Genomic DNA, 55,754 nt, shown 5'->3' with positions numbered 1-55,754 from the left:
GCGACCACCAGCACGACGGCCTGGACCACCGGATAGTCGCGGGAGAACACCGAATCCAGCGTCAGCTTCCCGATACCCGGCAGGCTGAAGATGCGTTCGGTCACCACGGTGCCCGCGATGAGCAGCCCCAGCTGCAACCCGATCACGGTGGTCACCACGATCAGGCTGTTACGCAGGGCATATCGCACGATCACCGCGCGCGGCCCGAGCCCCTTGGCCCGCGCCGTGCGCACGAAGTCGGTGCTGAGCGTCTCCACCATCGCCGACCGCGTCTGCCGCTGCACGACGGCCGCGTGGGTGACACCCAGGATGAGCGCGGGGAGCGTGAGGAAGTAGAGGCCGCGCAATGGATGATCGAACGGGGACACATACCCCGACGCCGGGAACAGCCCCAGCCCCACCGAAAGGTAGAGCACGGCGAGCAATCCCAGCCAGAAGGTCGGCACCGACAGCCCGACCAGTGAGAACCCGTTGGCGGCCCATTCCGGCCAGCGCCCCCGGTACACCGCGGCCAGCACGCCGCCGATGAGGCCGGCGAGCACCGCGATGAGCATGGCGTAGAACGCCAGCTGCAAGGTGACCGGCAGCGTCGTGCCGATCATGTCGCTGACGGGTGTACCGGTACGAATGGATCGCCCGAAATTCCCGGCCAGGGCGTGTTTCGCGAATTCGAAGTACTGCACCACCAGTGGCCGGTCCAGCCCGAGCTGAGCGCGGACCGCGGCGATGGTGGCCGGGTCGGCCTGTTCCCCGGCCATGACGGTGGCCGGATCACCGGGTAGCGCCCGCACTCCGGCGAAGACGACGATCGAGACCAGTACGAGGGTGACAGCGGACTGCCACACTCGATGAAAGAGATACTGCACCATGAGTATTCAGCTATTCCGATCCGAGACGAACGCGGCCTTGCCGAGCCGCACGGTGCCGTCGGCGTACACCTCGATACCGGTGACCCGGTTGGAGTGCACGGTCAGGTTGCGCAGCCGGTAGGTGTAGATGTAGGGGTTTTCCCGGCCGATGAGCCGCACCGCCTGCTCGTAGAGCGCTTCGCGCCGGGCCGGGCTGGTGGTGTGCGCGGCCCAGGCCAGCACCTCGTCCATGGCCGGATCACTGAATCCGGAGTAGTTACCACTGGATCCGGTGCTGAGGAAGCGGGCGATATTGCCGTCCGGGTCGAGTCGCCCGGACCAGCCCAGCAGCAGCGCTTCGTAATTGCCGCTCTTCTGCGCCGCCAGCAGCCCTGAGTATTCGGTGGGCACGATCCGCAGATCGAACCCGCCCGCCGCGACCATGGTCTGCAATTGCTGCGCGTATTCGAGCTGGTCGGCGACGTTCATCACCTGCATGGTGATCGGGTACGGCGTCTGCACACCGGCATCGGCGAGCAGTTTGCGCGAGCGTTCCGGATCGTACAGCGGGCAGGCCGTATCGGCTGTGGTCGCATAGGTGGTGCGCGGGGCGATCGGCGTGCACGCGGATTCATACCAGCCCTTGAATGCCTTGTCCACCAGCGCTTGCCGGTCGATGCTGAGCGAGAGCGCCAGCCGCACCCGGTCATCCTTGGCGAGTGGCGTCTCGAGCGGCTTCACGGGTTTGCCGGCGCCGTCCGCATTGCCGATATTGATGTAGAAGCCCTGGAATCCGAACGAGCCCGACACCAGCAGATGCATTTTGGGGTCGGCCTCGAGCGCGTCGGCGTCCTGCGGGGACATGGTGTCCGCGACCTGGATCTCACCGCTGCGCAGGGCCGCGGCGCGGGCGGTGGCGTCGGGCATGATGCGGTAGGTGATGGTGTCGAAGTGCACGTTCTGTGCGTCGTAGTACAGCGGATCCCGTTCGACCACAATGGAACTGCCCACCGTGCGCTGCTGGAACTTGAACGGGCCGACACAGACGGGGTGGTCGCCGAAATCCTTGCCCTCGTCCTTCAGTGCGGTGGGGGACATGATCATTCCGGCGCGGTCGGCGAGAGCGGCGGTGATCGGTGCGAACGGCGTGCTGTAGTGCAGGACCACGTTCTGACCGTCGCTGTCGATACCGGTGATCGGGCCCATCTCACCGGTGCGCTGCGACCCCTCCATACTGAGATGGCGCTGCAGACTCGTCTCCACCGCGGCCGCGTTGAACGGGGTGCCGTCGGCGAACCTGATGCCCGAGCGCACCGGGATGGTGACGGTCAGCCCGTCCTCGGAGAACTTCGGCAAATCCGTCGCCAGCTGCGGCACCAGCTTGCCGGAAGAGTCGTTGTCGTAGAGCTTCTCGCAGATCGTGCTCATGACGTAGCGCATGTAGAGCGAGCTAGAGGTGGTCGGGTCGAGTCGGTCCGGATCATTGGACAGGCCCATCACCAGATCACCGCCCTCATGCACCGGCTGGGTGCCCAGCGGCTGGCCGTAATCGTCGGCGTGCGTGGTGATCTGGACGGGTGCCGGCGCCTGCGAGCAGGAACTGACCGCGACGGCGACGACACCCAGCGCGAGCGCTCGGAACACGCGGTAGCGCATCGCCGTCAGCTCCTGTCCGTGAGGAAGGCGGCCTTTCCGAGCCGCACGACACCGTCCTGGTACATCTCGACACCGGTCACCTGCGTGGAGTGCGCGGTCAGCAGCCGCTCGCGGTAGGTGTAGAGGTACGGGTTGTCCTTATGAATCTGCTGCACCACTTGCGCGTACAGGTCTGCTCGCTTGGCGGTATCGGTGGTGCGGGCGGCCTGCCCGAGCAGATCATCCGCGACGGGTGAGCTGTAGCCGCTGTAATTGCCGCTGGACTTGGTCGTCATGAAGCGAGCGATATTGGCGTCCGGATCGATTCGCCCCGACCAGCCGAGCAGCATGGCCTCGTAATCGCCGCGCTTCTGCATGTCCAGCATCGTGGAGTACTCGGTGGGCACGATCTCGATATCGAAGCCCCCGCTCGCGGCACTCGCCTGCATCGCCTGCGCGTAGCGCAGCCGGTCCTGCGAGGTCTGCACCACGAGCTTCATATGGTAGGGGAGTTGTACGCCGGCCGCGGCCAGCAACTGCCGTGACCGTTGCGGATCATATTTGGGGCAGTCGTTCACCGTGGGTGTCGCGAAGGTGCTCTGCGGCAGGATCGGTGAGCACATCGGCTCATACCAATTATTGAACACTGTGTCGACCAAGGCGCTTCGATCGATGCTCAGCGACAGCGCCTCCCGCACCCGGGCGTCTTTCGCCAGTGGGGTATCGATCGGCTTGGTGGGTTTGCCGACGCCGTCCACGTTCCCGAGATTGAGGTACACGCCCATGAAGCCGAGGGACCGAGTCTGCAGCAGGCGCAGCTTCGAATCCTTCTTCAGGGCATCGGCATCCTGCGGGGAGATGTAGTCGGCGACCTGGATATCGCCCGACCGCAGATTGGCCGCGCGGATATTGGCGTCGACCATGATTCGGTAGGTGATGGTCTGCAGGTGCACGTTTTTCGCGTCGTAGTACAGCGGATCGCGTTCCACCACGATGGAGGTCTGCGGCACCCGCTTCACGAACTTGAACGGGCCGACGCACACAGGATGATCACCGAAGTTGGCACCCTCCTTGGCCAGCGCGGCCGGCGACATGATCATGCCCGCCCGGTCGGCGAGCGCGGCGGTGATGGGTGCGAACGGTTTCTTGTAGTGCAGCACCACTTCCGACGGGCCGCTGGCCTCGATGGAGTCGATCGGACCCAGCTCACTGGTCCGCTGCGAGGTTTTCATGGTCAGATGCCGCTGCAGGCTGGTCTGCACCGCGGCGGCATCGAAGTTCGTGCCGTCGGCAAACTTGATGCCGTTGCGCACCGGAATGGTGACCGTCAATCCGTCCTCGGACACGGTCGGCAGCGCCGCGGCCAATTGCGGCACGAGATTGCCGGAAGAGTCGTTGTCGTAGAGCTTCTCGCAGATCGAGCTCATGACATAGCGGGTATAGAACGAACTCGACGTGGTGGGGTCGAGGCGGTCCGGTTCGGAGGACAATCCCATGACGAGATCGCCGCCGTCGCGCACCTCCTGTGTACCCACCGGAGTGCCGAAATCGTCTGTATGCGTGGAGGTTCGGTCCGGGTACTGCAGTTGCGCACAAGAAGCGAGCGTCACGGCGACCACGGCGAGCCCAAAAAGCCTGGAAAGGCGAACGAGCATGCGCAACAACCTACTTGAACGTTGCAGAGATTTCGCCCTGCAAGACACACTTTGACGTTATCGCCCCGAGGCGTAACCTTGCATTCCCCGGGGGTTTGCTCCGGCCGACAGCACACCGGTCTCGGGATCGCGTGCGACAGCGCACAAACGACCCTCCGACCACGCGCCACCAACCGTCACGCGATGGCCGCGGCGCTGCAGCTCGCCGACGACCTCCTCGCCGATGCGCGATTCCACCACCACCGCACCCGGATTCGTCACCCGCGGATAGAAAGATCCGGGGAAGCTCTCCTGATGCCAGTTGGGGGCGTCGATCGCACCCTGGAGATCCAGACTGCCGCGCACCGGTTCGCGCAGGGCGACGGCGAGCAGGAAGTGGGTGTTCCACTGGTCCTGCTGATCACCGCCCGGTGTACCGAAGGCCATGACCGCCTGACCGTCGCGCAGCGCGAGGGACGGGCTGAGCGTGGTGCGCGGGCGCCGCCCGGGCGTGAGCGAGTTCGGCAGATCCGGCTCCAGCCATGCCATTTGCAGCCGGGTGCCGAGCGGGAAGCCCAGCTCCGGAATCACCGGATTGGACTGCAGCCAGCCGCCGCTGGGCGTCGCGGCGATCATATTGCCCCAGCGGTCCACGACGTCGAGGTGACACGTGTCACCGCGGGTCGCGCCGTTGGAGGCCACGGTCGGTTCGCCCGCGCCGATCGGAACCGCCACGGCCCCAGCCGAGTTCGACTCGGCGAACTTGCTCAGGCGCGGGGTGAGCCCTTCCGGGCTGCCCGGTCGCAGTTCCATCGATGCCTGCGGCCCGATCAGCGTACGTCGCTGCGCGTTGTATTCGGGGGACAGCAGCGCTTCCAGCGGCACCTGCGGGTTATCGCCGTACCAGGCCTCACGATCGGCCATGGCGAGCTTCGAACCCTCGATGAGCACGTGGTAGTACTCCGGCGTGCCGTACTCGGGAACGGCGTCCAGCAACGCGAGTTGCTGCAGCAAGGCCGGGCCCTGACTCCACAGTCCGGGCTTGGCGACGGTCCACCCGTTCCACGTGTAGTTGGCCGGATCCTCGTAGGTGGCAGCGTAATTCACCACATCGTCGCCGCTCAGCGTGCCCGAGTGCCGCGCGCCGGAGGTGTCCATCGCGGGACGTGCGGCCGCGGCCACGAGCGCTTCGGCGATGAAGCCCTCGCGCCATACCCGCCGCGCCGCCTCGATCTGCGTTTCGCGGTCCGTGCCCGCCGCCTCGGCCTCGGCCAGCACCCGCCGCCACGTCCGCGCCAGCGCCGGATTGCGCAGTAGCTCACCGGGAGCGGGCGGTTTGCCGTCCTTCAGGTAGACGGCCGCGGAGCTGGTCCATTCGGACTCGAAGAGTTCCGCGACCTCCGCGATGGTCTGCCCGATCCGCTCCACCGCCGGAATGCCCTGCTCGGCATAGCCGATGGCGTAGGACAGCACCTCCGACAGCCGCTTCGTACCGTGATCGCGCAGCAGCAGCATCCAGGCGTCGAACGCACCGGGCACGGCGGCCGCCAGCGGTCCGGTGCCGGGCACCAGTTCGAGGCCCAGCCCGCGATAGTGCTCGATGGTGGCGCCGGCCGGGGCCGGGCCCTGACCGCACAGCACCTGCGGCGCGGCGCCGGCGGGCGCGAGAATGATCGGCACCTCACCGGCGGGGCCGTTGAGATGCGGTTCGGCCACATGCAAGACGAACGCGGCCGCGACGGCGGCATCGAAGGCATTGCCGTCGGTCTCCAGCACCGCCATGGCGGTGGCCGAGGCCAGCCAATGCGTGGAGGACACCATGCCGAAGGTGCCCTGCAGGGTGGGACGCGTAGTGAACATCAGCCGACTCTCCCAGCCACTCCGAGGCGGTGGAACACCACCTGCTCCAACAAGGCCACCAGCACTTCCTTCACCGAATTCCGGTCGCGCGCATCGCATTCCAGCATCGGGATCCAGTCCTCGAGCTCGAGGGCCTCGCGGACCTCGGCCAGGTCGTGCGCCGGTTCGCCCTCGAACCGGTTGACCACGACCACGAACGGCGTCTCCTTGTCCTCGAAGTAGTCGAGCACCGGGAAGCAGTCGCGGACCCGGCCGGTATCCACCACGATCACCGCGCCGAGCGCGCCGTCCACCAGGTCGTCCCACAGGAACACGAAGCGATCCTGGCCGGGCGTGCCGAACAGGTAGAGCACCAGCGACTTGTCCAGGGTGATGCGGCCGAAATCGAGCGCCACCGTGGTCTGCGTCTTCTGCTCGTGGTGACCGGGATCGTCGACGTCGACGGAGGCCTCGGTCATGGCGGCCTCGGTGGACAACGGCTCGATCTCGGAGATCGCGCCGATGAAAGTCGTCTTACCGACGCCGAATCCGCCGCTGATGACGATCTTCACCGACGACGGCGGGGCGGGGCGCGTGTCAGAGTGCCCGGACAAGGTCTCTGATCCTCTCGATGGCAGCAACGGAAAGTTCGGTGGACTCGCGCACGGTGAGGTGCCCGGCGGCGGCGAGATCGCTCACGATCACCTTCGCCACGCCGACCGGAATATTCAGTGCGGCACCGATTTCGGCGATGGAACGGGGCTGCTGGCACAGCGTCACCACGGCGCGCTGCTCCAGCTGCAGGGGCGCCTGCATGGCCGAACGCGGCGCCTGCACCATGGTTTCGATGCGCAGCCCGTCGACCACCGGCGTGGTACGGCCACCCGTGACGATGAAGGGGCGGACGAAGTCGTCCTCGCCCTCGGCCGCGTGCTCGGCGTGCAGCGGCGCGCCCAGGTTGTCGCGCTGGAACCAGCCGAAGTCGTGGGCGCGCTCCGGGTCGTGATACTGCCCGTGCGCGGGCTCGGAATCTCTCATCGGCGCAGGGACTCTCGCAGCTCGGACACCAGCGCCGGATCCAGGAGCGATCCGGCGCGTTCGGCCAGCACCGACATCTCGTAGCCGAGCAGGCCCACATCGCAGTTGCCGTCCGCGATCACACCGAGGCAGCTGCCGCTACCCATGGCCGAGACCAGCAGGAAGCCGCGCTTCATCTCGATCATGATCAGCTTCAGGCCGTCGAACGAGTAACTGCGCGAAGCGCTCTTGGCGAGACTGGACAGCCCCGACACCATGGCCGCCAGCCGGTCGGCCGCGGTGCGGTCCAGACCGTCCGACATGGCGATGAGCAGACCGTCCGAGGAGACCGCGACGGTCTCCCGCACACCCGCCGTATTGCGGACGAAATTGGCCAGCATCCAGTTGAAGGAATGGATATCGGTGCTGGGCAGATTTGTCGTCACCAGTTCTCCTCTGCGGTCGTCGCGGGCGCGCCGGGATACACCGGATCTGCTGCGCGCGAATGGGTTTCGGGAGCGCCAGGATACGGCGCGGCCGATGGCGCACCCGCCGCGGCACCGCGTTCGTGCCCCGCGCGGAAGGAAGTCAGCATGCTCCGGGTCTGCTCCGGCGACCGGTCGGTGACCGGCGCGGGTGGTGATATCGGATTCGGGCGGGGCTCGGGGTTGGACTGTGCCGCGGGTGCGGCGCCGGCGCGCGCCTTCTTGTTGCGGCGTTCGAGCCCGTTGCGTGTGGTGAGCTCGTTGCCGCCGCGCGGGGCGGGCGCACTGCCGCCGCGCTGGGCGGGTGTTGTGGTGCCGCGCAGGGCGGGCGCGGTGGTGCCTCGTGAGGCGGGAGCGCTGGTGCCGCCGCGTGGTGTGAGGTCATTGCGGCTGCCACGCGGGGTGAGTTCGCCGCTGCCGCGCGGGGTCAGGTCATTGCCGCCGCGTGCGAGCGGCGCATTGCGTTCCGGGGCAGCCGATCCCGCGCCCCGGCCCGGTCCGCCGCCCACACCCTTGGATTCCGAGATCATGGCTTCGAAGGTGCCGGTGCGCGGGCCGGATTCGGCGTATCCCGTACTGGCGACGCCGAATCCGATGCTTCCCGTGTCAGTGGTGGCGGGCCGCATGCCGATTCCGGTGTCGTAGCCGCGGGCGCCTGCACCGGTGGTGTCGGGCTCGTCGGTCACCAGCGCGTGCCGGCCGGTCGTGTACGGCGAGGGCAGGGCGACGGTCTCGTACGATTCCGCCGGTGCGGGCAGGCTTCTCGCTTCCGCATCCGAACCCCAGGTCGGTTCCATCTCGGTCACGGGCAGCAATGCCTGCACCATGGTCGGCGGCAGCTCCGCATCGTGCGAGGTGGCCAGCATCGCGCTGGGCAGCGTCATGCGCGCGACGATGCCGCTCACCGGGGAGGTGGTCAGTTCCACGTCGATGCCGAGCCGCTGCGCCAGCCGGCCGACCACGTAGTGGCCCAGATAGCGGGTCGGGGCGACGATGAAATCGTCTTCCCCGCGCAGCTTCGCATTCGACTGCGCGAGCGCTTCGGCGGACATGCCGACACCGTGATCGACCACCGCCAGCAGATACCCGTGCGGCGCCGAGCGGCCGTAGATCTCGACCTCGAGATCCGGTGGGGAGAAAGCGAGTCCGTTCTCGATGAGCTCGGCGAGCATATGGGAGAGCTCGCTGGCCACCGAGCCGACGATGAGCACGTCCTCGACGCGGCGCAGCACCACGCGGCGGTAGTCGTCGACCTCGGACATGCCCGCGCGCACCACGTCGATGAGGGTCACCGGGCGGGCCAGACGGCGCGGGCTGCTCTCGCCCACCAGGACCAGGAGGCTTTCGGCGTTGCGGCGCATGCGAGTAGCGAGGTGATCGAGTTCGAACAGGTTGGCCAGGCCCTGCGGGTCGAGTTCCTCCCGCTCGAAGGCGCTGATCAACGCGAGTTGCCTGCGGACCAGGTTCTGATTGCGCCGCGCCAGGTTACCCATGGACTCGGTGGTATTGCGGCGCACCAGCGCCTGCTGCGAGGCGAGTTCGAAGGCGGTGGTCTGCACGCGATCCAATGCGCCTGCGACGGCGGCGATTTCGGTGCTCGCCCCGGTCGGGGTGCGCACCGGCGCCGGGGCCTCGGGCTGGCTCTCGACGGCGTGCGACCAGGCGTCGATGACCTCGGGTAGTCGCCGCGACGCCACATCGTCGGCCTCTTCGGCCAGCGTGTGCAGCGGTCGCACCAGGGCTCGCACCGAGGCGAGGACCAGCGCGGTCATGGCGAGGATGGCGATGGCCGCACCCACCAGGAAGGCGATCAGCTCGGTTTCCGCGCTGCCGCGCAGATCCTCGGCGCGGGACTGGATATCGCTACCCACCGACTTCTGCACGGCGCGCTGCGCGTCGATCACGCCGGTCATCTGCGTCCACCAGGAGGTCGCGTCCACCGGGCGGACCAGCGGCCCGTCACCGGAGGCGAGTGCGACGCTCTCGGCCTGATCGGCCTGCGCGGCGTGGTCACCGCCCATGGCCGCGTCCAGATCGGCCTGGCGGGTCTTGTCGGCGTAGCGGGAGAACGATTGCAGCGCATCCTGTTTGGCGGCGCGGATCTCCATGAACTGCCCGTACTCGCCGCCGGAGAAGTGCCCGACCACGAACACGCCGTTGAGGAAACCGCGCTCCTTGTCGAACTGCGCCTTGGCGGCGCCGAGGGCGTAGAACGCCTGCAGACCGCGCTGCAGTTCCGGGTCGTTGGCCTGATCGAGGCCGAGGGTCAGCCGGTTCAGCGCGCCGACCGCGTCGTTGTAGAACTGCAGCACCACGGGCCGGCTGATGCGCCGCGTATCAACCTGTGTACGGGTATTGGTCAGCAGATTCAACTGCGCGAGCGCCGCGCGAACCTGGTCCGCTCCCGGCGCATTCGAATCGGCCGCGCCCTTCACCGCATCGAGCGTGGCGTCCACACTGTGCCGCTGCGCGAGCAGCTGCTGCTGCAAACTGTTGTCGCCACTGAGCAAGCCGTTGCTGAGCCCGAGCTCGCGCTGGATCTGGTCGGTCAGATCCTGCACCCCGAGCGCCAGCGTCACCGCCCGCGTGGTGGCATCGGCCTCGCGATAGTCGGAGTAGGCCCGCTGCACGGTCGCCGCCAGCAAGACCAGCACCAGGATCAGCGCGAACGCCAGAATCCGCGACAGCTGGCCGCTGATGGTCCGTGCGCGCAGAAACCCGCCCATGACGAAGTCCAGCACCCGATTCGCAGCCGCAGGTCGTGCGGGCGCCGAATCGGCACTGTCCCCGGACTTTTCCTGCCCTAGACGTAGACGCACTACCTGCCGCTCCTCCAAGATCAAACGTTTGTGCATCGAGCACACGTGAATCCGGGAGAAAACTCCCACATGCCCAATCCAACGTCAACTCGGACCGTACCCACCCCCAAACCCCCCGTCTACCAGCCTCTCTCGCCCCTCGGCCCGCGCCCCCCGATACCACCCAGAAGTTCACGAACAACCCACATACTTCGCATTTCCGCCAATTCAGGCAGCCCCGCAATGAAGATCCGGTTATGACCACCTAAAAGACCGTTCGGTACTGTATGCTGCCGACCCCGCCGAAGGTTTACACGACTACCATTTTTATTGCAGCACAACTGAATTGAGCCATGAAGACTGAAATGCCTTCAATTCACAATTGTCGGATTTTGGGTGAACCTGCCGATGTAGCCGAGGGGCAGGGGACCAGGGGGCGGACCTGTTCGGCGACGAAGCGGATGAAGCCGGCGGGGTCGGGTTCATCGGAGGTGGGTTGGAGGACGACCGTGGTGGCGCCTGCCTCGGCCCAGCGGAGGACGGTGTCGGCGATTGCCCGGGCGTCGCCGGATACGCCTAGGTCGGGGATGGTCTCGCGGCCTTGGGCGCTCAGGTCGGCGGTTACGCGGGCTGCGGCGTCGGGGCCGGTGGCTGCGAGGAGGTTCACCACGATCGGGTAGGGGTCGGAGGCCGCGGTGGCGGGGCGGGCTGCGTGGAGTATTGCTGCGGCGGTGCGGATTCCGGCGGCGGAGGTGGCGCTGGTGAGGATTGCGCCGTCGGCGGCTGCGCCTACCAGCTCCAGAGTGCGAGGGCCGGATGCGGCGGCGAGGATCTTGGGTGGGGTGCGGGGTGGCCAGTCGAGGGCTACGTCGTCGAGCTGGATGTAGCGGCCCTTCACCGTGATTCGGCTGCCGGCCAGGAGACCGCGGAGGGCGTCGAGGTATTCGCCGAGAAGGGTGACGGGGGAGGCGACGCGGGCGCCTGCCTGGCCCATCCAGTCCTGGACGCCGTGGCCGACACCCCAGACCGCGCGGCCGGGGAACATCCGTTCCAGGGTGGCGATTTCCATGGCGGTCAGGGCCACATTGCGGAGGGGGACCGGGAGGACGCCGACTCCTACGCGGAGGTTATCGGTCCAGGCCAGGGCCGCGGCGGTAGTGGCGATGCCGCCCTCTTGGAAGCAGTCTTCCCAGAGCCACAATTCGTCGAGGCCGGAATCCTCGGCTGCGCGGACTACCTCGCGCAGATGCTCGGGGGGATTTTGTGGCCGGAATACCGCTCCCAGAGCCGTCATGTCTCAAGCAATATCAGATGCCTCCGACAAGCTGTCGATCGTCCCGTATCGGCCGGGCATGAGCCGGCGTAATCGCGGATCCCAGTGGGAAAGGTGTTCGGGGAAGCAGCGATCCAGCAGGTCGGCCATGGTCGCGGGGGCCGTGGAAGCGCCGGGGGAGGCGCCCAGTAGGCCGGCGATGGTGCCCTCGGCGCCGGTGACGAGTTCGGTGCCGAAGGTGAGGACACCGATACGGCCGGGATCGGGCTTGACCAGTTGTGCGCGTTGCCCGGCCTGGATCGGGTACCAGTCGGCGGGGTCGGCGGTGGGGTAGAAGCGTTGCAGTTCAGCGAATTTGCGCCGCCGCGTCGAGAGCAACTGGCCGATGAGATAGCGGACCAGCGAGAGATTCTGCACCCCGACGGCCAGCAAAGGCAGGATGTTGCCGGGGCGCAGGGTGGTGAAAAGGTCGGTGAGGCGGCCTCGTTTGAGCAGCCGGGTGCTGAAGGTGGCGTAGGGGCCGAACAGCAGGGACTGCTCGCCGTCGACGATTCGCTTGTCCAGGTGGGGGACCGACATGGGCGGGGCGCCGAGTGCCGCTTGGCTGTAGACCTTGGCCTCGTGCCGGGCGACGATCGCGGGATTGTCGGTGCGCAGGAATTGCGCGCCGAACGGAAACACCGCGTACCCCCGCACTTCCGGAATGTGGGCCTGCTGCAGCAGTTTCAGTGCGTAGCCGCCCGCGCCGACGAACACGAACCGCGCGCGGAAGGTGAAGCGGCGCCGCTCATTCCGGTCGCGGCCGGTGATGGTCCAGAGCCCGTCCGGGTCGCGGCGCAGCCCGGTCACCTCGTGCCGAAGTGCCACGCGCGCACCGCCACTGGTCATGGTCCGCACCAGTTCGCCGGTGAGCGCACCGAAATCGACGTCGGTTCCGCCCTCGATCCGGGTGGCCGCCATGGACTCGGTACGGTCGCGCCCTTCCATGAGCAGCGGCGCCCACTGGGCGATGGTCTCCGGATCCTCGCTGTACTGCATGGCCGAGAACATCGGCAGCGCCTGCAATGTGGTGAAGCGCCGCCGCAAGTAGGCGACATCGCGCGCACCGAAGACGACATCCATATGCGGTGTCGGATTCACGAAACCACCCGCGGGGCGCGGGAATTCACCGCCCGCGGCCAGTCCTGCCCAGAACTGCCGTGACAGCTGGAACATGCGCGCGATCTCCGCGGCCTTGCCCGGGTCGTCCGGATCGGGCATGTAGTTGAGTTCGCAGAATCCGGAGTGCCCGGTACCGGCATTGTTCCAGGGATCCGAACTCTCGGCGCCGAGCCGATCGAGCCGTTCGAGCAGCGTGATCGACCAATCCGGTTGCAGGGTGGCGATCAGGGCACCGAGGGTCGCCGACATGATGCCGCCACCGATCAGGACGACATCGAGAACCTCTGTGTGCGTGCCGGTTTCGGCGGCGGGTTGCGTGTCCATCGGGGCGTCCTCCTGACGTTTCGCTGATCCCGCCATCGTCACGCCGCACCGATTCATCCGTCCAATGTCGATTCCGGCCGGATATGATCCAAATATGGATGAAATGCCCTCTGCCCAGGTCGAGGCACTGGTTCCACTGCTGGCCGCCTTCGAAGCCGCCGCCGGTGCGGGCCACATCACGCGGGCGGCCGAGCTGCTGGGCGTCCCGCAATCCTCGCTGAGCCGCCGCTTGAAAGCGGTCGAGCAGACCGTCGGCGTGCCGCTGTTCCAGCCGGTCGGCCGCCGGGTCGCCCTCACCGCGGCCGGGCACGAATTGTTCGACCGCACGCGAGGTCTCGTACAGGCCCTCGGCGACGCCATCGACGTGGTCCGCAGCAATGCCGACCCCGACAGCGGCCTGGTGCGATTCGGCTTCCCGCTCACCCTCGGCCCGGTCAGCATCCCGTCGCTGCTCGCCGACTTCCACGCCGCCGCACCGCGCATCCGCCTGCACCTGGTGCAAGCCCACGGCAGCGCCCTGGTCGACATGCTCACCGACGGCCGCCTGGACCTGGCCGTCATGATCCCAGTCCCGGCCGAGCTGCCCTCGATCATCCTGGGCCACCAGCCGATTCACCTCTACGTCGCCCGCACCCACCCCCTGGCGGGCCGCACCGAGGTCGATCTGGCCGATCTGGCCGGCGAGCCCTTCATCGCGAATCCGCCCAGCTTCCACCTGCGCCGCCTGTTCGACTCCTGGTGCGCCGAAGCCGGATTCGCACCACACGTCACCCTGGAGACGACCGAATTCGAAACCTTGCGCGCCTTCGTCGCCCACGATCTCGGCATCGCGATCCTGCCCGCCCCGGAAACCCCGCACCCGGACCTGGCCAGAATCACCCTGACCGGTGACCACGTCCGCGGCATCGGCCTGGTCTCGGGCAATCACCGCCCGACCCCGGCGGTGGCCCGGCTGCGCGAGCATGTTGCGGCCCATGCCATGTCGTACCTGCCCGCCTGACCAGGACAGTCTAGTCTGATCCGAGGCAGTGCAACGGCTCGCGCAACACTCCCTCGGCATTCCGATCCCGGTCAGGAGGCCACATCACGGCACCGGACAGCGCGACGACCGGGCGGCAGCCGCACAGGCGACTGGTGCTGGCGATCTGCTGCACCGCCGTACTGATGGCCAACCTCGACACCACCGCGCTCAATGTGGCCCTCCCGTCCATCGGCCGCGATCTGCACGCCTCGGTCTCGAGCACCCAGTGGACGGTCGCCGCGTACACGGTGGTGCTCGCCTGCCTGCTCATGTTGTTCGGATCGATCGCGGACCGCATCGGCCGCCGCACCGTGTTCCAGGCCGGGCTGCTGGTCTTCGGCGCCGGCTCGCTGCTGTGCAGTCTCGCGCCGAGTCCGGGCTGGCTGGTGGGCTTCCGGATGCTGCAGGCCGTGGGCGGCGCCATGCTCAACCCCGTCGCCATGTCCATCATCATCAATGTGTTCCCCCGGCCCGCCGAACGCGCGCGAGCGGTCGGGGCGTGGAGCGGAACGACCGGCATCAGCATGGCCGCGGGCCCGGTCATCGGCGGAGCGCTGGTGGATGCGATCGGATGGCGCGCGATCTTCTGGATCAATGTGCCGATCGCCCTGTGCGCCTTCGCACTCACCGGGCGCTTCGTGCCACAGTCGCGGGCCGCGATCGCCAGGCGGCTCGATCCGATCGGGCAACTGCTCGTCATCGGCCTGCTCGGCCCGCTGGTGTTCGCGATCATCGAAGGGCCGCAACGCGGTTGGGGTTCGCCGGTGACGATCGGGTGCCTGCTGCTCAGCGTGGCCTGTGCGCTGGGACTGGTGAATTACGAACCGCGACGAGCGGATCCGCTGCTCGAGTTGCGCGCGTTCGGTTCCCGGGCGTTCGCGGGCGCGGTGGTCATCGCGATCTGCGCCTACATCGCGATGGGCGGGTTCCTGTTCCTGAATACCTACTTCCTGCAAGGCATTCGAAACGATCGACCGCTGGTGGCCGGTCTCGAGCTGTTGCCCATGGCCGCGGCGATGCTGGTGGCGGGCCCGCTGTCGGGACGCGGCACCGCCGACCGCGGTGACCGGGTCACCCTCACCGCGGGCGGCGCCCTCACCACGATCGCGGCCGTGCTGCTCACCTTCACCTTCGACGGCGGGAACCAGGTGTTGCTGCTGTTCGGTTACGCCGTGTTCGGTCTCGGAATCGGCTTCCTGAACACGCCGATCACCACCATCGTCACCTCGGGCCTGCCCGGTTCGGAGGCCGGCGTCGCCGCCAGCGTCGCGACCACCTCCCGCCAGATCGGTCAGTCCCTGGGCGTCGCGATCATCGGCTCGATCCTGGCCGCCGACCCCGATGCCCTGGACTCGGCCGCGACCTTCCATACACCGGCCCGCATCTGCTGGACCGTCCTCACGGCCGCGGCACTGACAGCACTGATCGTCGCCCGCGTCGCAGCAACACCGGCAGCATCGCCGCGCACAGCACCGCGACGACACCGGAGAACCACTGCACGGCGGTGAGCAGGCCCGCGGCATTGGCCAGGACCCCGACCCCGATCACGGGCCATCCGACACCCAGATACGCGATCACATAGAAGGTGGACACCACCTCCGCATGCCGCTCGACGGGTGCGGCGTGATTGATCGCGGTGAGCCCGCCGAGAAACACCAGGCCGTGCCCGGCTCCGGCCGCGACGGTCGCCACGAGCAGCATTGCCAGCGAAGAGATATGCCCCGCGACCGCCAGCAGCACGAGCCCGCCCGCCAGCAAGGGCAGACCCGAAAGCTCCAGTGTCCGTGCGGGTTTACCGTAGCCAGCGAGCTGTGACAATGCGGAGCAGGCCAGCAGCAGCGCGACCGCTGCGCCCGCCACGGACAGATTGTGACTCCCCGACAACGCGGTGACATAGGTCGGAATGAGCGTCAGAAACACGCCGACCACAGCGAATCCGAGGAAGGTGGAGGTCCCGCTGAAGGCGAAGATCTGTCGCATACCCACCGGAATGCTCGGCCGCCGCGGCCGCCACCGCACATTCGGCCGGGTCTCCGGCGTGGTCGCGATGGTGAACGCCGCAGGCGCCAGCAGCACGATCTCGACCACGAACGGCACCACATGCGGCGCCGGAAGATATTGCGCGAGAACACCTCCCAGCAACGGTCCCGCCCCGAGCCCACCGGCCGAGGCCACCGTCGACACCAGCGCGGCACGCCGGCGATTCCCGGTCGGTTCCAGTTCGGCCAGCGCGGCGGTCAGCGCACCGGAGGCCGCGCCCAGCGCGAGGCCCTGCAGGATGCGCGCCGTGAACAGCCACACCACATTCGTCGCCAGCGCGAATCCCAACGCCCCCAACATCGCCAGCGCCGTGGCGGGCAGCAATACCCGCCGGCGTCCGATCGCATCGGACAGCGGCCCCGCTACCAGTAGTGAGGGAATCAGGACGGCCACGTACACGGCGAAGATCAGCGTGATGACCAAGGGGGAGAAGCCGAATCGCTGCTCGTATGAGCGATAGAGGGGAGTGGGCAGGTTCGTTCCGGTCAAGAGGATCAGCAGCGTGTAAGCCGTGGCCCAGAATCGCATGATGCAGCTCCAGAGAAGAATCCATGTTCGGACTTATCGAACATAGCAATATGTTCGTAAAACGTGAACATGATGATTTAGAGTGGACCCATGGCAAGCCGAGCCGCCACTGTCCTGGTGCACCCCGATCGCGATGACATCCGCTTCACGAATGTCCTGTCCGCCCTGGGCGACCCGGTGCGGCTGGCCATCGTCGCCCGGCTCGCCGAGGCCGGCCCCGGCGAGGAGCTCGCCTGCACCACCTTCGCGCTGCCCGTCAGCAAGTCCACGCAGAGCGGACATTTCAAATATCTGCGCGAGGCGGGCGTGATCCACCAGCGCGACGAGGGCATCCGCCGCATGAACAGCCTGCGCCGCGCTGACCTCGACGCCCTGTTCCCCGGCCTGCTGGACATGGCCATCGTGCAGGGCCGCGAGGTGATCGTCGGCTGGTGACCCGATGCGCGAAACGCCCGAATCTCTCTGACCCTCCTCGGAGTTCCTTGAAAGTCGGCGGGTAGGTTGGGGCCACTCGTGCGGAAACTGCCGGTCGGGTGGTGACGCGCGGGTGCAGAGCAGGCCAAACGACCGGAGGGATGAACATTTGAAGCTTCAGATGACCGGACGCGCCGCGGTCGCCGCGCTGGCTGTCGTTGCCGCGCTGAGCTTGTCGGCGTGTGGTAGCGGCAGCAAGACGTCGTCGAACGCCTCGTCCACCACGACTTCCGCCGCCACGACCAGCGCAGCGCCCTCGTCCAACGAGCCGCCCGTGCCGAGCGTCGCGGAACTGAACCAGGAACTCCAGCAGGTGCTGGATCCCAATGTGCCCGACAGCACCAAGGTCGGATACCTCGAGAACGGCGCGCAGGCGCTGCAGAAGGATCCGCAGATGATCGACAAGCTGGTGCAGGCGTACCAGCAGAACAATGCCAAGATCGACGTCACCGATGTGACCTCCCTGGGCGATTCGCTCTCGGCCACGGTGAACTTCTCCATCAACGGCGGCGCACCCAATGTGGCGACCGTTCCGTTCGTTCCGCAGGACGGCAAGTGGGTCCTGCAGATGAGCTGGGCGTGCAACGCCCTGCAGAACCTGAGCCAGAGCTCGCCCGCGTGCAGCTGAGCTGACCGGAGTGCGCCGGCATCCGCGAGGTGCGGATGCCGGTCGTCACCGGCTGAGCGCGACCAGGTCCGCGGCCGACGTCCGGCCCGTAACGCGTTGCAGCAGTGGGGAAACCACCAGCGGCAACGCGATCTCGAACACGATCATGGCCTTGAAGAAGGCATCCGGCCAGCCCACGTAGGCCACCGTCAGCAACCTGACCAGCCCGCCCGCGAAGAACACCAGCATGAGTAGGTGAATCAGCCCTGCGTGCCGGTCGAGATCGCGTGCCGCCCAGATGCACGCGAGGCCGTAGGCGAGGAACACCACCATCGCCATCCGAATATCGCCGTCCAGGCTCGGATTCGGCGTATTCGCCCCGGGAATGGTCTTCGGCCCGATGAATATGTGCGCCAGCGCGATTGCGCTGCACCCGATTCCGAAGACGATCAGGATCCATTGCACTGCGGTGCGCATTGCTGCTCCCTTCCCCCGAAGTGACACCCCTTAGTGGATACGTGTCTACTAGCGTGCGAACAAGCCTACGACCGGTAGTAGACACGCGTCAACTAGTCTGGGCCCATGCCACCCCGTCGTCGGCTCACCCCCGAACAGCGCCGAGCCGAACTGCTCGCCGCCGGAACCCGGCTGTTCGCCGAACGCCCCTACGACGAGGTGCAGATGGACGAGATCGCCGCCCGCGCCGGCATCTCCCGCGCCCTGCTCTACCGGCATTTCCCCAGCAAACGCGTACTGTTCGCGGCGATCTACCAGCAAGCGGCCGACACCCTGGTCTCCGGCATCGAACTCGACCCCGCCCTGTCCCTGCCCGACCAGGTCGCCGCCGGCCTCGACGCCCACTTCGACTACTTCGAGGGCAACCGCAATACCGTGCTCGCCGCCAACCGCTCGCTGGCCGGCGACCCGGTCGTGCAGGCGATCATCACCGCCGAACTCGCCTCCCTGCAGCAGCAGATGCTCGACACCACCGGCCTGACCGGCGTCTCCCGCGAGGTCACCGCCGCGATCCTGCTGGCCTGGCTGACCTTCGTCCACACCCTGTGCCTGGACTGGCTCGAACACGCCACCATTACCCGCGACCAACTGCGCGCCACCTGCATCGGCGCGCTGGCCGGGGCCCTCGGGGCCGCGCACGAATCTGCCGGAGACATTGTCTGACAAGATGACCGAGTGATTGCCTCGATCATCGTTGTAGCGATTGTGGTGGCCCTATGGGCGTTGCTGGCGGCTCGATTGGAGCGCTGGCGGATCAGCGCACCTATGATCGTGGTCGCCGCCGGCATGGCCATGGGCCTGACCACCCACAACACCATCGGTGAAACGCTCAATACGCATGTCGCGCTGAAGGCCGCCGAAATCATCCTGGCGATCCTGCTGTTCGTCGACGCGACCGAAGTCCGCGGCGGCCTGCTCGGCAAGGAACCCGGCGCCGCGCTGCGAGTGTTGTTCCTGGCCATGCCTTTGAGCATGGTCGCGGCCGTGGTGCTGGGCTGGTGGCTGCTGCCCGGCAACGGCTGGCCCGTGCTGCTGGTCATCGCCTGCGTCGTGATGCCCATCGATATGGCCCCCGCCGCGGCGCTGGTACGCGATCGCCGCATCCCGGCCCGAGTCCGCAACGTGCTCAATGTCGAGAGCGGCTACAACGACGGAATCGCCTCGCCCATCATCCTTTTCGCGCTGGCACTGGCCGCGGACAAGCCCGGCGGCAACACCCCCTGGGACGCGCTCGCCTCGGCCGGCCCCTCGGCGCTGAAAGCCATTGCGGTGGGCCTGGTCCTGGGCGGCGCACTCGCGTGGCTGGTGAGCCGCAGCGAGCGCGCGAACCTGATGAGCGCGCAGTCGAAACGCCTCGCGCTGGTGGCCGCGCCGCTGCTGTCCTACGGCGTGGCCGTCGCGCTGTCGGGCAACGGTTTCGTTGCCTCGTTCGTGTGCGGGTTCGTCTTCCACTACGCGCGCCGCGAGGCCGAGAACCACCGCGATCTGGAACTGCTCGACGATATCGGCTTCCTGCTCACGGTCGCCATGTGGTTCGTCTTCGGCAACACCATCGTCTTCGCGCTGTGGGGCGGGGTGAGCTGGCGCGTGATCGTGTTCTCCGCCGCGGCCCTGACCGTGTTGCGCATGGTGCCGGTCGCCTTGTCGCTGATCGGCTCCGGCCTGAAACGCGTCGAGGTGCTGCTGATCGCGTGGCTCGGGCCGCGCGGCACCACCTCGATCGTGTTCGGCTTGCTGTCGTTCAACATGCTGCACGACGCGGACGCGGACCTGGTGCTGTCCGTCCTCGTCGTCACGGTGCTGGGCAGCGTGCTGGTGCACGGCATCGGCTCGCCGCTGACCATGCGCACCTATTCGCGGTAGTGCGCGAGGATCTCCCGGATCGACTTGGTCACGGGCAGTTCGCCATCCAGCGGAACCCACCGGTACGCGGCGTAATTGGACAACCGCACAGGCGCCGCGGCCGCCACGTCGACCGCGAAATGCTCGCGCCGCACCGTCTTTCCGGCATTGTCCAGATAGTCGAAACTGCCCAGGTGCCGCACCACGTCGGCGACGGTCAGCCCGGTCTCCTCGGCCATGCCGCGCGCCACCGCGGCGGCCAGCGGTTCGCCGGCGCGCACGATGGTCCCCGGTAGATACAACGGACCGCGCCCGGCCGCGTGCTCATCGCGATCGAGCAACAGCACCGCGCCGTCGCGTTCCAGCACGACACCCACTCTCAGCGCGACCCCATCGGCCTCGGCCCGCTCCTGCAATTCGGACAGCACCGATTCACCGATGGACTGCTTCGGTGAAACCTCGAAATCCCACACTGCACACCACATCCCGTAGGCCGGACGCCGTCGACCGGCAGTACTACCACGCTACTTGGGTCAATTCGGCTCGCGGCAGGGGTCTGTACGGAATTCGGTGCATCTCCACCGAACCGAGCTGTAACCAGGAAATTCTTCTCAATTTGGACACGCCGAACCAGGGCCCCAGCCTTTTTGACCAGACCGGTTGCGGCAATCACGGCGGATACCTGGAATAGTTGGGGCAGCACGCACAGAGACCGAGGCGAAAGCGGGGATGTTGGTGACTTCGACTGACGGTGTGAGCGGGGTAAGCACGGTGAAGGAGACGCCGTCGCCGGCACCGAGCACCCTCGATCGCGATGTCCAGGTTCTGGAGAAAGCGATCTATGAAGTCAAGCGGGTGATCGTCGGGCAGGACCGGCTGGTGGAGCGATTGCTCGTCGGTGTGCTCGCCAAGGGCCATGTGCTCCTCGAGGGCGTGCCCGGTATCGCCAAGACCCTGGCCGTGGAGACCTTCGCGAAGGTCGTGGGCGGCAGCTTCTCCCGAGTGCAGTTCACTCCCGACCTGGTCCCCACCGACCTCGTCGGTACGCGCATCTACCGCCAGGGCCGCGAGGAGTTCGACACCGAGCTCGGCCCGGTGGTCGCGAACTTCGTGCTCGCCGACGAGATCAACCGCGCACCCGCGAAGGTGCAGTCGGCCCTGCTCGAGGTGATGGCCGAGCGGCACGTGTCCATCGGTGGCAAGACCTACCCGATGCCGAACCCGTTCCTGGTCATGGCGACCCAGAACCCCATCGAGAGCGAAGGCGTGTACCCGCTGCCCGAGGCGCAGCGCGACCGCTTCCTGTTCAAGGTGATCGTGGACTACCCCTCGGTGGAGGAGGAGCGCGAGATCATCTACCGGATGGGCGTCACCCCGCCGGAGGCCAAGGCCATCCTCGATCCCGAGGAGCTGGTGCGCCTGCAGAACGTGGCCGCCAGTACCTTCGTGCACCACGCACTGGTCGACTACGTGGTCCGCGTCATCGCCGCCACCCGTAAGCCGCTGGACTTCGGCATGCAGGACGTGGCCGGCTGGATCTCCTACGGCGCCTCCCCGCGCGCCAGCCTCGGCATCATCGCCGCGGCGCGTGCGGTGGCGCTCATCCGTGGCCGCGACTACGTGGTGCCGCAGGATGTCGTCGAGGTGATCCCGGATGTGCTGCGTCACCGCCTGGTGCTGTCCTACGACGCGCTGGCCGACGAGGTCTCGCCCGACGATGTGATCCGCCGGGTGCTGCAGACCGTGGGCCTGCCGCAGGTGGCCCCGCAGGCCGTCGCCCCGAACTCGGCCGCGCAGGCCGCGTCGGCACCGGCCGCGCCGCCGGTCATGGGCCCGCACGGCACGCCCGCACCGGGTCAGCCGGGCGTCGCGCCGCAGGCGCAGGGCATCCCGCAGCAGGGGATCCCGCGGCCGCCGAACGGTCAGCCGTCCGGAATTCCCGGCCAGCCCCAGAAGTGAGGCGCCGGAACAGGTTGCGCCCGTGACTATTCCCACTCCCAATGCCGCGTCGCACGCCCCGCCCTCCTTCGCGTCGGGGCAGTTGACCGACCCGAGGTTGACCGCGGCGTTGAAGACGCTCGAACTCACCGTGCGCCGCCGCCTGGACGGCGTGCTGCACGGCGACCATCTGGGCCTGATCCCGGGCCCGGGTTCCGAACTCGGCGACGCCCGCGAATATCAGCCGGGTGACGATGTGCGCCAGATGGATTGGTCGGTGACCGCCCGCACCACGCATCCGCACGTGCGGCAGATGATCGCCGACCGGGAACTCGAGACCTGGCTGGTGGTGGACCTCTCCGCCAGCCTCGACTTCGGTACCGCCCTGTGCGAGAAGCGGGATCTGGTGGTGGCGGCCGCGGCCGCGATCACCCACCTGACCAGCGGCGGCGGTAACCGCATCGGCGCCGTGGTGGCCAATGGCCAAGAGCTGATCCGCATTCCGGCCCGCAGCGGCCGGGTGCACGCGCAGTCCATGCTGCGCAAGATCGCGACCACCCCGCACGCCCCCGACGGGGTGCGCGGTGACCTGCGCGGCGCCATCGAGGCGCTGCGCCGGCCGCAGCGCAAACGCGGCCTGGCCGTGGTCATTTCCGACTTCCTCGGCGAGATCGATTGGCAGCGTTCGCTGCGGGCCATCTCCGGCCGGCACGACCTGCTCGGCGTCGAGGTGCTGGATCCGCGCGATCTGGCGCTGCCGGATGTGGGGGATGTGGTCCTGCACGATCCGGAGACCGGCCATACCCGCGAATTCAGCGTGACCCCGTCGCTGCGTGCCGATTTCGCGCGCGCCGCGCAACAGCATCACGAGGAGGTCGAGGCCGTGCTGCGCAGTTGCGGCGCGCCGGTGATGACGTTGCGCACCGATCGGGACTGGATCACCGACGTGGTCCGCTTCGTGTCCACCCGGCGCCACACCTTCGGCGCCCCGAACTCCGGACGGGTGTCGCGATAGTGAGTATTTCCGGAACACCGTTCAGCATCTCGGGTTTCACCTCCGCGCTGTGGCTGGGCTTCATCGTGGCGCTGGTCGTCATCGCGCTGATCTATGTACTGGTGCAGCGGCGCCGGCGCAAGCACATGCTCCGCTTCTCGAATATGGAGCTGCTGGAGCAGGTTGCGCCGGTGCGGCCCAAGCCGTGGCGGCATGTGCCCGTGGCACTGACACTGGTCGGCCTGCTGTTCCTGACCATCGCCGCGGCCGGGCCGACCGCGGCCAAGAGGGTGCCGCGCAACCGCGCGACCGTGATCCTGGTGATCGACGTGTCGCTGTCCATGGAGGCGACCGACGTGCCGCCCAGCCGCATTCAGGTGGCCCGCAAGGCCGCCAAGCAGTTCGCGGACGGGCTCACCCCGGGCATCAACCTCGGTCTGGTCACCTTCGCGGGCACCGCCTCGGTGCAGGTCTCGCCGACCACCAATCGGGAGGCGGTGAAGGCGGCCATCGACAATATGAAGCTGGCCGAGCGCACCGCGACCGGTGAAGGCATCTTCACCGCACTGCAATCCGTGGACACGCTCGCGTCGGTGCTCGGTGGCGCGGAGACGCCGCCGCCCGCGCGGATCGTGCTCATGTCCGACGGTAAGCAGACCGTCCCGGACGATCAGGATGTCGAGAATCCGCGCCACGGTTTCGTCGCCGCCCGGCTGGCGAAGCAGAAGGGCATTCCGATCTCGACGATTTCGTTCGGTACCACCTGGGGCACCGTCGATATCCCCGATCCGGACGGCAAGGGCTCGCAGCGGGTGCGGGTGCCGGTGGACGATGACGCGCTGCACGAGATCGCGAATCTCTCGGGCGGCGAATTCTTCACGGCCTCCTCCCTCGAAGAGCTGAGCAGCGTGTACGCCAAGCTCGACGAGCAGATCGGCTACGAGATGACGATGGGCGATGCGAGCCGGCCGTGGCTGTTGCTCGGTTTGCTCGTGACCGCCGCGGGTGTGACCACCGCTCTGGTCTATCGTCAGCGTCTGCCGTAACTCGGTACCGCGCGCCGACTCCCGAATACGAACAGATAGGTTTGCGTCTATGTCGAACATCACATCCCGGTCGGTATTGGTGACCGGCGGTAACCGCGGCATCGGCCTCGCGGTCGCCCAGCGCCTGCTCGCCGACGGACACAAGGTGGCCGTGACCCATCGCGGGTCCGGCGTGCCCGAGGGTCTCTTCGGCGTGAAATGCGATGTCACCGATAGCGAATCGGTCGATCGCGCGTTCTCCGAGGTGGAGGCGCACCAGGGTCCGGTCGAGGTCGTCGTCGCCAACGCGGGCGTCGTGGACAACACGCTGTTCATGCGCATGAGCGAGGAATCGTTCACCAAGATCATCGACGCCAACCTCACCGGAGCATGGCGAGTCGCCCAGCGCGCCAACCGCAATATGCTGAAGAACCGCTGGGGCCGCGTCATCTTCCTGGGATCGGTTGTCGGCCAGGCGGGTGCGCCCGGCCAGGTCAACTACGCCGCCGCCAAGTCCGGCCTGATCGGCATGGCCCGCGCCATCACCCGCGAGGTCGGCAAGCGTAATATCACCGCGAACGTGGTGGCGCCGGGCCTGATCGACACCGATATGACCCGCGACGAGATGACCCCCGAGATGCGCAAGACCGCCCTCGACTTCATCCCCGCCGGCCGCATCGGCCAGCCGGAGGACGTCGCCGCGGCGATCAGCTTCCTCGCGTCCGACGACGCCTCCTACATCTCCGGCGCGATCATTCCCGTCGACGGTGGTATGGGTATGGGCCACTGAGCTTTTCACTGTGAAAGGCGCAGTGTTCAGTTAGGCTCTGCGTTCCGAACTCCCTGGCCAAGTACTTACAAACGAGGAGAACCGACCAACCCATGGGTGGATTGCTCGAAGGCAAGACCGTACTCATCACCGGCATCATCACCGACTCGTCCATCGCATTCCACGCGGCCGCCAAGGCGCAGGAGCAGGGCGCGAAGGTGATCATCACCGGTATTCCGGAGCGGCTGCGGCTGATCGACCGGATCGCCAAGCGGCTGCCGCAGGAGGTTCCCCCGGCCATCGGCCTCGATGTGACCAATGAGGAGAACCTGGGCGAGCTGGCCGACAAGGTCCGCGAGCTGGCGCCCGAGGGCATCGACGGTGTGCTGCACTCCATCGCGTTCGCCCCGCGCACCCTGATGGGCCCGGAGGCCCTGCCGTTCCTCAACGGCCCGGGCGCCGACGCCGCCAAGGCCTTCGAGATCTCGGCCTGGTCCTACGCCTCGCTGGCGCGCGCCGTGCTCCCGGTCATGAACGAGGGCGGCTCCATCGTGGGCATGGACTTCGATCCGCGCACCGCGATGCCGTACTACAACTGGATGGGTGTGGCCAAGGCCGCGCTGGAGTCGGTCAACCGCTACGTGGCGCGAGAGGTGGGCGAGGCCAAGCGCATTCGCTCCAACCTGATCGCCGCGGGCCCGATCAAGACCCTCGCCGCCAAGGCCATCGCGGGCACCGCCACCGATGACGCCAAGCAGCTGAACATGCTCAACACCTACTGGGACGGCGCCTCCCCGATCGGCTGGGATGTCGACGACCCGACCGTGGTCGCCAAGTCCGTGGTCACCCTGCTGTCGGATTGGCTGCCGGGCACCACCGGTTCGATCATCTACGTGGACGGTGGCGCCAGCCACAACACCTGGTTCCCGGCGGACGGCTTCGGCGCCAACTGATCCGGACCCGGTTCGAGTTGTAAGGAGGAGAGCAGTGGCCACCCGGTTGCAACCAGGTGATGGGGAGCCCCAGGCTCGTGACGTGGACGCCCTGCTACTGCTGTCCTTCGGCGGTCCCGAGCGCCCCGAGGACGTGATGCCGTTCCTGGAGAACGTCACTCGCGGCCGGGGCGTGCCGCCGGAGCGCCTCGCCGAGGTCGCGCAGCATTATCTGCACTTCGGCGGGGTGTCACCCATCAATGCCTTGAATCTCGACATCATCAAGGCGATCGAGGCCGAATTCGCCGCGCGCGGAATCGATGTGCCAGTGTATTTCGGTAATCGCAATTGGCATCCGATGGTGGAGGACACCGTCGAGCGCATGCGCGCGGACGGAATCCGTTCCGCCCTGGTGTTTCCCACCTCGGCATGGGGCGGATATTCCGGGTGCAAGCAATACCACGAGGACATCGTGCGCGCCCGCGCCGCGGTGGCCGATGCCCCCGAATTGGTGAAACTACGCCAGTATTTCGATCATCCGCTGTTGATCGAGGCCTTCGCCGACGCCATTCGCGCGGCCGTGGCCGAGCTACCCGCCGGGCGCCGCGAGCGGGCGCGGCTGGTGTTCACCGCGCACTCGATTCCGGTGTCGGCCGACAATGCCTCCGGTCCGCCGGGGGAGCAGGCCCTCTACAGCCGCCAGGTGGCCGAATCGGCCCGCCTGTGCGCCGCCGCAACCGGATTCGACGACTACGACGTGGTGTGGCAGTCCCGCTCCGGCCCGCCGCAGGTGCCGTGGCTGGAACCCGACATCGTCGACCATCTCGACGCCCTCGGCGCACGAGGCGTGGACGCCGTGGTGCTGTGCCCCGTCGGCTTCGTCTCCGACCACCTCGAAGTGATCTGGGATCTCGACAACGAGGCGAAGGAGCGCGCCGGCGAACTGGGCATGGCCTTCGCCCGCGCCGCCACCCCCGGCCCGGACCCGCGCTTCGCCCGACTGGTCGCCGAGCTGGTGGACGAATACCGCACCGATGCGAAACCGCTGCAGTCGAGCGATTTCCCGAGCCTGGGTTGCACCGTCAACGGTGTCACCTGTGTGGTCGGCTGCTGCGATATGCCCGCGCGTCCGCGCCGGTCATGAGCGTTTTCGACCCCTCGGCGAGCGCGTCGGCGCGGCGAAATGTAGTCTCGCGCCGGTGAATAGAGTGAGCAATGCTTCGGGTCAGCGCAGGCAGGCCGGCTATTCGGGCGGTTCCCGTAGTGGCGGTGCGTCCGCGCAGAAGCGGATGTTCGGTAAACCCGACTGGTTCCTGGTCTTCCCGCTGCTGGGACTCTTCCTGGCCGCCTTCATCTGTGCGGTGCTGGCCGCCTCGACCATCATCGCCGTGGTGCTGGTGCTGATCGGTGTGGTGCTGGTGGTGCTGGACAGCTGGCTCAACCGCTGAGATCGGCTGCGGCCTCGATTCCGTATCCGGGCGTATCACCCGTTAACATCGCTGTGCAGCACAGACGATGAGGGGGAAGCTTGACCGCGCCCGGGAACGAGCCGCAGCCACAACGGATTCCGATCCGTGTTCCGCTGGTGGCGGTGTCGATTGCCAGTGTCGTGGCGGTGCTCGGCACCGGCGCGGCGATCACCTTCGGTGTGCTGTATTCCGGCGCGCACGAGGTTGCCGCCGACCGGGATTCGACGGTGGCCATGCTGCAGCAAGCGGTTTCCGACAACGACCGCAGCAAGGCCGCCACCAAGGCCGCCTGTGATTTCGCGGGTCTGGTCGGGACCTATGACGCGGGGAATCTGGACGGCTACTTCAACGCGGTGATCAACGCGTCGACCGGCACCTGGCGGAAGAACTTCTCCGACGGCTCCGATGCGCTGAAGACCCAGCTCACGTCGTTGCAGGCCCGCAGTCAAGTGGCCGAAACCCATTGCGGGCTGGCCGCACTCGATGCGCACAGCGCGCAGGTGGTGGTGATCGTCAAGCAATCGCGGACGAATTCGGCGGTGCCGAACCCGGATCCGCTGACCGTCCCGATGGTGCTGACCCTCGACGAGCAATCCGACGGGCGCTGGCTGGTCAGCGGTCTGTCCTCGCCCTCGCTCTGAGCCGCTACTTCAGCACGTTCACCGCACGGGCGATGACCAGGCTCACCGTGACCAGTGAGATCGCGGACTGGGTCATCATGAGTGTCTTCGCCCAGCGTGACATGGGCATCACGTCGGTGGGGCTGAACGCGGTCGCGTTGGTGAACGACAGATACAGGTAGTCGGGAAACTGCGGCTCCCAGTTCGGGTCGGCGAGATCCTGGTTCTGCATCTGCACGAACAGGAAATCCGGATACGGCTTGCTCACATGCGCGCGCGCCGCCGGCCCGCCGCGGTCGAAATCCCAATACCAGAGCGCGAATACGAGCACATTCGACAGCCACACCCCGCCGCCGGAGGCCAGCAGACCCGCCGCATTGTCACTGATGCGCCCGTCGATCAGCGCCCGCACCAGGTGAATGACCGACCAGATCATGGCGAACCCGAGCAAGGCCATCAGCAACAAGCCGATGCGCCGCAGCCACGTCTCCTCGCGGTCGAGACGGAAGGGACTGGCGATGACGAGGATCAGCAGCATGGCGAAGGCGATGGCGGGCACCAGCCAGCGCGGTCCGGCCGTGAACCCCGCGGGCAGATAGAACTGCAGGATCAGGAACCCCACCATGGCCGCCGTCGCCCACCAGCGGGATTCGCCCGCCGTGCGGCGCGCCCACGCCGGTACCTGATCATCGCTGTCCGGGGTACTACTGTCCGGGGCGTCGCCGTGCTGGCTGTCCGAGGCGGTCACCCGAGCAGTATGCCCGTCTGTTCGACGCGATCGGCGGAAGCGAGGATCATGAATATCCCATCCTCTAGAAGATCAGGTATCGAAAGGAGGACCCGCATGCTCGGTCATCGGCTCACCGCGCCGCTACTGCTCACGACGGCGGTCGCCTGCTCGGCATTCGTCCCCGTCATCGCCTCGGCTCAGGCGCCGGCCTCGATCAGCGTCGATTCGGCCCTCACCTACAACGTCACCACGCTCGCCATCGACGGCACCGCGTCCTGTACCGGCGGCGGCACCGCCGGAGTCACGGTCGTGAACGCCTCGCTCGCCCAGATGTTCCAGGGCGGGGTCGGCGGCCCCATCGCCATCCAGCTCAACGGCCCGGTCATGGTGAACTGCGACGGCACCCAGCAGAGCTGGACCGGCCAGTTGGTCGCGCCCGGCCGTGCCCTCCCCAACGACTCGGGCGGCACCCTCACGGTCACCCTGGCCCAGGGCTCCAACACGATTGCCACCACCGGCCCCCAGTCCGTCCACATCACGACCTGAAAGACACTGGGTAGGACGACCGGAAAGGGCGTCGGCGTTGCGACTTCAGGTCGTGGAGTACCTGACGCCCCAGGAGGCCGTGCCTTCAGATGTGAAGCCGCGACCTGACGCGAACTGTCATCGCCGTCGGCGACCTGAAATCGGCCGGGGGAGTGGCGATTTCAGGTCGGCGGCGGTTTCAGTGGGCGGGTTCGATATCCGCGACGAACAATTCGAGTCGCCGCCCGGCGACTCGCGCGGCCAGCGGCAGTCCCGGCCCGGCGGACTCGCGGTCGACCACGCGCGGGTTGACGAGGTGATAGCGCCGGAACGCCGAGCGGGTATCGGCCTCACCGGCGGCGAGGATGTTCTTCACCCAATCGGTGCGCCCGTGGCCCAGGGCCACGTAGAACTTGTCCCCGGATCGGAAGGCATTGACGGGGGTGGCGAAGGGCCGTCCGGACTTGCGGCCGTGATGTTCGAGGACGGCGAAGCCGGGCAGGTAGGGCGCGAGCGGGCGGATGGCCGGGTTCATGTACTTGTTCTGGAAGCGGTCGAACCAGGCGGGAAAGATGCTGACTGGGTGGTCGGTTGTCGACATGTCGGCACCCTACGCCGCGGTGGTGCGTGCGGGTAGCTCCGCGGCGGTCCGCGCGGACTTGACGATGCTCGGAACGAGCATGGCCAGCAAGGTCATATCCAGCGGCGCCCACACCGCGGACATGCGATTGTGCACGAATCCCACCGAGACGCCGGACCCAGGATCGGTCCACCCACCGGACCCGAAGGCGCCCAGATGGCCGTACCCGTGCAGCGCTCGCGGCGCCGGGAACGTGTGGAAACCCAAGTGCCAGAACGGAACCACGAGCGCGCGATCGAGCTGGAAGGTCTCGATCTTCGCGGTCGCACGCACGGTCTCGGTGGAGAGATACGGTTTCCCGTCCACCAAGCCGTAACAGGCATAGGCGCCATACATCTTCGCCAGCGCCCGGGCGGTGCACACGCCATTGCCGGCGGGCAATTGCGTTCGATGCAGGATCGGCGGCTGGTCTCCGGCGAAGATGCTCTCCAATCCGGGCACATAGATCATGCGCATCGGTGCGCGGGTCGGTCCCGGTAAGGCGCGCGCGAAGCCGGCCACCGGTGTGGCCAGGCGACTGGTCATCACCGGTAGTACGGAGCCGACGAGATCGGCGCCGCGGGTGCGTGATCCGGCGGGCGGGTAGCCGAGGTGGATGCCGTCGACACCCAGCGGGTCGGCGATCTCGGTGCGGTACAGCTCGCGCATGTCCTTGCCCGTGATGGCACGGGCCAGTCCGGCCATCAGCCAGCCGATGGTGAGCCCGTGATAGATCGGCTTGCCCAGCAACTGATCCGGAGTGGCCGCGGCCAGCCGCTCTTCCATCAGGCGGTGGTCGAGCACCTCGGCCGCGGAGCGCGCGGGTATCGCCGAGAGTCCCGCCCGGTGAGAGAGCAACTGCCGCACCGTGATCGAGCCCTTACCGCCGGCGGCGAACTCCGGCCAGTACTCGGCGACCGGGGCGCTGTAATCGATCAACCCGCGATCGGCGAGGCGGTGAATGACGGTGGCACTCACACCCTTCGACGCGGAGTAGATCATCGCGCCGGTATCGCCGGTCCACGGCGTCCCCGCCTCGTCCGCGGCGCCCGCCCAGATATCGAGCACCGGTTCCCCGTCCCGATATACGGCCAATCCGGCGCCATTGCCGGTGCGGCCGGCGAAGAGCCGGGCAAAAATCCCGACCGCCCGGTGATATTCGGGCCGGGCGAACCCGCTCACGCCGGCGGGGAGAGGCAGCGTCGCACTCTGCGGTGTGGTGTCCATCTTGGAACGGTAAGCGCTACGGGCCGTCATGGACAAGAGTTGTCCCAGACAGATTGTGCACCGTCACCGAGATGGACGATCCGCAGTGTCCGTTCCCATGACCGATAAACGCCGTGTGGTCAGGAATTCACGCTCGACCTCGTTATCGGCGAGCTCGATCGCGACATCGTAAGCTGCGACGGCCTCGGCGACGCGACCGAGCCGCCGCAGGAAATCTGCGCGAACAGCGTGGAAAAGCTGGTTCCCCGGCAATTCCAGATCCGCTATCGAGGCAAGAGCCTCCTCCGGCCCAGACACTTCCGCCATTGCGACCGCTCGATTGAGCCGCACCATCGGGCCGGGCGCGATCGTCAGCAGATGGTCGTACAACTGCAGAATCTGCGCCCAATCGGTCTCCGCGGCCTCGACCGCGTCAGCGTGCACCGCGGCAATGGCCGCCTGCAGCTGATACGGCCCGGGCTGATTGCGCCGCAAGCATTCTCGCACCAGCATCTGCCCCTCCGTGATGAGCGCCCGATCCCACAGCCGCCGATCCTGTTCCGGCAACGGCACCAACCGCCCGTCCCCGGTCGTGCGTGCCGCACGCCTGGAATCGGCGAGCAGCATGAGCGCCACCAAGCCCATGACCTCCGGCTCCCCGGGCATCAGCGCGGTCAGCAACCGGCCCAGCCGAATCCCTTCCGCGCACAGATCCGCCCGGATCAATTGCGCACCGGCAGTGGCGGTATGTCCCTCGGTGAAAATGAGATAGACGACGGCGAGCACTCCATCGAGCCGGGCGGGCAGATCGGCGTCGGCGGGCACCCGATAGGGGATACGCGCATCACGAATCTTGCCTTTGGCACGCGTGATGCGCTGCCCCACAGTGCTTTCGGAGACCAGGAACGCCCGCGCGATCTCCGGCACGGACAGCCCACCCAGTAACCTGAGCGTGAGCGCCACCTGCGCCGGTCGAGCCAGGGCCGGATGCGCGCAGGTGAAGATCAGCCGCAGACGATCGTCGGCCACCGCGCCCTGCTCGTCCGGCTCGTCGCGGGCGTGCAGCAGCGCGGCCTGGGCGTACTTGTCCTGCCGGGCGGCCTCGCGGCGCAATCGATCCACCGCCCGATTCCGGGCCGTGGTGATGATCCACCCCGGCGGGCTCGGCGGCACACCCTCCTCGGGCCAGCGCTGTATCGCGGTGGTGAACGCATCCTGTACCGCGTCCTCCGCGATGTCCGCATCGCCGAAAATGCGGATCAGACTGGCGACGGCGCGCCCGTAATGCTCGGTGAACACGTCTTCGATGGCCGCGAGATCCGTTCCGCCCGAACTCATCTCACCCATCCTGCAGCGGCCGTACCTCGATCGGCAGCGTGATGATGCGAGCCATCCGCCGCCCCCACTCCAGCGCCTCGTCCAGATCGGCCGCCGCGACCACGGTGAACCCGCCGATATGTTCGCGCCCCTCCGCGTACGGCCCGTCGGTGATGAGTACGTCCGCGCCCTTGGCCCGCAGGACGGTGGCCGTGCTCGGCGCGTGCAATCCGGCAGCGAACACCCACGCCCCGGCCGCGCGCATCTCATCGTTGAGCAGTTCCAGCTCGCGCATGATCTCGTCGATATTCGCCGGCGGCGCGCCACCATCCGGCTGGTAAATGCTGATCAGATACTGCTTCACCACGAGTCCTCCGTTCTGCGATCACCCGGCGGAGAACCGGGCTCACCTCCTATACGAACGGGCGCAAGCAGATACGACAGTACTCAGCGCAGCAGATTCACGACCTGCCGATAGGCGGCCCGGGTGGACTGCGCCATCCGCGACCAGGTGACGGGCCCGCCCGCGGCGAGGTGGGTGTCGTAGGGGATTTCGGCCACCGCGCGCACGACATCCTCCAGGTAGCGGCGGGCATGGTTGGCGACAGTCGGCCCGTCGGAGGGATGCTGCCTGGTCACGACGATCACCGAATCGGCCAGGTGGTACTGGCTGTAGTTGTCGTCGAGCCAGATGAGGGCGGGCTTGAGCCGGTTGATGGCGTCGGCGCGGGCGGCCACGGTGATGACCAGGCCGATGCGGGAATCGCACAGCAGCGGCGCGACCATGCGATTGGTGACGTGGGCGCCGCCGTCGTAGACGGGCAGGCAACCGGCCTCGCACAGGTCGCGGTGGACCGAGGAGTAGCTCTCGCGGCGCGGGAGGGCCTCCGGGCCGCGCGGCAGCACGCCGACGCTGGCGCTGTTCTCACCGCAGGCGTCGAGTACCGCGGAGGGCAGGCTGCGATGGCTCATATTGAGCCAGCTCTGCACCGTCCCGGCGGCGTCGATGATGTCGCAGCCGCGGCGGGCGAGGTCGCCGCCGGTCGGGGTGGCGTCGACCACGACCGGGGAATGCTCGCCGTAGTCGTAGGCCGCGGCGGCCGCGACACCGAGTGCGGTGGTGGTGGTTCCGGCGCCGCCGGAACTGCCCAGGACGAGTACGGACGGCAGGTCCGCCCAGAGCAGGAAGCCGTTACCGCCGTGCAGTCGCACCCGGTCGGTGGGTGCGCCGGGCGGCGCGGAACGCAGCAGTAGGGCGAGATCGGTTGGCGTGGCGGAAAGCTCGGCTGGATGATCCGGGAATATGACAGACACTCGAGATTCCTTCGTGCGGGCATCGTTCGGTTCTGCGGATCGGGTCGATCACCGCTTCGCACCCACACCGTGCCGGCGAGCTTCCCCTGCGCTACGACATGTTCGATGAATTCCTTCGATTACCTGCCCCCGCAAACCCCCTGCGTTCGCGTCGATCCGGAACTCAAACTACTTGTGTTGCAACATATTCGAATGTCGCACGATCGTACACTGATCTTGGTGTCCGTGATGTCCCGATCGCGAATCCTGTTATACCCCTATCGCAACCCCCTATCGGGGTGTTCGCGCGCCGGCCTGCGGACCCCTATCGGAGGCGGGGTATCGTGCGATCATGCAGCTCGATCACGTGTTCTGCCTGGTCGATCCGGCCGATGACTGGGCGGAGCGGCTCGCGGCGGCGGGCCTCGAACCGGATGCGGGCATGCGCCACGCGGGGCAGGGGACACGTAATCGGAGGTTGCATATCGGGTCGCTCTTCCTGGAATTGTTGTGGGTCTGTGACAAAGCCGAAGCGCAGCACAATCCATTGCGATTGGATCGGCGGGCCGATTGGGTGCGTTCGGGCGCCAGTCCATTCGGTGTGGGACTGCGTGGCAGTCTGCCCGGGGAACTCGCCGGCAGCTATTGGCAGTACACCGATCTGGGATTCCCTATCTGGGTTCCGCGTGACGATCAGGACGCTCCGGAACGTCCCCTGATTTTCATACTGGACTCACCAGCCAGACCGGTCGGAACGCTTTCTCGCCCAGCCGTTTCCATTGCCGCTGATCCGATCCATTCCGTCCGGATCGGCACCACATCGATTGCCGACATTCCCCCTTACGAAGGCCCGGCGATCATCCAGGAAACGGGTGCGGCGCGTTTGGAGGTATTCCGCACCGGCGGACCCGACGTGTTCATCACCGATATCCTCGCGCTCCGCAATGCCGATTCCCCGGCCGATCGATAAGTTCGGATTCATGGAAATAGAAGCGCCATCGGCACTCTCGCCCGGCATCACCCCGCCGCAGCGAATAGCGCTGGGCGATCTGGTCGTTCGCCGCTGGGAACCGCTGGATCTGCTACCGCGGTTCGCGGCGCTCACGGCCTCGTTCGAGCACCTGCACAGCTGGATGGAATGGGCCGCCGAACCGATCACCCTGGAACAGCAGCGCGAATTCGGCGCCGCCATGGCCGCGAGCTGGCCCAGCGCGTCGGGCAGCTTCAACTACGGAATCTTCGACCGTGCGGAGGCGGTGCTCGGCGCCATCGGAATCCACGATCGCGTCGGCCCGCGCACCCTGGAAATCGGCTACTGGTGCCACGTCGACCACACCGGCCGCGGCGTGATCACCCGCAGCGCCGCCGAACTGACCCGCATCGCCCTCGCGCTACCGGGCGTGGACCGCGTCGAAATCCATTGCGATGCCGCCAATACCCGTAGCGCCGCGGTTGCCCAGCGCCTCGGCTACCGCCTCGAACGCATCGCCCCGCGCCCGAAACTCGCTCCTGCCGAATCCGGGCAAGGCATGTGGTGGGTGAAAACCGCGGAGTAGCCTGGGTGCTGTCAGACCGGTCGGGGATATCCGGCAAGGAGACCATCGAATGCATTCTCGAATACCCACGATGCTGGCGGTATCAGCGGGCGCCGCAGCCGTATCGCTCGGCGCGGCAGGCATCGCGGCGGCACACGATGTCGCGCCCGGAATCACCTGCCACGCGCTGACTTGCACCAACGACAACGATGACCCGTACACCATTTCCGGTGTGGCCTATTGCCAGGGCAGTCACGAAGTCATTCCCCCGTTCCCGGACATGCCGCCGGGAGCACCGCAGACCTACGACTATCCCTTCAGCGGCGTGGTAGCTCCCCACTCGACCCAGGATCTGGCCCCGCTCTGCCGCGGTTCGGACATCGTGATCGGCGGAACGATCACCAGCGCCACCCCCGATTCCGGTGATTAGCCCGCGGGCAGTGCCCGCGCAGTTGCCGGGCGCCGGCTGATTCAGCGAGTGAGTACGTAGCCGTCGTGCGGGCGGTGGTCGCGGGAGCTGCGCAGATCGGCGATGGCGAAGGTGCGCTGCACCCAGCGATCCGCTCCGTCGTAGCGGGGCCGGAAAGCGGTGCGACCGTGGACCGTGACCCGATTATCGAGAATCGCCATATCCCCGGGCACGAGCCGCGTGATCCGGGCGACCGTATTGCACGCTCGGCCGAATTCGGCGAGTGCGGCCTCGGCTCGCGGAGTCAGCGCCGTGGTCGCGATCGTGGCCATCCGGACATCGGGATCCTCGACCGCCCCGGACAGAATCGGCTGCGGGGCGCGAATTCCCTTGTCGGAGGGGAACGATGGCGGTGGCGCGGTGATGAATTCCGGCGCGAACAACACCTCCCGGCTCGCTGCCGTCAGCAAGGGCAGCGCTTCACGCAGGCAAGCAGTGCGCAGCCCGGCGCTGCGGTCATGATCGGCGCGCAGGCACAGTAGGAGGACATAGTCGGGTTCGTGGCGGTGAAAAGCGTTCTCGTTGTGAAAGGTCAGCAATACCGAGCCGGCATTTCCCGAGAAGGACTCCTTGCCGCGGACGGGCACCACATCCTGGACGAGGGCGCCGGACTTCTCGGCCAGATACGCGGCCGGGTCGCCGAGTCCGCACGCGAGCATGGTCAGCACCGCGGCGGGGACGGTCGCGCTGCGCTGCACCGAATCCGGTGTCGAGGGTGTCGCGGGCAGCATCGGCTCATCGACCGGCAGCCCGTGGAGTATCAGGAGGCCGCGCGGGCCGGAGTGCCTGCGGAATTCGCGAACACCACGCCGCAGCCCGAGTGGCAGCTCATCCCAGTTGTATCGAGCGCGGGCCACCCACTCGGGGGAGTCCACCGGATCGCGGCCATCGGCGCATACGCCGCGAGCGAGCCGATCGACCTCGGTGACCTCGGCGGGCCCCAACGCCAGATCGGCGATCTCCTCGATCAAGGTGCACCCCTGCTCCGGCGGCCGGGTCGTGGGCCCGGACGACGCCTGCTCGGAAATATCCTGCCCGCGAATCGATTCCGGCTGCTATCCGTGCCGCAAGGCCGCTACGGCGTCGGCGATGTAGTGGTCCCCGAACTGGATGAGCGAGGCGTATTGCGCTGCGCGCCGGTGCCGCATCCGCCGTAGCTCGCCGACGGCATTGTCCGGGCCGGTGGGCAATTGCGCGATGGAACGGCGCAGCCGCACCATCGAATAGGCGAGTGTGACATGACGTTCGCTGTCCACGAGATCGGCCTCGAGCAGCGCGCTGCGAGCGGCGGCGAGTTCCGGATCGCGCGCATGCAACCGCTCGTAGGAATCCGGGACCAGCTTCAGCAGCTCCTTCATCGCACCGCGGAATGTCTTGTAGCCGCGATGCTGGCGCCCGCTCAAGGGGATCGCCACCTCGGGCGGCTGCATCGTGGGGCGCACGGCCGCCATGTAGTAGTCCACCGGGATCGTGCTGGCGTGGGTCATCGCCGCGGGGAACCCCCGCGTGTACGTGGTCGCATGCCCGAGGCGCCGCAGCGCCGCCTCGGCCGCACCGCGGCGCAGATGGTGTACGGCATCGGTCACCGCGACCGCCGCACAGATATTGAACAGCACATGGACCTGATGTCCCACCAGCCAGCGCGCCGTCCACTCACGCTCCAGCGAGACCTCCACCGCGGGCACGGGTTCGGGCAAGGGCGCCCGGACCGGCTCGTCGGTGGCCGCCGCGCCGGTCAGGTCCAGCACGGCCTGCCGCATGCCCGCGACCTCCACCGCCAGATCGGCCCCCGACAACGGCGCCCGGCACAGATCCTGCAGCCCGCGATGGATCACCAGGACACCGTGCAGAGCCGCCTGCTGATCGGACAGATCCACCTCCCGGACCCGGAAGAACAACTGGCTCACCGAGTCCGCGGGCAGGTCCTCGCCGATGACGGGCCCCGCTTCCACGCATAACGTCCTGACCAGCTCGCCGGCCGCAGCCCCTGCTCGCTGTAAGGCGGCAGTTCGGTCCAGCGGACCGGCATGCGTCGGTATTCCGGCCAGCACCGCCGCGGTTCGCTGCGCCTCGGCCCGGACATCGGCATTCAGCTCCGGGCCGATACCCCCACCCAGCAGCCCCCGGAACACGGCCACTGGCGGATGCGGGACTGCGACCGAGGTACCCATGCATCAACGGTATCCCCGCACGAGGCCACACCGCAGGCATCCGGCCACGATTGCGCACACGCGAAAAGTTTTGCCGGGGTTGATATTAGCGCGCCACTCGGGCTGAGAGCGGCTCGGCGACTAAGGGTGCTTCCCGTCGCGGTCGCCGGCCTCGAGGACGGTGGTGATCAGGCCCGGGTAGCGCTGTTCCAGCTCGGTGCGCAGTGAAACGTAGCAGCGCGTGCCCTCCGGGCGGCTGAACACCACACCGGCCTCGCGCAGGGTCTTCATATGGTGGCTGAGCGTGGATTGCCCGACCGGCACATCGAAGTCGGGCCGCAGGTGCTCGTGCCCGTCGGAGAGTATGCGCACGATCTGCAACCGGATCGGATCGCCCAGTGCGAACAGCACATCGGTGATCGTGACGTCGTCGAGGTTCGGATGCAGGGAGTTGCGCACGGCGCTATCGTAGCTTGTTCGATCATCGACGATCATCGATAAAAGGAGCACGCATGACCTCCGGCCCCCTCGACCGCGAATTCGGCGGCCTCCGAGTCCTGGTCACCGGCGGCACCCGGGGTCTGGGCGCCGCGATCGCCCACCGCCTCGAAAGCGCCGGCGCCCGTGTGGTCGTGGCTGCCCGTACGCCTGGAACCGGCACGCCCGCAGGTCATTTCATAGCGGCCGACCTCACCACCGCCGACGGCCCACGCGAACTGGCGGCTGCCGCGCTCGATCATCTGGGCGGCGTCGACATCCTGGTCGACAATGCCGGCGCCCAGACCCGCGTCCCCGGCGGCATCCTCGCCATGACCGACGACGAATGGCTGACGGACCTCAGCGGGTCGCTCCTGTCCGCGGTTCGCCTGGACCGGGAGATCGTGCCGGACATGATCACGCGGGGTCGCGGCGTGGTCATCCACGTGGGCTCCAATGCCGCCCGCTGGCCCCAGCCCGCCGCGGTCGCCTACGCCGCGGCCAAGGCCGCACTGCACACTTACAGTAAAGGGCTGGCCGGTCAGGTTGCCGGACAAGGGATCCGGGTGAACGTCGTTTCCCCCGGCGTCATCGAGACCAGCGGCCTGACCCGCCGCCTGCACGAACTCGCCGAGCGCTCCGGCGGTGATATCGACGCCGCGCGTGCGGAATTCGCCGAAACCTTCCACATCCCGACCGGTCGCCCCGGTGGCGCCTCGGAGGTGGCCGAACTCGTCGCTTTCCTCGCGTCCGATCGCGCCGCCTACATCACCGGCACGGTCCAGGTCATCGACGGCGGTGTGCTGCCCACCCTGTGAACCGCGAATGCGCAGGTGTAACCTCAGAGGCGTCAGCGATGTATGTCTACGATGTAGATCTGGGTGATCAGGCATTTGTCTTCGAACGGATCCACAACCCCCGTGACCACCGCTCCGGTCGAATCCGCCTGCGCGGCCTGCCCGCACCCCCTGGAAGCGCACGACCCGATCGGAATCAGGTACTGCTCGGCCACCACGCTCTCCGGCCTGGACCGAGAATGCGCCTGCGCCCGAACCGCCGAGCCCGGCAAGATCTACTACCGCCGCTAGGAACGGATACGCGGTGATCAACCGCGCAATCCGTCGAAGGTGGCCCGCAGGATCGCCCCGACGTACTCGGCGTCGCCCGGGATCGACGCGACCGCCTTGACCAGGTCGAGGATCTGCTCGAGGGTGAGGTCGCCGCGAATCTCGTGGGAGTGCTGCGCGGCCGCGACCAGTGGGCGGCCCGCAGCGAGAACCCGATTGCGGCCGTTGTCGAATATCGGGTTGCTGCCATCCGCATGCCGCAACAGCTCGGGGGCGATGTGGCGCTTGTTCGCGAGGAAGGCGAAGAGCCGGTGCGGCCAGGCGATGAGCGCCGCCCCCGGGGTCTGTCCGTCGACGGTGCGGGCCGCCGCACAGACGGCATCGACCTCGTCGGTGAAGAGGGCCTCGAGGAGTTCGCCCCGACCGGGGAAGTGGCGGTAGAGCGTCGGCATGCCGACACCGGCGCGGCGTGAGATCTCGGCCATCGACACGGTGGCGGCGGGGTCGGTGAACACAGCGCGGGCGGCCGCGAGGATCTTGTCGCGATTGCGTTCGGCATCGGCGCGCCTGGCGGGCAATGGGCCTCGATTCGATGTGATCATGAAATCCGAAGGGGCGGTGGGGATTACCGTATCGCCTCGGGGTGTACAGGCGGTACGGTTGATGCTACCGTGAAACGTGTAGCCTGTACGGTTTTGGGCCCGGCCCCGGATCACGTTGCGCGGCTGCGGGGTTCATCCAAGGAGCTCCCGATATCACGCTGGTCGCTACCCGTAGAAGTATTCGATCCCTTCCGGTTGTGGTTGCACAGGCCCTTGCTCGATCTCGGTCCCGCACCCACCGGACCGACCTTCCTGAACCAGGCGATCGAACTCGGCTACCGATCGATGGTCGAGGAAGCGCCGAAACCGCGCCTGCAGATCTCCCTCAGCCCGTCCTTCCGCGATGCCCTGGCCACCGCCGTCGGCCGCCCGGAATTCGCCGTTCGCACGGCCGCCGAACTGCCGGAAACGCTTCGTACGGAACGCTGGTCGATCCTCTGCGATCGGGTGGAATCGTGGCACGGTCAGCGACCCGAGCAGCGCGTACGCGTGTGCTGGGCACTGGCCGAACTCGGTCTCTACGAAGACATCCTGAACCTTGTGCACCACATCCCGGCCGCGGATGTCGAACGCGACGAAGCCAGCGCCGCCCTCGTATACCTGCGCGCCTGGGCCAGGTCCAAGAAGTGGCTCGACAATGCGGAAGACGGTTTCTCGGCCGATGAATTCGCGCCGATCGCACTGCACGCACCGCCGGGCACGACCCGCATCGACGCGGCCTACGAAATGGTCAGGCAGAACGCCAAGCACAGGGGCGACGCGGCGGAATGCGCGCGCTGGCAGACGGTGCATCTGGCCGCCATCGAGTCCGCGACCGGGCTCGACGAGCACACCCGGACCTTGATGCTCAGCAGATACCACCGAGTCGGCGCATTCATTCCGCAATTTCGCGGTGACGCCGCCGCGGTCGCCACCGATATGGCACTGGCCGAAGACCTGGCCCGTTCGGCCGCCCGGGACGATCCCGACCGAGCGGCCGCGGCGGATGAAATGCTGTACGCGGCACTGGAAAGCCGTATCAGAGAAGCACTCTGGCTCCGCGATACCGCAACGGCGCTGGACCGTGCCGACGAATACATCGCTCTCTCGCCCAGCGGCGCACGGGGTTACATGCATCGCGCCGAGGTGCTCTTCAGCGCGGGGGAGTGGACACGCTGCCGAAGCGACTGCCTGGAGGCCTATCGCCTCGCCCCGCCACACGCGGACGAGGCCATGTTCCTGGCCGGGCAGTGCTACGAGCACGAGGACTCCCCGGACGAGGCGATCGGCGCATACCTGAGCGTGCTGCGTACCGATCCCCTGGCGATTTCCGCGGTGGAGCGCCTGACCGACCTCGCCCGCGACATCGGCATGGGCGAGGCCGCCATGCTCCTCGCTTCGACTCTCGGCCATCGATTCTCGGTGATCGCCGGACGGCGGAAATGGACGGCGCAGATCGAGCAGAACGCGCTCCTGGCAGGGATGGACCGGCACCTGGCCTCGGTTCGCGAGGTGAATATGACGGTGCCCGAGGCGCTCGCCGATCCGGACGCCTTCCTGGCCCGCGTTCGCGCAGCCGCCCGGCTCGCGGTCGACCGGGACGGCGCCGAGGTCATCGTCCTGTCCGAGATCGCGCCGCCCGGCTTCGCCAGGGCACTCCGCGCCGAGCTGGGCGTCGCATTCGTCGACCCGGGCATGGCGGCCTGGAAGTGGGCGGAGATGATGGCCGGTCTCTACGAACGAGAGTCGCTCTCGCACTCGGAGATCGGCGCTTACGAGCGACCGCCCGAAATCAGCTCCCGGCCAGGCTCCGGGCGATGACCAGGCGCTGGATCTGGTTGGTGCCCTCGAAGATCTGGGTGATCTTGGCTTCGCGCATGTAGCGCTCGACGGGGAAGTCCTGGGTGTAGCCGTAGCCGCCGAAGACCTGGACGGCGTCGGTGGTGACCTTCATGGCGGCGTCGGTGGCGATGAGTTTGGCGACGCTGGCCTGGCGGGAGTAGGAGAGACCGGCGTCGCGGCGGCGGGCCGCGTCGAGGTAGGTCGCGCGGGCGGAGTCGACGGCGGCTGCCATATCGGCCAGCACGAAACCGAGACCCTGGTGGTCGATGATGGGGCGGCCGAAGGCCTCTCGCTGCTTGGCGTAGGCGACGGCGTCGTCGAGGGCGCGCTGGGCGATGCCGGTGGCGACCGCGGCAATGCCGAGGCGGCCGGCGTCGAGGGCGCTGAACGCGATCGAAAGGCCCTGTCCCGGTTGGCCGATGAGGCGTTCGGCGGGCAGGAAGGCCTCGTCGTAGGCGGCGGAGGTGGTGGGTACCGCGCGCAGGCCCATCTTCTCCTCGGGCTTGCCGAAGGACAGGCCGGGGGTGTCGGCGGGCACCAGGAACGAGGAGATGCCGCGGGAGCCCTCGCCGGTGCGGGCGAAGAGCGTGTAGTAATCGGCCTTGCCGCCGTTGGTGATCCACGCCTTGGTGCCGGTGACGCGGTAGCCGCCGTCGGTTTCGACCGCGCGGCAGCGCAGGGCGGCGGCATCGGAGCCGGCGTGTGCCTCGGACAGGCTGTAGGCGCCGATGAGGTTGCCGGACAGCATATCCGGCAACCAGCGCTGCTTCTGCTCGTCGGTGCCGTAGGCGAACAGGGGATGGCAGGACAGGCTGTGCACGCTGACCGCTACCGCCACCGCGGCCCAGCGGGCGGCGAGCTCCTCCAGCACCTGCAGGTACACCTCGTAGGGCTGGTCCGCGCCGCCGAACTCCTCCGGATACGGCAGGCTCAGCAGCCCCGCGGCGCCGAGCGCGCGGAACGCCTCCTCCGGGTACCTCTCCTGCTTCTCGAATTCGACGACCGAGGGTTCCAGGACCTTGTCGGCGATATCGCGGGTCAGCTCGATGAGGTCGCGGGCCTCGGGCGTGGGCAGCAAGCGGTCGACGGGCATGCCGACACAGTACGACCGACATCCAATTGCATGCAAGACAGCACGCAATTTTCCTTGCCGGTTAGACTGACCTAGTGGTTTCCGCCCTGCCCCCGAACAAGCATCAGGAGAAGAGCCTGCGCACGCGGGCCCTCCTGCTGGACGCGGCCATCGACAGCCTGGCCGAGGTGGGCTACGCGAGCGCGTCGATCGCCGATATCACCGCACGCGCCGGGGTGACGCGCGGTGCGCAGCTGCACCACTTCCATACGCGCCAGGAGCTGATCGCCCAAACCATCGACCATCTGACCGAGCGGCAGCGCGAGGCCTTGCAGCGGCGGACCCGGACGCTGGGCGCGACGGCGTCGGCGGGGGAGGTGCTCGTCGAGTATGTGACCGCGCCGTTCGCGGGGAAGCTGGGCAAGGCGAGTGTCGAGTTGTATGTCGGTATCGCGAACGATCGCGCCTTACGGCGGAATATGCTTCGCGTGCAACACGATCTGACCATCGAACTACTGGACGCTTGCGCCGAACGCGTCGATGTTCCGCGAGATCGGCTCGAGGCGGCGTTCTGGCTCACCATCAACCTGGTGCGCGGCGCCACGCTGGACGAGATGGTGGGCCGAGATCGGCTGCGCCGCAAGCAGGTTCTCACCGAATGGACGCGGCTCGCCGACGGCATGCTGAGCTGAACGAACCCTTCCGGACTGAAACGGTCTGTTCCCTCCCCGCGATATGTGAACGTAGAAGCTACGTTTCACAGCCTCGGGGGAGGACGCCTGCATGGCGATGGATCGGCGGACCGTATTGCGTGCGGCCGGTATGGGGGTGAGTGCGAGCGCGGTCGCGCTCGGCCTGGGCTTCGTAGCCTTTGCGCCACAACGGAACGCGGCCGGCGGAACGCCGGTGACCACCGGGTCCGAGGTGCCGGTGCCGCCGTCGGAGGTGCTGCGGACAGTCGGGGCACCGATGGATTGGGGCGCGTTGCGTAAGCGGCTGTCCGGCGTGCTGAATCTGCCCGCGGACGCCGGCTACGGCCAAGCCAAGCTGGCCTACAACCCGGTGTTCGATTCCCGGCAGCCCGCGGCGATCGCGCAGTGCGCCAACGCCTCCGATGTGCAGGCGTGTGTCGGCGCGGCCGCGGGGCGGATGCCGATCGCGGCGCGCAGCGGTGGGCACAGCTATGCGGGATATTCGACACCGGACGCTGGACTTGTTGTCGACCTGAGCGGCATGAACAGCGTGGACGTCCGCGCCGACGGCACGGCGGTCATCGGTGCGGGCGCACGATTGATCGATGTCTATGCCGGCCTGGCGAAGGCCGGTCGCGCCCTGCCGGGTGGATCATGCCCAACGGTCGGTATTGCGGGTCTGACGCTGGGCGGCGGTATCGGGGTCCTCACCGGAAAGTACGGATTGACCTGCGACAGCGTGGTTTCGGCGCAGGTCGTCACGGCGGACGCTGTACTGCGCACGGCAGCGGCCGATTCGGAACCCGACCTCTACTGGGCATTGCGTGGCGGCGGTGGCGGCAACTTCGGCATCGTCACCTCCTTCACCTTCCGCACCGTGCCCGCGCCACAATTGACGGTCTTCCAGGTCCAGTTCCCGGCCGGATCCGTGACCGCGGTGCTGGGTGCCTGGCAGTCGTTCACCACCTCCGCACCGGACGAATTCTGGTCCACGCTGGCGCTATCGGCGGGCTCGCCGCCGACCTGCCGCATCAATGGCTGCTACGTGGGCTCGGCGGGGGATATGAACGCCCTGTTGGACAAGCTGATCGCCGCGGCCGGATCGCAGCCCACCAACCGGTTCGCACTGAACAAGGACTATCTCTCCGCCATGATGTACTTCGGCGGCTGCGCGAACTATTCGGTGGCGCAATGCCGTCCGAGCTGGAACGGTGGCGGCGTGCTCGGCCGGGAATCGTTCACGGCTTCATCACGCGTATTGACCAAGCCCCTGGCGGATCCCGGACAATTGACCGCGCTGCTGACGGGGCGCCAGGGCATGGACATCCTGCTCGATTCGATGGTCGGCGCCCCGGCCCGAATCGGCGCGTCGGACACCGCATTCGCCTACCGTGGCGCGCTGGCCACCGCGCAGATGTACGTCGGGGATACCACTGCGGCGGCGCGCACCGCGGTCGACGAGGTGCGTGACGGGCTCGGAAACCTGACGGGCGATACCGGTTTCGTCAACTACATCGATCCGGGCATCAAGAACTGGGCAAGCGCCTACTACGGCGGCAATGCCTCGCGACTACGCAGTATCGCCAAACACTACGACCCCGACGAGGTGTTCGGCTTCGCCCAGTCCGCCTCGAAGATCTGACGGGATCAGAACGGCTGGGGGAGCCGCGCATACACGCCCGGCGACCCGGGCTGCGCCGTCCCGCGTCCCCACGAGGTGATGCCGACGACCTTCCCGTCGACGACCAGCGGCCCGCCACTGTCGAATTCGCCGGTATCGGCCGTGGTGGAGCCGGCGCACACCATGTCCGACGGATCGAACGCCGCGCCGTAGGCCGCCGCGCACGCATCATCCGGCACCAGCGGCACGCTCGCCGCGTGCAGGCGGGTGTTCGACAGATCGGTGTCGTCGGAGCTGGTCCCGCCCCAGCCGATGATGCTCGCGGAATCCCCGTGCGGTGCACCCAGGTCCACGGTCGGTCCGGGCAGCGGACTGCTGAGTGTGAGGATGGCGAGATCGTGGTGGAAGACGTCGACGCCATCGACGTTCTCCGTGCGGAAGCCGGGGTGCACGCGCACGGAGGTGACGCCGACCGTGGTGCCGTCGTGCTCGGTGAGCTCACTGCGGCCGAAGACGACCTTGAGCATGACCGACGTCAGGGGCACCGATACGGGCCCCGGCAACTGCAGGCAATGCGCAGCGGTCAGTAGCTGATCGGGCGCGATGAGCACGCCGCCGCAGAACTGTCCCGAGCCGCGCACGACGAACAGCGGACTGCCGACCGCCCCCAGCCACGGATACGAGGACGCCGGCACTTCACTGCCGCCGACCACCGCGGAGGCCGGGGCCGCCGCCGGGGCGGCGCAGGCGAGGACAGCCGCGGAAACCGCGACGAGACGGCGGGGGAGAGACAAGACCGCACCTTCCGTAACCGACCGGACGAATTCGATCATTCAAACAGACAATCCCCGATGTCGGACCCCGGGCGTACCGTCACGACATGACCTCCTGGACCGAGTTCACTGCCGCGGCGCCCCGCATCTCGGAAGTCTTCGTCCGTCGGCACGCCGCCACCGGCAATCTCTGCATGCTCGCCACCCTGCGCTCGGACGGGTTTCCACGCATCAGCCCGCTGGAACCGCGTCTCTTCGAGGGCGAGTTGTGGCTGGTCGGCATGCCGGGCACCACGAAGTTCCAGGACCTACAGCGGGATCCGAGGTTCTGCCTGCACACCGCCACCACCGATACCCACGTCGGCGACGGCGATGCCAAACTGTTCGGTGTGGTCCACGATGTTCCGGACGAGGCGCTACACCAGCGCTGGGCGGAATCGCTCTACGCGGAGAGCGGGTTCGATCTGCGCGGCCAGAAGTTCGACACCTTCTTCGCGGCGGACATCACCGGGGCGTCCGCGGTGGAGGTCATCGGCGAGCACCTCGACATCACCATCTGGAAGCCGGGTGAACCGGAACGGGTGGTGCGCAAGCACTGATGGAAACCGGTCAGGGAAGGCAGTTCATGCAAGATTGCATCGAGTGCAAGTGTGCACGACATGCTTTCGTGCGCAAACTGCCTAACGAGGTGTCTTTCAACGGCTTCCGTGAGGAGTCTGCACCATCCGGGCTGGAAATCCATGCACCACAGGGTTATCGGGAGCGTCCGTCCCGCGTCGCCGGTGCGGTGATCTGGACCCGCAGTGGCGTCGCCGACACCGATATCCCTGTGCTGCCCGATGGTTCGATGGACCTGATGTGGACCGACGGCGGGCTTTCCGTAGCGGGTCCGGACACCCGCGCGTATCATCCGCCGTCCGGCTCGTCGGTCGAATTCGCGGGAATTCGCTTCTATCCGGGCACCGCGCCGACCTTCCTCGGCGTCCCGGCGCACGAACTTCGTGACAGCCGAGTCGAACTCGCGGACCTGTGGAGCCCGGCCGACACTCGGCGGGCCCTCGAACTCGTCGCCGCGGCGCGCAACCCGGCCGCGGGGTTGGAGGCCGTCGCGCAATGGCGCGCCGCGCAGGCCGATCCCGTCGATCCGCTGGTGCGCGGGATAGTGCACGCACTACGCGCGGGCACTGCCGTAGCCGAGGCGGCGGACGCCCTCGAGCTGGGCGCCCGCCGGCTACATCGAATGTCGCTGTCGGCGTTCGGTTACGGGCCGAAGACCTTGTCGCGGGTGCTGCGGATGCAGCGGGCCCTCGCGCTGGCTCGTGCCGGCGTCCCGCTCGCCGACACCGCCGCGTACGCCGGATACTCCGATCAGGCGCATCTGACCAGAGATTTCCGCGAGCTCAGCGGGCTGTCACCGAAACAACTGCTGGGCAACTGAGCTCGGGAATCGTAGTGGCGCCGGCGGATCAGAGCGCCGCGTAGAGGTCGACGCCATTGCCGTCCGGATCGTGCACGACCGCGTAGTGCTGTCCCCAGAAGGCATCCCAGGGCTTCATCCCCGGCTCGTAGCCCGCGGCAACGAGTTCCTCGAATTTGGCATCCACCGCGGCGGGCGATTCGCATTCCGCAGCGAGCCCGAGCCGCCCGGTGCTGGTCGGTCGCTCCCACTCCGGCATGAAGGACTTGATGGTCTCCTCTGTATCGAACGACAGCCGCACGCCACCGCCGAGCTGCGTATCCACGTGCGGTTCATTCGCCGATCCGGCGGGAAACTCGACGCCGAGCCGCTCGTAGAAGGCAATGGAAGCGGCCATGTCCGACACCACGATCTGGATCACATTTACTTTCACCGTCATGCCTGAACCGTAAGCGCGGCACAGCCCGCCGGTCTTGAAGAAATCGGACACCACCGCCACACGGCTCACGAACGTCGCGTCAGCGAGCGTGCACCGCCGCCAGTCGCGCCGATCGAATCGCATTCCACAGCGGCCGCAACAAGGCTTCCTGTGCCGCCGCCACACTCGACGAAGTGGGCGCCGAAGCCGGTTCCCGCTCGGCAACGGTCAAAATGGCTGCCACCTGGTCGGCGGTATCGAGAATCCGTCGCGCCCGCAGCGGCATGGAATCCGGATACCGATGCTTGGAATGCCCCGCGAGCTCGGCCTCGACCAGCTCCCGCGGCCCCACCCCACCCGACCCCAGTCGGGTCGTCTGCAAATGCTGCAGCGCGTCAGCGGCATCCCGCACCGCTTCCCGCATGCTGTATTCGGCCTCACCGAGCGGCATATCCGGCTCGGCCGTCACCGGAATGGGCGTGGCATAAACCCGCCACTGCAACGCATCCTCATCGGTCCACACCGGCACCAGCCCCGTCCCCGCGTGACCCGCCACCCCGATCAACAGTCCTTCTCCCGCTTCGGTTGCCGCCGCGGCGAATTCGGACCCCACGGGTAGCCCGCGCACGTCCCCCGGCACCGGCAACACCAACCGCACCTGCGCCCCGTCCCCGCTGAGGGCCTCCCGAATAACCTTCAGCAGCACCATGATCCCGGCCCCCGCCACCGCATCGGGCTCCTCATCGGAAGCCCAAGGCAACCCCGTATGCCCGCCCGCCACCGGATCCCCCGCGGCCACACTCTGCCGAGGCGCCCAGGCCCGCAGCGCGTCCAGCACATCGTCGGGCGCGCTACGACCGGCCAGCCAGGAGCCGGCCCATACCGTCAACGTCGCGCTAGGGGAACTCAAATCTAAGATTCCTCACATTCCAGAAACCGGCCTCCACCTGCACCCCTCGGATAGCCGAGACATGGCCGGTGGCTCATATCGAAGATAGCCGACCCACCCCACCCAGCGCAGGCAACGCAGCCCGCGATGATTCGGTAACGCCACATCCTCGCCCCCGATTCAACCGACACGGTCCGGCGAAGGAGTGTGCGGTGAGCGAACGACAACAGTGGCGCTGCTGGATACGCCCGGTCGCCGGCGCGGCAGCAGCATTGGCACTCGTCATCGGCGGACTGACAGCATTCTGCTTCAACGATTCGGCAGAGCAAGTCCACCCGAGCCCCATGACCGAAGTGCCCGCAGTCACATCGCCCCTGCGTCATTGGCCAGGCGCCGGCAATTGAATCACCGACCCGCAACGACTAGCGGTCCGGCGGCCTCCTGAACTTGCATCGGGTTAGTCCGTCGACGAATTCGGTTGGCAGCCTGCCCAAGTCGACTGTTGAGCAACTACGCCTTACTGATCCGTCAACGGGATGATCAGGCAGCTGCTGGTGGCGGTGGCGAGGAGGGTGCCGTTGGTGTCGGAGAGGTCGGCTTCGGCGAAGGCGACGCGTTTGCCGGGTTTGGTGACTCGGCCGCGGGCGTGGATCTCGCCGGTGTGGAGGTGGATGGGGCGGAGGAAGTTGACTTTGATTTCGATCGAGCTGTAGCCGAATCCGGCGGGGAGGGTGGAGTGGACGGCGCAGCCCGCGGCGGAGTCGAGGAGGGTGCAGGCGAGGCCGCCGTGCACCATGCCGATGGGGTTGTAGACGGATTCGTCGGGGGTGCAGGCGAACACGACTTCGCCGGTCTCGACGGCGACCAGGCGGGTGTTGACCAGCTCGCAGATGGGCGGGGCGGGTACCTCGCCGTGCAGCCAGGCGGTGAGGAATTCCAGCCCCGACCTGTCGCGCCCGGCCGTGGCGGTGGCCTGCGGATCGTGCCAGGTCACCGTCTTGGAGCGGAGTTCTGCACCGGCCGGGCCGGGCGGAGTGTCGATGGATGTCATGGGTTCGGATGCTAGCACTGAGTTCAGAAGTCAGACTCAGATAGGATGGGGCAATGGCGAGAGAATGCTCGGTCGCGGCAGCACTGGGGGTCGTGGGGGAGCAGTGGTCGCTGCTGATACTGCGCGAGGTTTTCCTCGGCGTACGCCGCTTCGACGCGATCCAAGAAGCAACCGGCGCGTCCCGCGCAATCCTGGTCACCCGCCTCCGCAGCCTCACGCAGGCGCGCGTGCTCGAACGTGTCGACTACCGCGAATCCGGAGCTCGCACCCGCCAGGAATACCGCCTCACCCCAGCCGGTCGCGAACTACAACCGGTCCTCACGGCCCTCATGCAATGGGGCGACAAGCACCTCGCGGGCCCAGCAGGCCCGCCCTTGACGATCACCCATACCGATTGCGGCGCAACGGTTCGCGCCACTTTGCGATGCGAGCACGGCCACCTGCTCGCCGACACCGGCCACGGGCTAACCGTGCAACACAACCTATAGGTTGCGGTCCGTCTTGCGTAGGCAGGCGACGCGATATACCGGATCCGGGCGAGCTCGCTCCTGCTCGGGCAGTGCGGCCACCTGCGCCGACAAGTCAAGGGCCGCAGCCTCATCCAATCGCTGGTACCAGCCGAAGCGCGGCAGCGCCCGGAGCAGCTGCTGTGGTGACCATCCTTGGCCGTGCCCGATGTCGCTGCTCTCCCCTCCGCGCTCGAGCCCGCTGCGTTCCCCGAACCTGACGAATACGACGTTGAGGCCGCGACGCCACGATTGGGGAGAGTTCACGCACTCGTGACCAGCGATGAGCTGCCAGATAATTGAACGCCGCTGCTGCGAAAGCGCGGGCGTCAGATGACGTGTGCGTCGTTGTGAAGTAGCAGGTGCCAGTATTCGCTGCGGATGGCGTCCCAGAGATCGGCGAATTTGCTGAATCGCTCGCGGGCCCAGCACAGGTCGTGGCAGGTGTTGTCGTCGAAGGCGACGGTGCTGGGTGGGCGGGCGGCGCTCGTCACGGTGAGCGCGAGGATTTCGATGGTGCTACCGATCATCCGCCACGCGGCCTGCTTTCCGTCTACGGAGGTGTAGCGAGTGCGGTGTGTGCGTTGTGTGGGGGCTGCTGACATTTATCGCATCCAAGATGGGGGAAAACGGTAGCTTCCACTGTCGCGTGCCGGCGGGGTTGCGGGCAATCGGGGAGGGATCCAACCGACTGCCCGGTGTCGGCTTACTCGATTGGATGTTCCTACGGGCTGCCGCGGGTGACCTTGTGGATGTATACGACCTGTTGGTCGGATTCTTCGCCTGATTGCGATCGGAACTCGGCAATCCCGCCACTGAATGGAACACGTTGTATAACAGTCGATTTCGCCTCGAGTGTCGAATGGTCCGTGGATCATGAAAAGTGTTCGACAGCTTCAGCAATGACGTGATCGAGAGGGGAATCTCATGTCAGACGTTGACACCGGCAAAGGCGATGCGGTCCGGTCCGGCAGCCCGGACTCCGCGGTGGATCGCGTAGCGGACTTCTACGGCGCCTACATCGACGCGGTCAGCGACGGCACCGACGACCTGAGCACAGAACTGCGCGCCCACTACCTCACCGAGGACTTCCGGCAGCGCCTCGCCGCCTGGGAGGAAGCCAACCACGCCGACGGAGTCCTGCGCGCACAGGACGTCCCCACCGGTTGGGAAGTCAGATACCACGATTCGGGCGCCGGCCACCTCTTCACCACGGTCACCCTCACCTGGGGCACCGGCCCCGACGCCGGACACACCAAACTCGCCGTCCAGAGCGACCTCTCCACCAAGCTGATCTCCGATATCGAAGACGGGGCTTAGCCTGCTGTATCGATGTCGCGGCCGACACTGTGCGGCCGCGACATTCAGCGATCGAATCCCCGATCCCCGAGGCAACCAAAACGATTTTGTGCCAACGGATGGGCAAGGCGTCAGGTGTCGGTGGGTGATGTCAGAGTGGGGGGATGGCTACGTGGGAAGAGTTCGAGGGGGCGGCGCCCGAGTTGGCGGCGGCGGTGCGGGCTCGGTTCGCGGCGACGAAGCATCATGTGCTGGCGACCTTGCGGCGGGACGGGTCACCGCGGGTGAGTGGGACGGAGGTCGAGTTCGAGGGTGGGGAGATGCGGCTCGGGTCGATGACGGGTGCGGTGAAGGCGCGTGATCTGCAGCGGGACGGGCGGTTCGGTATTCATGCCAATCCGGGGGATGGGTCGATGGAGGGTGGGGACGCGAAGGTGGCGGGGGTTGCCTTCGAGCTACCGAGTGAGGACTCGCATTTGTTCAGGCTGGATATCCAGGAGGTAGTCCATACCTCCGTTGACGGTGACCGGCTTGTCGTTCGGTGGTGGACGCCGGAGGCGGGACTGCGGGAGATACGCCGGGCCTGAAGCGCTATTCGGGATCCGTGACGAAGTCGATCAGGCGTTCGACGGCGCCGATCAACGGGGTTTCGAGGTCTCGGAAGGAGTTGACGGCGTTGTAGACGCGGCGCCAGCCGTCTTGGGGGGTGCCCCAGCGGAGGCGTTGGCAGATGCCGGTTTTCCAGTCTTCGCCGCGGGGGACGTCGGGCCAGGCGGGGATGCCGACGGCCGAGGGGCGGACTGCTTGCCAGACGTCGATGTAGGGATGGCCTGTTACCAGGACGTGTGCGCCGAGGCCGGTGGTGAGGTTGGTTTCCTTGGAGCCGGTGACCAGGTGGTCCACGAGGACACCAACGCGGCGGCCGGGGCCGGGGCGGAATTCGGTGAGGCGAGCGGCCAGATGGTCGAGGCCCTCCAGCTGTTCGACTACGACGCCTTCGACGCGGAGGTCATGACCCCACACCCGTTCGACCAGCGCGGCATCGTGGACACCTTCCACCCAGATGCGGCTGGCCTTGGCCACTTTGGCTTTCACGCCCTCGACGCGTGTGGAACCGGAGGCCGACCGGGTCGGCTTCGACGGCGCGGTGGCGGTGGGTTTCACCAGGGTCACGGGTTGGCCGTCGATCAGGAAAGCGGCTTCGCGCATGGCGAACAGGCGAACCCGGCCTTTGCGGTCCTCGAGCTTCACGAACTCGCCGTCGTAGCTGCGGTCGAAACCGACTACGGCACCGCAGAATCCGGTGGCGGCGTCCTCGGCGACGAGGTCTCGTTCGGCGATCACGCGCGGTATTTCCCGCTTCTGCTTGCGTGTATGCCCGGAGTAGATGTCGCCGTACCTTTGGTGCCTGCTCACGGGAGGCAGATTACCGCCGTCGCGGGGCAATTCCGCTCTCGCCGCGCCCATTCCGAGCGCGTTGTGTGCGCCACGCCGCAGTGGCGGCCGAGCCGGTATGGCCGCGGGCGGGGTGGGTGGGCGCGCCGCGCCGGTGAGCCGCAAGGTGATCACGAAAAGCGGCCGTAACCCGCCGGTACGGCTACTGTGGGTGATGTGGCCGCAATAGTCTGGCTGGTCGCGGGGATACTCCTCGCGGCGGCCGAGATGCTCACAGGCAATCTCGTGCTGATCATGCTGGGCGTCGCCGCGCTCGTGACCGCGGGCGTGAGTGGCGCGACCGGAGCCCCGATCCTGGTGGATGCGGTGGTCTTCGGTGTCTCCTCGATCGCATTGCTGGCGCTGGTTCGCCCACTCCTGTTGCGGCGCTACATGAGTCCGCCGCCGCATCAGACCGGCGTGGACGCGTTGCCGGGTAAGACAGCTCGTGTGCTGGAGGCCGTCGACGAGCACGGCGGCCGGGTGAAGATCGACGGTGAGGTCTGGAGCGCGCGTCCCTTCGACGCCTCCGAGTCCTATGCCGTGGGAGTGACCGTGTACATCATGAGGATCGACGGCGCCCACGTCGTCGTCTGGAAAGGGCCGTGATGGCTGTACTGATTGTTGCCATCGTTCTCGTCCTCTTGGTCGTGGTGGTGGTCTTCAAGTCGGTGGCGCTGGTGCCGCAGGCCGAGGCCGCCGTCATCGAACGGCTGGGCCGGTATTCGCGCACCGTGTCGGGACAGCTGACGTTCCTGGTGCCGTTCGCGGATCGGGTGCGCGCCAAGGTGGACCTACGCGAACGAGTCGTTTCGTTCCCGCCGCAACCGGTGATCACGCAGGACAACCTGACCGTGCAGATCGACTCGGTGGTCTACTTCCAGGTCACCAGTCCTCAGGCCGCGGTCTACGAGATCTCCAATTACATTGCCGCCGTGGAACAGCTGACCATCACCACGCTGCGTAACGTGGTCGGTGGCATGACGCTGGAAGAAACCCTGACCTCCCGCGATCAGATCAACAGCCAGCTGCGCGGCGTCCTCGACGAGGCCACCGGCCGCTGGGGCCTGCGTGTTTCGCGAGTCGAGCTGAAGGCCATCGATCCGCCCCCGTCGATCCAGGAATCGATGGAGAAGCAGATGAAGGCCGACCGTGAGAAGCGCGCCATCATCCTCACCGCGGAAGGCCAGCGCGAAGCCGCGATCAAGACGGCCGAAGGCCAGAAGCAGGCCGCGATCCTCTCCGCCGAAGGTGGCAAGCAGGCGCAGATCCTGTCCGCCGAAGGTGAACGCCAGTCCCGCATCCTGCGCGCCCAGGGTGAGCGCGCCGCCGCCTACCTGCAGGCCCAAGGCCAGGCCAAGGCCATCGAAAAGGTGTTCGCCGCCATCAAGAACGGCAAGCCCACCCCGGAACTGCTGGCCTACCAGTACATGCAGACCCTGCCCCAGGTGGCCAAGGGCGACGCCAACAAGGTGTGGCTGGTGCCCAGCGACTTCGGTAAGGCCCTCGAAGGATTCGCCCGCAACTTCGCCACGAAGGGTGAAGACGGCGTCTTCCGCTACGAGCCGGCTCCCGACGGAGCGGGCGAGGACCACATCGAGGACGACGCCGAAGAGGTAGCCGACTGGTTCCAAACCGCCACGGACCCGGCCACCCAGCGCGCCGTGCGCGCCGCGGAGGCCGACGCCCGCACCCCGGTCGACCCGGCCGCCTCACTGCCCCCGGTGACCCGGACCCGCCCGGATCCGTCCACCCAGCAATTGCCTTACCAGCCCCCGCAACCGCAGCAGCCGCAGCAATACCGCCCCGATCCGGACCAGCGCCGCGAGCCGCCTCCGCCGCCGCGCCCCCTGGGCCGCTGACCGGAGCCGATCGCGCAGGGCGACAAACGAATACGGGATGCAACGAAGGAGTGGCCGCCGTGATCATCACGGCGGCCACTCTTTTCGTCGGTCAGTCGGTGGAGCCGGTGAACTTCGCACCGGAGATGGAGCGGGAGGGCTTGCCGTCCACGCCGACCGGGATATCGCCTTCGAGCGTGGTGCGGTAGAGGACGCGCGTCACGTCGAGGTGGGCGAGGTCGCTGGGTGCGCGGTGGCGCGGTTGTCCCAGAACGCGAGACTGCCCTGCTGCCAACGGAATCGGACGGTGTAGGCCGGATCGGCGAGTTCGGCGTACAACAGTTCGAGCAGGGCGTCGCTTTGGCGCGGGGTCAATCCGATGATGCGGGTGGTGAAGCCCGGGTTCACGAACAGGACGCGCTCGCCGGTCACCGGATGGACGCGCACGACCGGGTGTTCGGTCACCAGCGGTGCGGCTTCGACGCGCTTGGCGTAGGTGCTTTCCGGATCCCACAGCGGCTGCTTGCCACCGAAGCGGTGCTCGGCCCGCAGCCCGTCCAGGAACGACTTCAGCGAATCCGGCAGGCCTTCGTAGACGGCCGCGAGGTTGGTCCACTGGGTGTCGCCGCCGCGTTCCGGGGCGATCTCCGCGCGCAGCAGGGAGGCCGCCGGCGGATTGATCAGCGGCGAGATATCGGTGTGCCAGCGATTCGTGTAGCTGTATTTCCGCTTCCCGAAACGCTTTTCGTACAGCCGGCTGTCGACAGCCAGAATCTCCGGGGCCTCGGTCGGCGCATCCTCGTCGTAGGGGTGCGAGGGCGTCACCGCACCGAACCGGCGCGAGAACGCGATCTGCTCGGCATGCCCGATCTGCTGATCGCGGAAGAACAGCACCTTGTATTCGTGCAGCGCCCCGGTGAGCACGGCGATCTGCTCGTCGGTGAAATCGTCACGCAGATCGATACCGGTGATCTCGGCCCCGATATGTCCCGCGACCGGCTCGATACGGAATGTGGTGACCGGGTTTTCGACTGTGGTCATGAGTGTTCCCTAAGTTTGTAGGTGTCTGGGGTTGATGCCCTGGACGCCCAGGACAGTGGGGTGTAGCTGATGAGGTTCTGCTGCTTGTGTGGCTCGGAAG

60 protein-coding genes and 1 pseudogene (1 of these 61 running past the window's edge) are annotated in these 55,754 nt (G+C 67.3%); 30 read left to right on the top strand and 31 right to left on the bottom strand.

What is annotated here, in order from left to right; genetic code table 11:
• The 10 genes from ACH438_RS11330 to mqo all read right to left on the bottom strand — a co-directional run.
• Window positions 1–869 carry the 5' portion of an ABC transporter permease gene (locus ACH438_RS11330; RefSeq protein WP_397003890.1) on the bottom strand. It extends 88 nt beyond the left edge of the window, so only the first 869 of its 957 coding nucleotides appear in the window; it begins with the start codon at window positions 867–869; its stop codon lies off the left edge, out of view.
• A 6-nt stretch (window positions 870–875) separates the two neighbouring features.
• Entirely contained in the window at window positions 876–2,504 is a 1,629-nt protein-coding gene (locus ACH438_RS11325; protein ID WP_397003888.1) for an ABC transporter substrate-binding protein, read from the bottom strand.
• A 5-nt stretch (window positions 2,505–2,509) separates the two neighbouring features.
• Window positions 2,510–4,138: an ABC transporter substrate-binding protein gene (locus tag ACH438_RS11320; protein WP_397003886.1), complete on the bottom strand. Its 1,629-nt coding sequence runs from the start codon at window positions 4,136–4,138 to the stop codon at window positions 2,510–2,512.
• A 57-nt stretch (window positions 4,139–4,195) separates the two neighbouring features.
• A complete protein-coding gene (locus tag ACH438_RS11315; RefSeq protein WP_397003884.1) occupies window positions 4,196–5,977 on the bottom strand; it encodes a gamma-glutamyltransferase family protein in 1,782 nt (593 codons plus the stop codon).
• Entirely contained in the window at window positions 5,977–6,570 is a 594-nt protein-coding gene (locus tag ACH438_RS11310) for a GTP-binding protein (protein ID WP_397003882.1), read from the bottom strand. Before ACH438_RS11310 ends, ACH438_RS11315 begins: the two co-directional genes overlap by 1 nt.
• Window positions 6,554–6,994 (bottom strand): DUF742 domain-containing protein, encoded by a 441-nt coding sequence (locus tag ACH438_RS11305; protein WP_397003880.1) that lies wholly within the window; start codon window positions 6,992–6,994, stop codon window positions 6,554–6,556. Before ACH438_RS11305 ends, ACH438_RS11310 begins: the two co-directional genes overlap by 17 nt.
• Window positions 6,991–7,419 (bottom strand): roadblock/LC7 domain-containing protein, encoded by a 429-nt coding sequence (locus ACH438_RS11300; protein WP_397003878.1) that lies wholly within the window; start codon window positions 7,417–7,419, stop codon window positions 6,991–6,993. The genes ACH438_RS11305 and ACH438_RS11300 overlap by 4 nt, the downstream gene beginning before the upstream one ends.
• Window positions 7,416–10,277 carry a nitrate- and nitrite sensing domain-containing protein gene (locus ACH438_RS11295; RefSeq protein WP_397003876.1) on the bottom strand — a complete coding sequence of 954 codons (2,862 nt, stop codon included), beginning with the start codon at window positions 10,275–10,277 and terminating at the stop codon, window positions 7,416–7,418. Before ACH438_RS11295 ends, ACH438_RS11300 begins: the two co-directional genes overlap by 4 nt.
• 355 nt (window positions 10,278–10,632) lie before the next feature.
• Window positions 10,633–11,550: an LLM class flavin-dependent oxidoreductase gene (locus tag ACH438_RS11290; RefSeq protein WP_397003874.1), complete on the bottom strand. Its 918-nt coding sequence runs from the start codon at window positions 11,548–11,550 to the stop codon at window positions 10,633–10,635.
• Window positions 11,551–11,553: 3 nt separating this feature from the next.
• Complete coding sequence (mqo, locus tag ACH438_RS11285; RefSeq protein ID WP_397003872.1) at window positions 11,554–13,014, bottom strand: malate dehydrogenase (quinone); 1,461 nt, start codon at window positions 13,012–13,014, stop codon at window positions 11,554–11,556.
• A 94-nt stretch (window positions 13,015–13,108) separates the two neighbouring features.
• Here mqo and ACH438_RS11280 point away from each other — a divergent pair, with 94 nt between their 5' ends.
• Together ACH438_RS11280 and ACH438_RS11275 are read left to right on the top strand one after the other, a co-directional pair.
• The gene (locus ACH438_RS11280) at window positions 13,109–14,014 is read left to right on the top strand and encodes a LysR substrate-binding domain-containing protein (RefSeq protein WP_397003870.1); all 906 of its coding nucleotides are present in this window, start codon (window positions 13,109–13,111) and stop codon (window positions 14,012–14,014) included.
• A gap of 83 nt (window positions 14,015–14,097) precedes the next feature.
• Window positions 14,098–15,543, top strand: a complete 1,446-nt coding sequence (locus ACH438_RS11275) for an MFS transporter (protein ID WP_397004844.1) — start codon at window positions 14,098–14,100, stop codon at window positions 15,541–15,543.
• Here the strand turns inward: ACH438_RS11275 and ACH438_RS11270 are convergent.
• Window positions 15,434–16,603 carry an MFS transporter gene (locus ACH438_RS11270; protein ID WP_397003868.1) on the bottom strand — a complete coding sequence of 390 codons (1,170 nt, stop codon included), beginning with the start codon at window positions 16,601–16,603 and terminating at the stop codon, window positions 15,434–15,436. The genes ACH438_RS11275 and ACH438_RS11270 overlap by 110 nt on opposite strands.
• Before the next feature lie 90 nt (window positions 16,604–16,693).
• Between ACH438_RS11270 and ACH438_RS11265 the strand changes: the two genes are divergently transcribed.
• Entirely contained in the window at window positions 16,694–17,038 is a 345-nt protein-coding gene (locus tag ACH438_RS11265) for an ArsR/SmtB family transcription factor (RefSeq protein ID WP_397003866.1), read from the top strand.
• Between the two features lie 148 nt (window positions 17,039–17,186).
• Window positions 17,187–17,705 (top strand): hypothetical protein, encoded by a 519-nt coding sequence (locus ACH438_RS11260; RefSeq protein WP_397003864.1) that lies wholly within the window; start codon window positions 17,187–17,189, stop codon window positions 17,703–17,705.
• Between the two features lie 45 nt (window positions 17,706–17,750).
• Here ACH438_RS11260 and ACH438_RS11255 read toward each other — a convergent pair whose 3' ends face one another.
• Entirely contained in the window at window positions 17,751–18,161 is a 411-nt protein-coding gene (locus tag ACH438_RS11255) for a DUF4345 domain-containing protein (protein WP_397003862.1), read from the bottom strand.
• A gap of 105 nt (window positions 18,162–18,266) precedes the next feature.
• Here ACH438_RS11255 and ACH438_RS11250 point away from each other — a divergent pair, with 105 nt between their 5' ends.
• Together ACH438_RS11250 and ACH438_RS11245 are read left to right on the top strand one after the other, a co-directional pair.
• Window positions 18,267–18,863, top strand: a complete 597-nt coding sequence (locus ACH438_RS11250) for a TetR/AcrR family transcriptional regulator (RefSeq protein WP_397003860.1) — start codon at window positions 18,267–18,269, stop codon at window positions 18,861–18,863.
• Between the two features lie 12 nt (window positions 18,864–18,875).
• Window positions 18,876–20,063 (top strand): cation:proton antiporter, encoded by a 1,188-nt coding sequence (locus ACH438_RS11245; protein ID WP_397003858.1) that lies wholly within the window; start codon window positions 18,876–18,878, stop codon window positions 20,061–20,063.
• Here ACH438_RS11245 and ACH438_RS11240 read toward each other — a convergent pair.
• Entirely contained in the window at window positions 20,051–20,515 is a 465-nt protein-coding gene (locus ACH438_RS11240) for an NUDIX hydrolase (RefSeq protein WP_397003856.1), read from the bottom strand. The genes ACH438_RS11245 and ACH438_RS11240 overlap by 13 nt on opposite strands.
• Window positions 20,516–20,771: 256 nt before the next feature.
• Here ACH438_RS11240 and ACH438_RS11235 point away from each other — a divergent pair, with 256 nt between their 5' ends.
• From ACH438_RS11235 to ACH438_RS11200, 8 genes are all read left to right on the top strand, one after another.
• Window positions 20,772–22,001, top strand: a complete 1,230-nt coding sequence (locus ACH438_RS11235) for an AAA family ATPase (RefSeq protein WP_397003854.1) — start codon at window positions 20,772–20,774, stop codon at window positions 21,999–22,001.
• Window positions 22,002–22,023: 22 nt separating this feature from the next.
• Window positions 22,024–22,995, top strand: a complete 972-nt coding sequence (locus ACH438_RS11230; protein WP_397003852.1) for a DUF58 domain-containing protein — start codon at window positions 22,024–22,026, stop codon at window positions 22,993–22,995.
• Window positions 22,995–24,020 carry a VWA domain-containing protein gene (locus tag ACH438_RS11225; protein WP_397003850.1) on the top strand — a complete coding sequence of 342 codons (1,026 nt, stop codon included), beginning with the start codon at window positions 22,995–22,997 and terminating at the stop codon, window positions 24,018–24,020. Before ACH438_RS11230 ends, ACH438_RS11225 begins: the two co-directional genes overlap by 1 nt.
• 49 nt (window positions 24,021–24,069) lie before the next feature.
• Window positions 24,070–24,789, top strand: a complete 720-nt coding sequence (gene fabG1 / locus ACH438_RS11220; RefSeq protein WP_397003848.1) for a 3-oxoacyl-ACP reductase FabG1 — start codon at window positions 24,070–24,072, stop codon at window positions 24,787–24,789.
• A 92-nt stretch (window positions 24,790–24,881) separates the two neighbouring features.
• Window positions 24,882–25,721 carry an NADH-dependent enoyl-ACP reductase InhA gene (gene inhA / locus ACH438_RS11215; protein ID WP_397003846.1) on the top strand — a complete coding sequence of 280 codons (840 nt, stop codon included), beginning with the start codon at window positions 24,882–24,884 and terminating at the stop codon, window positions 25,719–25,721.
• A 34-nt stretch (window positions 25,722–25,755) separates the two neighbouring features.
• A complete protein-coding gene (locus tag ACH438_RS11210) occupies window positions 25,756–26,844 on the top strand; it encodes a ferrochelatase (RefSeq protein WP_397003844.1) in 1,089 nt (362 codons plus the stop codon).
• Window positions 26,845–26,899: 55 nt separating this feature from the next.
• Window positions 26,900–27,148 carry a hypothetical protein gene (locus ACH438_RS11205; protein ID WP_397003842.1) on the top strand — a complete coding sequence of 83 codons (249 nt, stop codon included), beginning with the start codon at window positions 26,900–26,902 and terminating at the stop codon, window positions 27,146–27,148.
• Between the two features lie 80 nt (window positions 27,149–27,228).
• Window positions 27,229–27,810, top strand: a complete 582-nt coding sequence (locus ACH438_RS11200; RefSeq protein WP_397003840.1) for a hypothetical protein — start codon at window positions 27,229–27,231, stop codon at window positions 27,808–27,810.
• A gap of 4 nt (window positions 27,811–27,814) precedes the next feature.
• Here ACH438_RS11200 and ACH438_RS11195 read toward each other — a convergent pair whose 3' ends face one another.
• Window positions 27,815–28,537: a hypothetical protein gene (locus tag ACH438_RS11195; RefSeq protein ID WP_397003838.1), complete on the bottom strand. Its 723-nt coding sequence runs from the start codon at window positions 28,535–28,537 to the stop codon at window positions 27,815–27,817.
• 96 nt (window positions 28,538–28,633) lie between these two features.
• Here ACH438_RS11195 and ACH438_RS11190 point away from each other — a divergent pair, with 96 nt between their 5' ends.
• The gene (locus tag ACH438_RS11190) at window positions 28,634–29,065 is read left to right on the top strand and encodes a hypothetical protein (protein WP_397003836.1); all 432 of its coding nucleotides are present in this window, start codon (window positions 28,634–28,636) and stop codon (window positions 29,063–29,065) included.
• Between the two features lie 178 nt (window positions 29,066–29,243).
• Here the strand turns inward: ACH438_RS11190 and ACH438_RS11185 are convergent, their stop codons facing one another.
• The 5 genes from ACH438_RS11185 to ACH438_RS11165 all read right to left on the bottom strand — a co-directional run bounded on the left by ACH438_RS11185 (window position 29,244) and on the right by ACH438_RS11165 (window position 33,500).
• The gene (locus tag ACH438_RS11185; RefSeq protein ID WP_397003834.1) at window positions 29,244–29,645 is read right to left on the bottom strand and encodes a nitroreductase family deazaflavin-dependent oxidoreductase; all 402 of its coding nucleotides are present in this window, start codon (window positions 29,643–29,645) and stop codon (window positions 29,244–29,246) included.
• A gap of 9 nt (window positions 29,646–29,654) precedes the next feature.
• Window positions 29,655–30,890, bottom strand: a complete 1,236-nt coding sequence (locus tag ACH438_RS11180) for a serine hydrolase domain-containing protein (RefSeq protein ID WP_397003832.1) — start codon at window positions 30,888–30,890, stop codon at window positions 29,655–29,657.
• 63 nt (window positions 30,891–30,953) lie between these two features.
• Window positions 30,954–32,207, bottom strand: a complete 1,254-nt coding sequence (locus tag ACH438_RS11175; RefSeq protein ID WP_397003830.1) for an RNA polymerase sigma factor — start codon at window positions 32,205–32,207, stop codon at window positions 30,954–30,956.
• Between the two features lies 1 nt (window position 32,208).
• Window positions 32,209–32,550, bottom strand: coding sequence for a YciI family protein (locus ACH438_RS11170; RefSeq protein ID WP_397004842.1), 342 nt, complete (start codon window positions 32,548–32,550; stop codon window positions 32,209–32,211).
• Between the two features lie 83 nt (window positions 32,551–32,633).
• The gene (locus tag ACH438_RS11165; RefSeq protein ID WP_397003828.1) at window positions 32,634–33,500 is read right to left on the bottom strand and encodes a MinD/ParA family protein; all 867 of its coding nucleotides are present in this window, start codon (window positions 33,498–33,500) and stop codon (window positions 32,634–32,636) included.
• A gap of 331 nt (window positions 33,501–33,831) precedes the next feature.
• Here ACH438_RS11165 and ACH438_RS11160 point away from each other — a divergent pair, with 331 nt between their 5' ends.
• The 3 genes from ACH438_RS11160 to ACH438_RS11150 are packed head-to-tail and all read left to right on the top strand — an operon-like array spanning window position 33,832 to window position 35,444.
• Entirely contained in the window at window positions 33,832–34,449 is a 618-nt protein-coding gene (locus ACH438_RS11160) for a VOC family protein (RefSeq protein ID WP_397003826.1), read from the top strand.
• A 10-nt stretch (window positions 34,450–34,459) separates the two neighbouring features.
• On the top strand, window positions 34,460–35,035 hold the full coding sequence (locus ACH438_RS11155; RefSeq protein WP_397003824.1) for a GNAT family N-acetyltransferase: 576 nt from the start codon (window positions 34,460–34,462) through the stop codon (window positions 35,033–35,035).
• Between the two features lie 49 nt (window positions 35,036–35,084).
• The gene (locus tag ACH438_RS11150; protein ID WP_397003822.1) at window positions 35,085–35,444 is read left to right on the top strand and encodes a hypothetical protein; all 360 of its coding nucleotides are present in this window, start codon (window positions 35,085–35,087) and stop codon (window positions 35,442–35,444) included.
• A gap of 41 nt (window positions 35,445–35,485) precedes the next feature.
• Here the strand turns inward: ACH438_RS11150 and ACH438_RS11145 are convergent, their stop codons facing one another.
• The 3 genes from ACH438_RS11145 to ACH438_RS11135 all read right to left on the bottom strand — a co-directional run bounded on the left by ACH438_RS11145 (window position 35,486) and on the right by ACH438_RS11135 (window position 38,092).
• Window positions 35,486–36,454, bottom strand: coding sequence for a TauD/TfdA family dioxygenase (locus ACH438_RS11145; protein ID WP_397003820.1), 969 nt, complete (start codon window positions 36,452–36,454; stop codon window positions 35,486–35,488).
• 84 nt (window positions 36,455–36,538) lie between these two features.
• The gene (locus tag ACH438_RS11140; protein WP_397003818.1) at window positions 36,539–37,654 is read right to left on the bottom strand and encodes a hypothetical protein; all 1,116 of its coding nucleotides are present in this window, start codon (window positions 37,652–37,654) and stop codon (window positions 36,539–36,541) included.
• Window positions 37,655–37,774: 120 nt separating this feature from the next.
• A complete protein-coding gene (locus tag ACH438_RS11135) occupies window positions 37,775–38,092 on the bottom strand; it encodes an ArsR/SmtB family transcription factor (protein WP_397003816.1) in 318 nt (105 codons plus the stop codon).
• 53 nt (window positions 38,093–38,145) lie between these two features.
• Here ACH438_RS11135 and ACH438_RS11130 point away from each other — a divergent pair, with 53 nt between their 5' ends.
• Both ACH438_RS11130 and ACH438_RS11125 read left to right on the top strand, forming a co-directional pair.
• The gene (locus ACH438_RS11130) at window positions 38,146–38,928 is read left to right on the top strand and encodes an oxidoreductase (RefSeq protein ID WP_397003814.1); all 783 of its coding nucleotides are present in this window, start codon (window positions 38,146–38,148) and stop codon (window positions 38,926–38,928) included.
• 102 nt (window positions 38,929–39,030) lie between these two features.
• Window positions 39,031–39,198, top strand: a complete 168-nt coding sequence (locus tag ACH438_RS11125) for an RGCVC family protein (RefSeq protein WP_397003812.1) — start codon at window positions 39,031–39,033, stop codon at window positions 39,196–39,198.
• A gap of 17 nt (window positions 39,199–39,215) precedes the next feature.
• Here the strand turns inward: ACH438_RS11125 and ACH438_RS11120 are convergent, their stop codons facing one another.
• The gene (locus ACH438_RS11120) at window positions 39,216–39,755 is read right to left on the bottom strand and encodes a TetR/AcrR family transcriptional regulator (protein WP_397003810.1); all 540 of its coding nucleotides are present in this window, start codon (window positions 39,753–39,755) and stop codon (window positions 39,216–39,218) included.
• 237 nt (window positions 39,756–39,992) lie between these two features.
• On the opposite strand from ACH438_RS11120, the gene ACH438_RS11115 reads away from it, so the two are divergent.
• Entirely contained in the window at window positions 39,993–41,579 is a 1,587-nt protein-coding gene (locus ACH438_RS11115) for an aspartate/glutamate racemase family protein (protein WP_397003808.1), read from the top strand.
• On the opposite strand, the gene ACH438_RS11110 is transcribed toward ACH438_RS11115, so the two are convergent.
• Complete coding sequence (locus ACH438_RS11110; RefSeq protein WP_397003806.1) at window positions 41,551–42,693, bottom strand: acyl-CoA dehydrogenase family protein; 1,143 nt, start codon at window positions 42,691–42,693, stop codon at window positions 41,551–41,553. The genes ACH438_RS11115 and ACH438_RS11110 overlap by 29 nt on opposite strands.
• A gap of 74 nt (window positions 42,694–42,767) precedes the next feature.
• On the opposite strand from ACH438_RS11110, the gene ACH438_RS11105 reads away from it, so the two are divergent.
• Both ACH438_RS11105 and ACH438_RS11100 read left to right on the top strand, forming a co-directional pair.
• The gene (locus ACH438_RS11105) at window positions 42,768–43,364 is read left to right on the top strand and encodes a TetR family transcriptional regulator (protein ID WP_397003804.1); all 597 of its coding nucleotides are present in this window, start codon (window positions 42,768–42,770) and stop codon (window positions 43,362–43,364) included.
• 91 nt (window positions 43,365–43,455) lie between these two features.
• On the top strand, window positions 43,456–45,006 hold the full coding sequence (locus tag ACH438_RS11100) for an FAD-binding oxidoreductase (protein ID WP_397003802.1): 1,551 nt from the start codon (window positions 43,456–43,458) through the stop codon (window positions 45,004–45,006).
• A 5-nt stretch (window positions 45,007–45,011) separates the two neighbouring features.
• Here ACH438_RS11100 and ACH438_RS11095 read toward each other — a convergent pair whose 3' ends face one another.
• Window positions 45,012–45,779 (bottom strand): S1 family peptidase, encoded by a 768-nt coding sequence (locus ACH438_RS11095; RefSeq protein WP_397003800.1) that lies wholly within the window; start codon window positions 45,777–45,779, stop codon window positions 45,012–45,014.
• An 86-nt stretch (window positions 45,780–45,865) separates the two neighbouring features.
• Between ACH438_RS11095 and ACH438_RS11090 the strand changes: the two genes are divergently transcribed.
• Window positions 45,866–46,357 carry a pyridoxamine 5'-phosphate oxidase family protein gene (locus ACH438_RS11090; RefSeq protein ID WP_397003798.1) on the top strand — a complete coding sequence of 164 codons (492 nt, stop codon included), beginning with the start codon at window positions 45,866–45,868 and terminating at the stop codon, window positions 46,355–46,357.
• Window positions 46,358–46,425: 68 nt separating this feature from the next.
• Window positions 46,426–47,196 carry a helix-turn-helix domain-containing protein gene (locus ACH438_RS11085; protein ID WP_397003796.1) on the top strand — a complete coding sequence of 257 codons (771 nt, stop codon included), beginning with the start codon at window positions 46,426–46,428 and terminating at the stop codon, window positions 47,194–47,196.
• A gap of 28 nt (window positions 47,197–47,224) precedes the next feature.
• Here ACH438_RS11085 and ACH438_RS11080 read toward each other — a convergent pair whose 3' ends face one another.
• From ACH438_RS11080 to ACH438_RS11070, 3 genes are all read right to left on the bottom strand, one after another.
• Window positions 47,225–47,614: a VOC family protein gene (locus ACH438_RS11080; RefSeq protein ID WP_397003794.1), complete on the bottom strand. Its 390-nt coding sequence runs from the start codon at window positions 47,612–47,614 to the stop codon at window positions 47,225–47,227.
• A 79-nt stretch (window positions 47,615–47,693) separates the two neighbouring features.
• Window positions 47,694–48,503, bottom strand: coding sequence for a hypothetical protein (locus ACH438_RS11075; RefSeq protein ID WP_397003793.1), 810 nt, complete (start codon window positions 48,501–48,503; stop codon window positions 47,694–47,696).
• Between the two features lie 496 nt (window positions 48,504–48,999).
• Window positions 49,000–49,533 carry a PaaI family thioesterase gene (locus tag ACH438_RS11070; RefSeq protein ID WP_397003791.1) on the bottom strand — a complete coding sequence of 178 codons (534 nt, stop codon included), beginning with the start codon at window positions 49,531–49,533 and terminating at the stop codon, window positions 49,000–49,002.
• 53 nt (window positions 49,534–49,586) lie between these two features.
• Between ACH438_RS11070 and ACH438_RS11065 the strand changes: the two genes are divergently transcribed.
• Window positions 49,587–50,021 (top strand): winged helix-turn-helix transcriptional regulator, encoded by a 435-nt coding sequence (locus tag ACH438_RS11065; protein ID WP_397003789.1) that lies wholly within the window; start codon window positions 49,587–49,589, stop codon window positions 50,019–50,021.
• 347 nt (window positions 50,022–50,368) lie between these two features.
• Here the strand turns inward: ACH438_RS11065 and ACH438_RS11060 are convergent, their stop codons facing one another.
• Entirely contained in the window at window positions 50,369–50,644 is a 276-nt protein-coding gene (locus tag ACH438_RS11060) for a hypothetical protein (RefSeq protein WP_397003787.1), read from the bottom strand.
• Between the two features lie 322 nt (window positions 50,645–50,966).
• Between ACH438_RS11060 and ACH438_RS11055 the strand changes: the two genes are divergently transcribed.
• On the top strand, window positions 50,967–51,359 hold the full coding sequence (locus ACH438_RS11055; protein WP_397003785.1) for a hypothetical protein: 393 nt from the start codon (window positions 50,967–50,969) through the stop codon (window positions 51,357–51,359).
• Between the two features lie 143 nt (window positions 51,360–51,502).
• Window positions 51,503–51,925: a pyridoxamine 5'-phosphate oxidase family protein gene (locus ACH438_RS11050; protein ID WP_397003783.1), complete on the top strand. Its 423-nt coding sequence runs from the start codon at window positions 51,503–51,505 to the stop codon at window positions 51,923–51,925.
• A gap of 4 nt (window positions 51,926–51,929) precedes the next feature.
• Here ACH438_RS11050 and ACH438_RS11045 read toward each other — a convergent pair whose 3' ends face one another.
• Window positions 51,930–52,754, bottom strand: coding sequence for a DUF3097 domain-containing protein (locus ACH438_RS11045; protein WP_397003781.1), 825 nt, complete (start codon window positions 52,752–52,754; stop codon window positions 51,930–51,932).
• A gap of 195 nt (window positions 52,755–52,949) precedes the next feature.
• Between ACH438_RS11045 and ACH438_RS11040 the strand changes: the two genes are divergently transcribed.
• Both ACH438_RS11040 and ACH438_RS11035 read left to right on the top strand, forming a co-directional pair.
• Window positions 52,950–53,381, top strand: coding sequence for an NfeD family protein (locus tag ACH438_RS11040; protein ID WP_397003779.1), 432 nt, complete (start codon window positions 52,950–52,952; stop codon window positions 53,379–53,381).
• On the top strand, window positions 53,381–54,634 hold the full coding sequence (locus ACH438_RS11035; RefSeq protein WP_397003777.1) for an SPFH domain-containing protein: 1,254 nt from the start codon (window positions 53,381–53,383) through the stop codon (window positions 54,632–54,634). The genes ACH438_RS11040 and ACH438_RS11035 overlap by 1 nt, the downstream gene beginning before the upstream one ends.
• 91 nt (window positions 54,635–54,725) lie before the next feature.
• Here ACH438_RS11035 and ACH438_RS11030 read toward each other — a convergent pair.
• A pseudogene (locus ACH438_RS11030) lies at window positions 54,726–55,654 on the bottom strand (TauD/TfdA dioxygenase family protein).
• Window positions 55,655–55,754 lie beyond the last annotated feature (100 nt).

Origin of the sequence: Nocardia sp. NPDC020380 (assembly GCF_044386975.1) — a bacterium.
Lineage (GTDB): Bacteria > Actinomycetota > Actinomycetes > Mycobacteriales > Mycobacteriaceae > Nocardia.
The sequence above is the reverse complement of the archived record's forward strand: the minus strand, read 5'-3'. Positions and strand labels throughout refer to the sequence as shown.

What these genes read in the sequence shown, in the direction of transcription:
- ACH438_RS11325 (WP_397003888.1), bottom strand. Translation starts at nt 2,504, where the DNA reads ATGCGCTACCGCGTGTTCCGAGCGCTCGCGCTGGGTGTCGTCGCCGTC.
- ACH438_RS11320 (WP_397003886.1), bottom strand. Translation starts at nt 4,138, where the DNA reads ATGCTCGTTCGCCTTTCCAGGCTTTTTGGGCTCGCCGTGGTCGCCGTG.
- ACH438_RS11315 (WP_397003884.1), bottom strand. Translation starts at nt 5,977, where the DNA reads ATGTTCACTACGCGTCCCACCCTGCAGGGCACCTTCGGCATGGTGTCC.
- ACH438_RS11305 (WP_397003880.1), bottom strand. Translation starts at nt 6,994, where the DNA reads ATGAGAGATTCCGAGCCCGCGCACGGGCAGTATCACGACCCGGAGCGC.
- ACH438_RS11290 (WP_397003874.1), bottom strand. Translation starts at nt 11,550, where the DNA reads ATGACGGCTCTGGGAGCGGTATTCCGGCCACAAAATCCCCCCGAGCAT.
- mqo (WP_397003872.1), bottom strand. Translation starts at nt 13,014, where the DNA reads ATGGACACGCAACCCGCCGCCGAAACCGGCACGCACACAGAGGTTCTC.
- ACH438_RS11280 (WP_397003870.1), top strand. Translation starts at nt 13,109, where the DNA reads ATGGATGAAATGCCCTCTGCCCAGGTCGAGGCACTGGTTCCACTGCTG.
- ACH438_RS11270 (WP_397003868.1), bottom strand. Translation starts at nt 16,603, where the DNA reads ATGCGATTCTGGGCCACGGCTTACACGCTGCTGATCCTCTTGACCGGA.
- ACH438_RS11265 (WP_397003866.1), top strand. Translation starts at nt 16,694, where the DNA reads ATGGCAAGCCGAGCCGCCACTGTCCTGGTGCACCCCGATCGCGATGAC.
- ACH438_RS11255 (WP_397003862.1), bottom strand. Translation starts at nt 18,161, where the DNA reads ATGCGCACCGCAGTGCAATGGATCCTGATCGTCTTCGGAATCGGGTGC.
- ACH438_RS11250 (WP_397003860.1), top strand. Translation starts at nt 18,267, where the DNA reads ATGCCACCCCGTCGTCGGCTCACCCCCGAACAGCGCCGAGCCGAACTG.
- ACH438_RS11235 (WP_397003854.1), top strand. Translation starts at nt 20,772, where the DNA reads ATGTTGGTGACTTCGACTGACGGTGTGAGCGGGGTAAGCACGGTGAAG.
- fabG1 (WP_397003848.1), top strand. Translation starts at nt 24,070, where the DNA reads ATGTCGAACATCACATCCCGGTCGGTATTGGTGACCGGCGGTAACCGC.
- inhA (WP_397003846.1), top strand. Translation starts at nt 24,882, where the DNA reads ATGGGTGGATTGCTCGAAGGCAAGACCGTACTCATCACCGGCATCATC.
- ACH438_RS11190 (WP_397003836.1), top strand. Translation starts at nt 28,634, where the DNA reads ATGCTCGGTCATCGGCTCACCGCGCCGCTACTGCTCACGACGGCGGTC.
- ACH438_RS11185 (WP_397003834.1), bottom strand. Translation starts at nt 29,645, where the DNA reads ATGTCGACAACCGACCACCCAGTCAGCATCTTTCCCGCCTGGTTCGAC.
- ACH438_RS11180 (WP_397003832.1), bottom strand. Translation starts at nt 30,890, where the DNA reads ATGGACACCACACCGCAGAGTGCGACGCTGCCTCTCCCCGCCGGCGTG.
- ACH438_RS11175 (WP_397003830.1), bottom strand. Translation starts at nt 32,207, where the DNA reads ATGAGTTCGGGCGGAACGGATCTCGCGGCCATCGAAGACGTGTTCACC.
- ACH438_RS11160 (WP_397003826.1), top strand. Translation starts at nt 33,832, where the DNA reads ATGCAGCTCGATCACGTGTTCTGCCTGGTCGATCCGGCCGATGACTGG.
- ACH438_RS11155 (WP_397003824.1), top strand. Translation starts at nt 34,460, where the DNA reads ATGGAAATAGAAGCGCCATCGGCACTCTCGCCCGGCATCACCCCGCCG.
- ACH438_RS11150 (WP_397003822.1), top strand. Translation starts at nt 35,085, where the DNA reads ATGCATTCTCGAATACCCACGATGCTGGCGGTATCAGCGGGCGCCGCA.
- ACH438_RS11140 (WP_397003818.1), bottom strand. Translation starts at nt 37,654, where the DNA reads ATGGGTACCTCGGTCGCAGTCCCGCATCCGCCAGTGGCCGTGTTCCGG.
- ACH438_RS11130 (WP_397003814.1), top strand. Translation starts at nt 38,146, where the DNA reads ATGACCTCCGGCCCCCTCGACCGCGAATTCGGCGGCCTCCGAGTCCTG.
- ACH438_RS11110 (WP_397003806.1), bottom strand. Translation starts at nt 42,693, where the DNA reads ATGCCCGTCGACCGCTTGCTGCCCACGCCCGAGGCCCGCGACCTCATC.
- ACH438_RS11100 (WP_397003802.1), top strand. Translation starts at nt 43,456, where the DNA reads ATGGCGATGGATCGGCGGACCGTATTGCGTGCGGCCGGTATGGGGGTG.
- ACH438_RS11090 (WP_397003798.1), top strand. Translation starts at nt 45,866, where the DNA reads ATGACCTCCTGGACCGAGTTCACTGCCGCGGCGCCCCGCATCTCGGAA.
- ACH438_RS11080 (WP_397003794.1), bottom strand. Translation starts at nt 47,614, where the DNA reads ATGACGGTGAAAGTAAATGTGATCCAGATCGTGGTGTCGGACATGGCC.
- ACH438_RS11070 (WP_397003791.1), bottom strand. Translation starts at nt 49,533, where the DNA reads ATGACATCCATCGACACTCCGCCCGGCCCGGCCGGTGCAGAACTCCGC.
- ACH438_RS11065 (WP_397003789.1), top strand. Translation starts at nt 49,587, where the DNA reads ATGGCGAGAGAATGCTCGGTCGCGGCAGCACTGGGGGTCGTGGGGGAG.
- ACH438_RS11060 (WP_397003787.1), bottom strand. Translation starts at nt 50,644, where the DNA reads ATGTCAGCAGCCCCCACACAACGCACACACCGCACTCGCTACACCTCC.
- ACH438_RS11055 (WP_397003785.1), top strand. Translation starts at nt 50,967, where the DNA reads ATGTCAGACGTTGACACCGGCAAAGGCGATGCGGTCCGGTCCGGCAGC.
- ACH438_RS11050 (WP_397003783.1), top strand. Translation starts at nt 51,503, where the DNA reads ATGGCTACGTGGGAAGAGTTCGAGGGGGCGGCGCCCGAGTTGGCGGCG.
- ACH438_RS11035 (WP_397003777.1), top strand. Translation starts at nt 53,381, where the DNA reads ATGGCTGTACTGATTGTTGCCATCGTTCTCGTCCTCTTGGTCGTGGTG.